The organism is Solitalea agri (assembly GCF_023914155.1).
Classification (GTDB): domain Bacteria; phylum Bacteroidota; class Bacteroidia; order Sphingobacteriales; family Sphingobacteriaceae; genus Solitalea; species Solitalea agri.
In genome coordinates, this window is sequence record NZ_JAMWYS010000057.1 from 1 (window position 1) to 42428 (window position 42428).

The 42428-nt window shown below is 35.2% G+C and carries 33 protein-coding genes and 1 tRNA gene; 20 read left to right on the plus strand and 14 right to left on the minus strand.

Annotated elements, in window-relative coordinates; genetic code table 11:
• Window positions 1-74 precede the first annotated feature (74 nt).
• Window positions 75-3332, minus strand: a complete 3258-nt coding sequence (locus NF867_RS15915; protein ID WP_252589382.1) for a S41 family peptidase — start codon at window positions 3330-3332, stop codon at window positions 75-77.
• A 151-nt stretch (window positions 3333-3483) separates the two neighbouring features.
• On the opposite strand from NF867_RS15915, the gene NF867_RS15920 reads away from it, so the two are divergent.
• Genes NF867_RS15920 through NF867_RS15930 form a run of 3 tightly spaced genes read left to right on the plus strand, consistent with a single transcriptional unit; the run spans window position 3484 to window position 7120 of the window.
• Window positions 3484-4455 (plus strand): YpdA family putative bacillithiol disulfide reductase, encoded by a 972-nt coding sequence (locus tag NF867_RS15920; RefSeq protein WP_252589383.1) that lies wholly within the window; start codon window positions 3484-3486, stop codon window positions 4453-4455.
• Between the two features lie 57 nt (window positions 4456-4512).
• Entirely contained in the window at window positions 4513-5907 is a 1395-nt protein-coding gene (locus NF867_RS15925; protein ID WP_252589384.1) for a DUF1800 domain-containing protein, read from the plus strand.
• Between the two features lie 13 nt (window positions 5908-5920).
• Entirely contained in the window at window positions 5921-7120 is a 1200-nt protein-coding gene (locus NF867_RS15930; RefSeq protein ID WP_252589385.1) for a DUF1501 domain-containing protein, read from the plus strand.
• Between the two features lie 118 nt (window positions 7121-7238).
• On the opposite strand, the gene NF867_RS15935 is transcribed toward NF867_RS15930, so the two are convergent.
• Window positions 7239-7460, minus strand: coding sequence for a hypothetical protein (locus tag NF867_RS15935; protein WP_252589386.1), 222 nt, complete (start codon window positions 7458-7460; stop codon window positions 7239-7241).
• Window positions 7461-7677: 217 nt separating this feature from the next.
• On the opposite strand from NF867_RS15935, the gene NF867_RS15940 reads away from it, so the two are divergent.
• Complete coding sequence (locus NF867_RS15940; RefSeq protein ID WP_252589387.1) at window positions 7678-10548, plus strand: tetratricopeptide repeat protein; 2871 nt, start codon at window positions 7678-7680, stop codon at window positions 10546-10548.
• 46 nt (window positions 10549-10594) lie between these two features.
• On the opposite strand, the gene rbfA is transcribed toward NF867_RS15940, so the two are convergent.
• Window positions 10595-10966, minus strand: a complete 372-nt coding sequence (gene rbfA / locus NF867_RS15945; protein WP_252589388.1) for a 30S ribosome-binding factor RbfA — start codon at window positions 10964-10966, stop codon at window positions 10595-10597.
• Window positions 10967-11124: 158 nt separating this feature from the next.
• Here rbfA and NF867_RS15950 point away from each other — a divergent pair, with 158 nt between their 5' ends.
• Window positions 11125-11331, plus strand: coding sequence for an RNA-binding S4 domain-containing protein (locus NF867_RS15950; protein ID WP_252589389.1), 207 nt, complete (start codon window positions 11125-11127; stop codon window positions 11329-11331).
• A gap of 25 nt (window positions 11332-11356) precedes the next feature.
• Here NF867_RS15950 and NF867_RS15955 read toward each other — a convergent pair whose 3' ends face one another.
• The gene (locus tag NF867_RS15955) at window positions 11357-12151 is read right to left on the minus strand and encodes a DUF1365 domain-containing protein (RefSeq protein WP_252589390.1); all 795 of its coding nucleotides are present in this window, start codon (window positions 12149-12151) and stop codon (window positions 11357-11359) included.
• Between the two features lie 71 nt (window positions 12152-12222).
• Between NF867_RS15955 and NF867_RS15960 the strand changes: the two genes are divergently transcribed.
• Complete coding sequence (locus tag NF867_RS15960) at window positions 12223-12384, plus strand: hypothetical protein (RefSeq protein ID WP_252589391.1); 162 nt, start codon at window positions 12223-12225, stop codon at window positions 12382-12384.
• A gap of 42 nt (window positions 12385-12426) precedes the next feature.
• Here the strand turns inward: NF867_RS15960 and NF867_RS15965 are convergent, their stop codons facing one another.
• From NF867_RS15965 to NF867_RS15975, 3 genes are all read right to left on the minus strand, one after another.
• Window positions 12427-13725, minus strand: a complete 1299-nt coding sequence (locus NF867_RS15965) for an NAD(P)-binding protein (RefSeq protein ID WP_252589392.1) — start codon at window positions 13723-13725, stop codon at window positions 12427-12429.
• A 164-nt stretch (window positions 13726-13889) separates the two neighbouring features.
• Window positions 13890-14279: a RidA family protein gene (locus NF867_RS15970; protein WP_252589393.1), complete on the minus strand. Its 390-nt coding sequence runs from the start codon at window positions 14277-14279 to the stop codon at window positions 13890-13892.
• A 75-nt stretch (window positions 14280-14354) separates the two neighbouring features.
• Window positions 14355-15101: an acyl-CoA desaturase gene (locus tag NF867_RS15975; protein ID WP_252589394.1), complete on the minus strand. Its 747-nt coding sequence runs from the start codon at window positions 15099-15101 to the stop codon at window positions 14355-14357.
• A gap of 559 nt (window positions 15102-15660) precedes the next feature.
• On the opposite strand from NF867_RS15975, the gene NF867_RS15980 reads away from it, so the two are divergent.
• Window positions 15661-17298 carry an NADP-dependent glyceraldehyde-3-phosphate dehydrogenase gene (locus tag NF867_RS15980; protein WP_252589395.1) on the plus strand — a complete coding sequence of 546 codons (1638 nt, stop codon included), beginning with the start codon at window positions 15661-15663 and terminating at the stop codon, window positions 17296-17298.
• 210 nt (window positions 17299-17508) lie between these two features.
• Here the strand turns inward: NF867_RS15980 and NF867_RS15985 are convergent, their stop codons facing one another.
• The 3 genes from NF867_RS15985 to NF867_RS15995 all read right to left on the minus strand — a co-directional run bounded on the left by NF867_RS15985 (window position 17509) and on the right by NF867_RS15995 (window position 20232).
• The gene (locus NF867_RS15985) at window positions 17509-18633 is read right to left on the minus strand and encodes a Fic family protein (protein ID WP_252589396.1); all 1125 of its coding nucleotides are present in this window, start codon (window positions 18631-18633) and stop codon (window positions 17509-17511) included.
• A gap of 669 nt (window positions 18634-19302) precedes the next feature.
• A tRNA-Pro gene (locus NF867_RS15990) sits at window positions 19303-19376 on the minus strand.
• Window positions 19377-19383: 7 nt separating this feature from the next.
• Entirely contained in the window at window positions 19384-20232 is an 849-nt protein-coding gene (locus NF867_RS15995; RefSeq protein WP_252589397.1) for a CvfB family protein, read from the minus strand.
• Window positions 20233-20387: 155 nt separating this feature from the next.
• On the opposite strand from NF867_RS15995, the gene NF867_RS16000 reads away from it, so the two are divergent.
• The 3 genes from NF867_RS16000 (at window position 20388) to ybeY (ending at window position 24713) form a co-directional block, all read left to right on the plus strand.
• The gene (locus NF867_RS16000) at window positions 20388-23702 is read left to right on the plus strand and encodes a DUF4175 family protein (protein WP_252589398.1); all 3315 of its coding nucleotides are present in this window, start codon (window positions 20388-20390) and stop codon (window positions 23700-23702) included.
• 4 nt (window positions 23703-23706) lie between these two features.
• Entirely contained in the window at window positions 23707-24132 is a 426-nt protein-coding gene (locus NF867_RS16005) for an ATP-binding protein (protein ID WP_252589399.1), read from the plus strand.
• 158 nt (window positions 24133-24290) lie between these two features.
• Window positions 24291-24713, plus strand: coding sequence for an rRNA maturation RNase YbeY (ybeY, locus tag NF867_RS16010; protein WP_252589400.1), 423 nt, complete (start codon window positions 24291-24293; stop codon window positions 24711-24713).
• A gap of 51 nt (window positions 24714-24764) precedes the next feature.
• Here the strand turns inward: ybeY and NF867_RS16015 are convergent, their stop codons facing one another.
• Together NF867_RS16015 and NF867_RS16020 are read right to left on the minus strand one after the other, a co-directional pair.
• Window positions 24765-25415, minus strand: coding sequence for an NAD(P)H-dependent oxidoreductase (locus NF867_RS16015; RefSeq protein ID WP_252589401.1), 651 nt, complete (start codon window positions 25413-25415; stop codon window positions 24765-24767).
• A 15-nt stretch (window positions 25416-25430) separates the two neighbouring features.
• Window positions 25431-26150 carry a pirin family protein gene (locus tag NF867_RS16020; RefSeq protein ID WP_252589402.1) on the minus strand — a complete coding sequence of 240 codons (720 nt, stop codon included), beginning with the start codon at window positions 26148-26150 and terminating at the stop codon, window positions 25431-25433.
• 2963 nt (window positions 26151-29113) lie between these two features.
• On the opposite strand from NF867_RS16020, the gene mnmG reads away from it, so the two are divergent.
• Entirely contained in the window at window positions 29114-30976 is a 1863-nt protein-coding gene (gene mnmG, locus NF867_RS16025; RefSeq protein WP_252589413.1) for a tRNA uridine-5-carboxymethylaminomethyl(34) synthesis enzyme MnmG, read from the plus strand.
• A 133-nt stretch (window positions 30977-31109) separates the two neighbouring features.
• On the plus strand, window positions 31110-32717 hold the full coding sequence (locus tag NF867_RS16030) for an Ig-like domain-containing domain (protein ID WP_252589403.1): 1608 nt from the start codon (window positions 31110-31112) through the stop codon (window positions 32715-32717).
• A 54-nt stretch (window positions 32718-32771) separates the two neighbouring features.
• Here NF867_RS16030 and NF867_RS16035 read toward each other — a convergent pair whose 3' ends face one another.
• Both NF867_RS16035 and nadB read right to left on the minus strand, forming a co-directional pair.
• On the minus strand, window positions 32772-33284 hold the full coding sequence (locus NF867_RS16035) for a gamma carbonic anhydrase family protein (RefSeq protein ID WP_252589404.1): 513 nt from the start codon (window positions 33282-33284) through the stop codon (window positions 32772-32774).
• Between the two features lie 4 nt (window positions 33285-33288).
• Entirely contained in the window at window positions 33289-34878 is a 1590-nt protein-coding gene (gene nadB / locus NF867_RS16040) for an L-aspartate oxidase (protein ID WP_252589405.1), read from the minus strand.
• Between the two features lie 511 nt (window positions 34879-35389).
• Between nadB and nadA the strand changes: the two genes are divergently transcribed.
• The 8 genes from nadA to thiL all read left to right on the plus strand — a co-directional run bounded on the left by nadA (window position 35390) and on the right by thiL (window position 42274).
• Complete coding sequence (nadA, locus tag NF867_RS16045; protein ID WP_252589414.1) at window positions 35390-36388, plus strand: quinolinate synthase NadA; 999 nt, start codon at window positions 35390-35392, stop codon at window positions 36386-36388.
• A 107-nt stretch (window positions 36389-36495) separates the two neighbouring features.
• Window positions 36496-36945: a hypothetical protein gene (locus NF867_RS16050; protein ID WP_252589406.1), complete on the plus strand. Its 450-nt coding sequence runs from the start codon at window positions 36496-36498 to the stop codon at window positions 36943-36945.
• A gap of 118 nt (window positions 36946-37063) precedes the next feature.
• Window positions 37064-37717: an HD domain-containing protein gene (locus NF867_RS16055; protein WP_252589407.1), complete on the plus strand. Its 654-nt coding sequence runs from the start codon at window positions 37064-37066 to the stop codon at window positions 37715-37717.
• Window positions 37718-37811: 94 nt separating this feature from the next.
• On the plus strand, window positions 37812-38411 hold the full coding sequence (locus NF867_RS16060; RefSeq protein WP_252589408.1) for a short chain dehydrogenase: 600 nt from the start codon (window positions 37812-37814) through the stop codon (window positions 38409-38411).
• Window positions 38411-39103, plus strand: a complete 693-nt coding sequence (locus tag NF867_RS16065; RefSeq protein WP_252589409.1) for a uracil-DNA glycosylase family protein — start codon at window positions 38411-38413, stop codon at window positions 39101-39103. The genes NF867_RS16060 and NF867_RS16065 overlap by 1 nt, the downstream gene beginning before the upstream one ends.
• A 38-nt stretch (window positions 39104-39141) precedes the next feature.
• Window positions 39142-40383: a dicarboxylate/amino acid:cation symporter gene (locus tag NF867_RS16070; RefSeq protein ID WP_252589410.1), complete on the plus strand. Its 1242-nt coding sequence runs from the start codon at window positions 39142-39144 to the stop codon at window positions 40381-40383.
• A gap of 8 nt (window positions 40384-40391) precedes the next feature.
• Window positions 40392-41132, plus strand: a complete 741-nt coding sequence (locus tag NF867_RS16075; protein ID WP_252589411.1) for a L,D-transpeptidase family protein — start codon at window positions 40392-40394, stop codon at window positions 41130-41132.
• Between the two features lie 89 nt (window positions 41133-41221).
• Window positions 41222-42274, plus strand: a complete 1053-nt coding sequence (gene thiL / locus NF867_RS16080; protein ID WP_252589412.1) for a thiamine-phosphate kinase — start codon at window positions 41222-41224, stop codon at window positions 42272-42274.
• Window positions 42275-42428 lie beyond the last annotated feature (154 nt).

Genomic DNA, 42428 nt, shown 5'->3' on the forward strand with positions numbered 1-42428 from the left:
AAATCCTGCTTTAACTTGTTGATAACCCCTGAAAATAGAAAGAGGCCGTCCTTTTGAGACAGCCTCTTCTTATTTTATTTAGATGCCTTTAGATTATTGCTTTTCATCAACTCTTTAACCGCAGTTTCAATTTGTTGATCTCTTCCGCTTGTTAGCACTGAAGGATCATTTGCCACCTTAACATCGGGCTCCAATTGATTGTTTTCCAAATACTTTCCGTTAGTATCTAACATCCCAACTTGCGGAATTCCAAATACTAAGGTCGGATCAATCTGTGTTTCCCACCAAACGGCAGTACCTGTTCCCGGAACCGGCATACCGATGAGCTTACCCACATTATTGGCCCTGTATGCATAAGGGAACATGTGTGCATCAGAGTAGTTGCCCTCTCCCATTAAAACCACCGATGGTTTTGTCCATTTCTTAAATGGCTCCTGTCCTCTGTGTTTTTCTCTCGGATAAATATCAATGTATTTCTTACCACTTAACAAAGTAACCAAGTCGTCATGCAACCAACCACCACCGTTAAAACGGGTATCCACTATCAGTGATTCCTTTTGACCATTCTTACCCAGCACATCCTCATAAACTGTACGGAAACTTTCATCATTCATTCCACGAACGTGAACATAGCCTACTTTTCCTCCCGAAAGTTGATCAACCTCTTTACGACGGTTCTCTACCCAACGGTTATATAACAGTTCGTTCTGCTCTCCTATGGTAAGAGGTTTAATACTTTCATCCCAGCGTGTGCCATTTGACGGATCGAACAATGAAATTAATGTTAATTTGCCTGCCTTACGATTCAACAGTTTATTGTAGTCTTCATTGGCAGTTATCGGTTGGCCATCTATCTTCTCGATAATTGCTCCCGCTTTTACCTTTGATTTTGCAGTATTAAAAGGTCCTTTAAGCAGAACTTCTTCTACCTTAAGCCCGTTTCCGTTATAGCTGTCATCATATACTAAGCCCAAAACTGCGGTTCTATCACCGCCTTCTGAAGCCGGAGAATAACGGCAACCCGTATGCGAAGCGTTCAGCTCGCCAAGCATTTCGCTCATCATCTCAGCAAAATCATAGTTGTTATTTATATAAGGAAGGAACTTCTTGTAGGTCTTTCCGTAATAATCCCAATCAACGTTTTGTAAATTGGTTACGTAGAATTTCTCCTTTACCTGACGCCATGCATGGTTAAAAATGTATTCACGCTCTTGAGCAGCGCTCAGCATCATTTCGCTGCTAATGCCAATTGGTGTTACCTTTCCACTTTCAGCATCTACTTTCGAAACCCTTCCACTCGAAACCACAAATAATGATTTACCATCGTTAGAGATTTCTATACCTGCAGGACCACCATCCAGCTTAGCTAAAATTTTAGTGTCTTTAGAACGAGGCTCTGTTACCCATAAATCATAGCCTTTTTCAAACTTAGAAAGATAATAGAGCTTTTCTCCATCTGGAGACATAATCGCATCTGATAGATCTGAAGAATTGATCGTTAAACGTAGGCGACGGTCTTCGATACCTGGCAGTTCAATTTTGATACTTTTGTCTTCAGGACTGGCGGTTTTAGTCTCTTTTTTATCTTTTGAATCGGCTTCTTCTGTTTTTTTATCTTTCTTCTCTTTGTCTTCCTGCTCTTTTACCAGATTAAAGTCTGTTTTACTGAGCTTAAATCTATCGAAAGCTTCCTGAGTAAAGAATAATCCATAAACATCTGATTCACCGCCCCAGCTTCCATGGTTTTTCATGCCATCTCGATCGGCAAAATAAATCATCATTTTACCGCCTATAGCCCATTTTGGCGACCCTTCGCTATAGCCGCTCGGGGTAAGATTCGTCAATTTTTGCTTTCCATCGGCAGCAATTAACGCAATATCACTGTTGAAATATTGGTTAGGTTCACTAAAACTAGCCAGTATCCATTTTCCATCAGGCGACCATGTGTAATACTGATCCCCATCTGAATAAGAATAATTGTTGTCGTCTGTTAACAGAGTTCGGGTTGCTTTAGAAGCAATGTTCAACACTCTCAATGTAGTGCGGTTTTCCAAGAATGCCACCTCTTTCCCATCCGGAGAAAATGATGGTTGAAATTCATCCTTATCAGTAGAAGCCACTAAGGTTTCTTCATTCAATAAAGTTGATGAATAAAAATAAGCTTCTTCTTTTCGTTGAATACTAGATTTCAATACATCCCAGGTTCCATCTCTTTCAGCGGCATATAACAACGTTCTGCCATCAGGGCTAAAACTCACAGAACGCTCTTGCGTAGGAGTATTGGTCACGCGCTTGGTAACACCGCCTTCAACCGAACTCACAAAAACTTCTCCCCTGAAAACAAAAGCGACCTCTTTTCCACTTGGAGAAAGCGCCATCTCGGTAACCCCTGAATTAACAGGCAGCACTTTTTCTGTATTATTTCGGCCATCAGTTAAAATTTTAATAGCGACTTTTTGAGGCTGCCCAGCCGGTTTTTGGATATAAATCTCACCGTCGTAGGTATAGCAAAGCGTATTATCATCGGCAGCAGTTAAAAATCGAACCGGATTTTTTTGAAAAGAAGTGACCTTCGTACCATTTCCACCTGTTGCCGTCATTTGATAAACATTCAACGACCCACTTTCTTCACTTAAATAAAAAACCTCACCATTTGCTCCAAAAACCGGGTTGCGATCCTCTCCATTAAATGTTGTAAGTTTATTGTATGACTTTTCACCTATATCATACATCCAAATATCCTTTGTAACCGCCGAGGTATGGTGTTTACGCCATTGGTCTTCGTAGCCTTTATAATCCTGATAGATAATTTTCTTTCCGTCTTTGCTGTAGCGTGCGAGTTCCATTGTATTAGTGTTTACCATACTAGTTTTGCCGCCTCCAACTGGAACACTATAGGTTTCGGCCATGCGTCCATAAGGAAACTGTGCCGAAGTAAATAAATCCTGGCGAACAGAAGTGAAAATTACGTTCTTATTATCCGGGGTGAAATCTGCGGGCAGATCATTTGCCGAATGAAATGTAAGACGCTTGGCATCTCCGCCTTCGGCAGGCATAACATAAACATCAAAATTGCCGTAACGGTCAGATGCAAAGGCTATTGATTTCCCATCATGCGACCAAACGGGCATAAAATCTTGTGCTTCATGCAATGTTAAAGGAATTGCCTGACCACCGCTAGAGGGCATTTTGTAAATATCACCTTTGTAACTAAAAACAATGGTTTTCCCATCCGGTGAGATGGCGGGATAACGCATCCAGAATGGGTTTTCTTGCGCTTGCGCAGAATGAAACAGTCCTAAAAAAGCTACTGCTCCTATCAATTTCTTCATAAAATTATTGATGCTAAAGTGTATATTAACTAAAACTAAATAAAAAATCGCCATAAGCAATGGTGTAACAAGGATATTTCCTTTTGAATTGGTTTGTTTATCCAAAACAAGGCCTTTGTTAAACTGTTAGCTTTCTAAATCTTTATTTATAGTGACCCTAAAATCTAAATATGATGTAATTATTGTTGGTGGTGGACCAATTGGACTTGCCTGTGGACTTTCAGCGCAAAGAGCGGGATTAACCTATTTAATATTGGAAAAAGGATGCCTTACCAACTCATTGTTTAACTACCCGTTAAATATGACGTTCTTTTCTACATCTGAAAAGTTAGAAATAGGAGGAATTCCGTTTGTTTCGAATAATGCGAAACCTAATCGGCAAGAGGCCCTGGAATACTATCGGCGGGTCGCATTTTCTAACCAATTAAGAATCCAGTTATTTGAAGAGGTACTTAATATTTATCCCGAAAATGATGAGTATCGGGTTCAAACATCAAAAGGACAGTATCAAGCATCTCATTTAATTATTTGCACTGGGTTTTATGACATTCCGTTATTAATGAATGTGCCGGGTGAAAATCTTCCCAAAGTAACCCACTACTATAAAGACCCTCATTTTTATGCCGGACAAAAGGTTTTGGTCGTTGGGGCAAATAATTCAGCTGCTGATGCTGCCTTAGAAACGTGGAGAAAAGGCGCAGATGTTACGCTGGTAGTAAGAGGTTCGGAATTAGGTCGAATAAAATATTGGACCAAGCCTGACTTGGAGAACCGCATTAATGAGTGTTCCATTAAAGCCCTTTTCAATACTACTGTTAAAGAAGTTAGAGAATCGGAAGTTGTATTGTTAACACCGGAAGGAGAAAGCAGAATTGAAAACGATTTTGTCATCGCAATGACTGGTTATCAACCAAACTTTTCATTTTTGAAAAAAGCAGGAATAACCCTATCTGATGATGATAAACAATATCCTACCTATGATGCTGAAACCATGGAGACCAATCTAAAGAATGTTTATCTGGCCGGCGTTGTTTGTGGTGGAATGGACACCCACATATGGTTCATCGAAAATTCAAGAGAGCACGCTGATAAAATTATTGAAAAAATTAAGACTGATATTTAATCCCGCTTGATTTAAACCCTTTTTATCTATTGTTGTCATACGTTCAAATATTTGCATATGGAACGATTGTCGATGAGGCAAATTCAGCACTTATATGCCAGAGCCGGTTTTGGAATAACGTATAAAGATCTTCAGCAACTGAAAAATAAACCACTTTTAACGGTTGTAAAGGAACTATTTGAAAAATCCAATGATTACTCGCTTATTGATTTGGACTTTTCTTTAGAAGAAGTCAAAGGGAAAGAAATGATGAGCGAAGAAAACCGTAAAGAACTCAGAAGGCTATTCAAGCAATCAACAGAAAACTTAAACACTCGTTGGATGCAGCAAATGAGTGTTACCGATGCTCAACTGCGCGAAAAAATGACCTTATTTTGGCATGGTCATTTTGCCTGCCGGAGTTTTAATCCGCTTCATAATCAACAACTAAACAACACTATGCGCAACCTTGCGCTCGGTAATTTTAAGGATCTATTGCTCGCAGTTTCTAAGTCTCCCGCAATGCTGGCTTTCTTAAATAATCAACAAAACCGAAAAAACAGTCCGAACGAAAACTTTGCCCGTGAACTAATGGAGCTTTTTACCATTGGCCGCGGAAACTATACCGAGAACGATGTCAAAGAATCGGCCCGTGCTTTTACCGGTTGGGGTTTTACTCCCTTTACAACCGAGTTTGTTTTTCGCACTAAACAGCACGACTTTGGAGATAAAACCTTCATGGGACATACCGGCAACTTCAACGGTGAAGACATTATTGATATCATTCTAAAGCAAAAAGAAACCGCTCGATTCATCTGTCGCAAGTTTTATAAATTCTTTGTGAACGAAAACATTAATGAAACACATGTAAACCAACTTGCCGATCATTTCTACCAAACGAATTATAATATTGGCAGTACAATGTTTCTGATTTTTTCCTCCGATTGGTTTTATTCCTCTGAGAATATTGGCGTAAACATTAAATCACCAGTGGAATTTATTGTTGGCTTAACACGCCAGTTTTATGTAAGTTATGAAAGCACTGATATGCTTTTGTTTCTTCAGCGGGCTTTAGGACAAATACTTTTTTATCCGCCTAACGTAAGTGGTTGGCCCGGTGGTAAAAACTGGATCGACAGTTCTACGCTTATGTACCGCTTAAAAATACCTTCGGTGATATTGAACAATGGCATTATTGAATTAGCCGGAAAAACCGATCCGGAAGAAGAAGCACAAGTAGCAATGATGCAAAAGCAAGAATCACAAATACACCGTAAAATAAAAGCAACTGCCGATTGGGACCACTTTCTTCAGGATTTGCCCCAAAGTATTAGCCGCGAACAATTAGTCGATTACTTTTTAGCCCCCGATCTCAACAAAAGGAAATATGCTTTACTATCAGCTTTATCAGAATCAACTGTAAAGGAAATTATTATTCAATTGGTTTCAATGCCCGAATATCAACTTTGCTAAATCATTTTACTCCATGAAAAGACGAGACTTTATACGAAATACGGCTTTAGCATCAGGTGCTTTAATGATCCCATCATTTTTAAAGCCCTTTGAATTAATGGCGGCTGAAAGTATTGGTTTCAAGCGCTTGGTAATTATTCAGCTTTCGGGAGGTAACGATGGATTGAATACGGTGGTGCCGTTTGGAGATGATTTATATTATCAAAAAAGACCCTCACTTGGTATTGATACTGATGAAGTAATCAAATTAACAACTCTACAGGGCTTAAACCCTGCTATGGGGTCACTAAGAGAGATTTATGACCAGGGATGGATGAGTATTCTGAATGGTGTAGGTTATCCAAATCCCGATCGGTCTCATTTTCGGTCGATGGATATCTGGCAAACAGCAAGTGGATCAAACGAGTACATTTCAACCGGATGGATAGGTCGTTACCTCGATTCTAATTGTGTAGAATGTAAATCGCCTCATACAGCCATTGAAGTTGACGATTCATTGTCGCTTGCATTAAAAGGAATTTCAAATAAAGGTATTGCTGTACGAAACAGTGATCAGTTATATCGAACCACACGAGAGCCTTTTTTTAAGTTAGAAGCTGATGATGCTAAACAAAACATGCTTTCGGAAGACAACCTGGGGTATTTATATAAAACAATGATCGAAACCTATTCTTCAGCCAAGTATATAAATGATACAGCAAAGCGTTATAAAAACACATTCAGCTATCCCATTTCAGCATTTGCTAATGAATTAAAAACCGTAGCTACATTTATTAATTCGGGTTTAAGCACTCGCGTATATTACGTTTCATTGAGTGGGTTCGATACCCATGTGGCGCAGCGAGGGCAACAAAACCGTTTGCTTAAAGTCTATTCAGACGGGGTTGCCGCTTTCATTCACGATCTGAAACAAGCTAATAATTTAGACGATACCTTAATAATGACTTTTTCAGAATTTGGTCGTCGAGTATCTCAAAACGCAAGTGGAGGAACTGATCATGGAACTGCCAATAATCTTTTCTTATTTGGAGGAAAGTTAAAAAAGCCTGGAATCTATAATGAATCTCCGGATCTGAAGACGCTGGACAACGGTGATTTAAAATTTCAGATTGATTTCAGAAATGTATATGCAACTGTTTTAGATAAATGGCTTGGGGTAGATAGTGGCTTAATATTGAACAATAAACGATTTAACCCGCTGACCATTGTTTAATGCCAATAAAAAAGGGCCTTTTCACATTGGCCCCACCGCTTGCGCGTATCTGGATTTGTCTCGATGGCTATTTTAAGAGTTCTACAAATGTACTGTAAATCATTGAAATAATAGAATTTTATTTTAAGCTGAGGTCATCAAAATTGTCCAACAAATCATCCCAACGCTCGTGCAGCTTATCGCTAAAACGGATTAACTGACTTAAATGATTGTTCTCAAACTCTGCATTATTTCTACTACCTATAGAATCCACATGAAAAACAATGCTTGGTTTTTCTTTCTCTTTAATGGCCCTAAATCTTAATTGAGTAGCTTTGGGGTTTACTTTTACTGTTCTCATGAGCGTATTTCTTTTTTTGGCAAAATAAAAATCTTAAATAAACAAGCTGAAAACATACTATTAACATTGTATTAAGAGCACAGTCACTATAAAATTTTGCCTTAGTGTATAATTTACAAACTTTCTTCTAAAAAATTTCCCATTTTGCATTTTGGATATGAATTTGATACTAAATTCGTGCCGAAGCCAATTAATACCATTTATTTTAATTTTAAAAATGAAGACAAGGGAAGTTTATTTAGTCGCCTTATTTTCAGTTATCGGTTTAAAATCGGTAGCAATAAACCCTGATAGCACCATTAATGCAAAACAAGCGCTTGATAAAGAAAGAGCAGCCATCTTAGTCAACAAAGAACTTAAGAATGAGCCTAAAATTGAACGCATGCTTAAACTTGGCATGTGGAAAGATGCTTGGCGTTTATTGTCAGCAGATAAAAACCCTGGCAATGAAATGCGTTTATTAAACGCTGAATATTATCTGGTAAACAACGATTTTAAAAAAGCAGATTCGCTGGTAAGCGAAGTGTTATCTCGGCGAAAAGAAAACCCAAAAGCTTTGTTGTTAAAAGCTCAGCTTCAAACCTGGGCATGGAAACTATCAGCGGCCGCTCAAACGTGTGAACAATTAACCTTACTAAAGGATAAACCTTTGTATGCCGAAGCTATGATTCAGCTCGGCCATATTCGATTACTCCAAAAGAAATACGACGATGCTCTTAAGATTGCAAAAGATTTAGAAAGCCAGTTTCCACAAAATTCTGAAGCATGGTTACTCGAATCTGATGTTCTATTTTGGAATCAGAAACCTGATTTGGCAGAAACCCCCTTAAAAAAATCCTTGGAGCTTGATCCATTCAATGCAGATGCCCGCTTTAATTATGGTTATGCAATATGGCGCCGAAGAGATGCCACTCAACTGACAAAGATGGAAGAGCAATGGCAGCTTGCTGTCGACCTAAACCCTTTGCATTTTAAAACTCATTGGCATTGGGGCAATGGCCATACAACACAAACCTATGCTCGTTATGCATCAACTAATGATAAAGAAGTAAGTTCTGAGCTTGTCAAAGCAGAAGATCTTATTAAAAAGCATCAGCTTAAAGAGGCCATTGAATATACACGAATTGTTGAAAAGAAATATCCATCATCTGTATTACCAGCAATGACCCGGGCTTCGGCCTTTTATATGGCCTTTTCGATGGATAGAACATTGCGTTTGGATTCCGCTCAAGCAGTTTTTCTTGAGATCTTAGCAAAAAAGAAAAACTATGGCCCTGCACATAATGGGCTGGCTGCTGTTATAAAGTCAAAACGCATCCCTTATCTGGCGAGCTATGATTCTATTGAAAATTCACTAAAAGCCCTTTCAATTTCTAATGAAAAAGGCTTTACAGAGGTATTTCCTGATATCAGCTACTATACTGGCGAAACAGCCAAAAAATGGGTGGCCAATCAGCTTTATACTTCTCCCGCTTATTTCCCTCTGCTTTCCAAGCAAGGCTTAACCTTTGCCATTCCGCCATTGCATACCAATTTAGCTTCGGCTATGCATAATAGCTATTTCAATTCTGCTACCACATTCGACAATCGACAATGGATGGATATCAGAGGTGTTGGCAGTGGGGCTGCAGGAATAGAATATGTTGAGCGTGGTGCATATGGTGAGCGAAATGTTTTGTTACACGAGTTTGTGCATTTATTCCACTTGCAGGCATTAACCGATTCTGAAAAGCGAAGAATCAGGGAACTTTATCTGAAAGCGATGGCCGAAAATAGAATGCTCGATTATTATTCGGCTAATAACGAACATGAATATTACGCCCAGGCTTATCCTGCATATTTTGAAGCGGAAAAAGTTCATCCTTTAGACTTTAAATCAATGTGTAATACTGCTGATCTTAAGGCAAAAGATCCGATGCTTTTTCAGTTCATCGAGACAATGGTGAAAAAAGAAAAGGCAGCTGTAGACGGAAACTCACAAGCCATGAAAAGCAATTGGGCCCAGGTATACCTGAATTTATTCAACGAAAAGGGTCAGATTTCATTATTAGATACCGCCCTTAGCTACGATAAGGATTACCTCCCGGCGCTTTTGGCTTATGCTGATGCAAAGTCGTTGCTTGGAGATATTAATACTGCTCAATCAATGATTACCAGGGCTGAAAGCCTTAACAGCAATTATGCTCCATTATATGTTTCTAAAGCGAAGCTCCTAGAGGCACAGTCCCTAAAGCAGGGCAATCCGACTGCATCTTTACATGCAGAAGCCTCTTTATACATCAAAGCTTTATCACTTGAGTCGGATCCAATAATAAAGGCCGATTTGTTGAACAGTACTGAGCAGTTTTATGTGAAAAGCGCTCAAATAGCCGATGCTATTATAACCGCTGAAGACTATATAAAGACTGCACCAGCAGTTTCAACTTATTTAAAAGATATTAAAGATGAGCAGATTGCCTATGCGGCATTACTTCGGGCAGAGCTTGGATACAACGATGCTTTAACAGTTCTGAAAAATCAAGTTGACCAAAAACCACAAAATTATGAATTGCTTGGGCAATATACCGATGCCCTTGCCGATAACAAGAAATATGATGCTGCCATTGCAGCACTCCAATCGTCACAAAAAATATTAAATGCCGCCGGCACTCCCCGTCTAGATTATATGCTGCGTATTGCCGAATACTACTATCAAAGCGGGGATGCTGACTCGGCAGCCTATTTTGTTGAACCATTAATAAAGAACCAAAAGGCGATAGCTGGTTATCAAACTCGTTTTATTAGACTATTGGCCAATTTAAACAAAATGGGAACCGCTGAAAGCTTATTTAATGCTCTTCCTATTGCTTCGGACAATTTTTCTAAAGCTGACTATTTCTATACAAAGGCTAAAATCAGGGAAGGAAAAGGTGAGATGATCGAGGCTTCGGAAGAATATAAACAGGCTATTGCCTTTAATCCATATCATTTCAGTGCAGTTTTCGATTTGATGAAATATTATCGTGCAATGGGATACACAAAAGAAGCTAATGCTTTATATGAAAAATTAATGGCTCTGAAAATAAAACCAGGACCAACATTTAGATAAGATGCTTTAAATAAAAATGGCGTTCCGAAATTCAGAACGCCATTTTTTATTCTTCATCACCCGACTTAGGTTGCTTTTCAATCTCATCAAATAGTTTATTCATTTTCATAACATACTCTTGCGTATCGTCAATGAAAAACTCCAATTCAGGAATCACTCTCACCTGATCTTTAATTCGTTTCCCAAGTTTATACCTGATCTCGCTTTGCTGAGCCCTCACCCCATTAATTGACTGTTGTGCTGTATTATTGTTTAAAAAACTAAGATACACACGGGCCATTCCTAAATCAGGTGTTACTCTAACTTTGGTTACTGTTACAAAATTATTGGGGAACAGAGAACTTCCTTCTTGCTGAAAAAGATCGGCTAAGTCTTTCTGAATTTGACGGGCAAACTTCAATTGTCTTTTCGATTCCATCTTTTCAATTTCATTAATTTAAATTCCAAATCCAAAAAGACCTGGTGGTTTATATTCACAGTTTCAAAGGTAACAACATCAAACTACTTTTAAGGGGTATATTCGTTTAAATATGCCTGTACTTAATTTTAAGTTATCTTTGCTTTTATTTCAAAAATATGACTTCATTTAAAATCAATTCAGAGTACATCGAATTAATTAAACTGTTAAAAGCATGTGGGGTTGCCGAAAATGGCGGACATGCTCAAGCAATGGTCGATGCCGGCGACATCCGCGTTAACGGTGAAATAGAAAAGCGTAAAAGAGCCAAATTAAAACCTGGCGATAAAGTTGAAACCCCTCAGGGCAGTATTACGATCGAGTAAAATTTGTTGAATAAATTGTTGTTGTTTAAGGACGATAGGGTTTGTATACTTCTCGCTGCAGTTCAGGGTTTTCAATTGATTTATAATGAATTATTACTCTGAACATTAGCTTAAATGAGTGCCATCTAAGCAGGCTTGTCATTCTGATGGCCTCAAAAGGGAAAACTAAACTATACCAGAATAAATTAACAGCATTCAGTTTCCGTTTTTTTCCTAGCATGGTACTAACAAAAACCCGTTTACCGTCTTTATTCTGATCATCAATTTTAATTGAAAATATTTTACCGGGTACTTCAAGGTTAAAATGAACATTCTCATCATTCTCAATAAACGGAGATCCATAAAACTTTGGCGTATCTAAGTAAAACCTTTGTCCTCTTAATTTTTCTTTGCCAATGAAATAGTATTTCTTTTCACTCGACTTATGATTAACCTCTACAATTGAACATAATGGGTCGTTATATTCATCCAATAAAAAGTAAAAAGAAACTGGGTTAAAAAGGTATCCGAATGTACTTACATTACTTAAAACCATAATTTGGTTATCTGCAACCTCAACCCCATTTTCTTTAAAACATGAAACGATATGTTCTTTTATTGAAGTCGGTTTTGAATCGCCCTCAGAAGAGGCAACAAGATGATCAGCATCTTTAAAATTAAAAATATTAAACCGATTACGACTAAAAAACCAACGTTTACGGGCTATGGTATCAATTTCATCAAGGTTTAAATAAAACATTAAGTTACCATAATGAAACTTGCTCTTTCGAGGCTCTAACCGGTCGTGCATTATCAAACATTCGTATAGACAAGAATTCATAGAAGTTTTATTTAATTTAACTTATTTTTTAATCAGGCTTTTTTATTTTTGCGCTAAATATTTTAAAAGTTATGTTGTCAACACTAGCGGCTTATCTTGCACCTGCTCAATACGTAATTCCAACGGTTATAAGCATTGGTTTAATTCTTCCTATTTGCATTATTCTTGTTTTCGAGAAACAACGCAAACAAGAGTTGGAAAACCCTACTCATCACGAAGAAAACCATCATTAATATTTGAAGAGGGCTGAAACTATCTACTCAGCCCTTTTCTGATTATGATATTTTCAACTCAGCTATTTTGTATTTTTGACTTTGAAAAACTGCTCCTGCGCAATCAACTGCGGATCTAAAGGTTTCTTCATACTGCCCATTTTTAAAGTAGCTGCCGCAGAAGAATGTTGTTTTTTCAAATTCTTCACTCTCTGGCTGCAGATTTAGTTTTTCTAACTGGTTTTGAGCTTTTGTTGTTTTTAAATCAAACAATGGATGTTCATATTCAACTATTTTCAATATTGCATCCTCATTAACCTCTCCTGCATCATTAACTGAAACAAAATAGTTTTTAGTTAACTCCATCTGCTCAAACCTATTTACCCATTTAATAGCTGTGGCTTTTCCAGAATCATCTATTCTGTAATTGAAAGACGCCCAAGCCTTTTTATTCTCAGGCATTACGGTGCTATCTGTATGAAGTTTGACCGTATTCTTTTCGTACTTGAAGTTTCTTAGCAAGCCGTATTCCAAATTTGTGGCATCGTCTTCTAAAATGCGTAAAGCCTGATTGGCATGGCAGGCAAATATTACCGTATCAAATTTTTCGACCGAACCATCCTCAAAAAACAACACTACAATCATTCTCCCGAATTCAACTTGTCGTTTAACAAATCTTACTTTTTTATTTATTTGAATATCGATGCCTCTTAGTTGAGTCGATAAATCGTTCCAATTTTCAACAGTTAACCAATTTTTGTTACTATTTCTTCCTGAAATGATATAGTTCTTTAAATATTGAATCGGCATTAATGCGGGAAAATCTGGCGCTTTATGAATAGGAACGGCCCAAATTGTTGAAGTAATGGGTATTAAATAATTGTTTAACAATTCAGAGCTATAACCCTTATCCTTGCTATATTGTTTCAGTGTGTAGTTACTATATTTTATTTCATTAGCATCAGATAAACAATCGCTTTGAAATCGTTTGATCTCTAAAAACAATTTCAAATGCCTGGCATTAACCAAATTTTTGCGTTGTGAAAAAAAACCATCTAATCCTTTATCACAAAACTCTAAACCAAACCGATGTTGTTGTATACCAAATGAAACATCCGCTGGTTTAACCCTTGCACCCAGTGTTTTCAATAAAGACAACAAACCTTCCTCCGAATTATTGATTGAATTGAAGGATGTATCAATTGTAAATTGTTTTTGATCACAAGAAATTGAAAAAGATTTAGAGTTACCAACTACCTTTTCACCTTCTTCAAACACTGTAATATTAAAATGCTCTTTAAGTTGAATTGCGACTCCCATTCCCGCCAAACCCGAGCCAATGATTGCTACTTTCTTCTTCATAAAGGTATCATCACATTTGATTTCTGAACTGCTAAAAGTAATCCAATTAAAGCCAAAATGTTCTGACACAGTGTATTTTACGTATAACTACGCATCTGATGTACGTAACGTAGCCGGCAATTTCGATCCTGTTTTCCTCAATTTAATTTACAAAAAACTATGCATTATTTATCCCCAATAATTGCCGTTACTTCAATTTCTACTAGTAGTAATGGATCGATTAGTGCTTTAATTTCTATCATTGCTGTTGCCGGTTTAATGTCTTTAAAAAACTCGGCATGTGCCTTTCCTATTTCTTCCCAATGTTCAATATTGGTTACATACATTCGGGTTCTAACTACATCTTTCATCGTAGCACCAGCTTTTTCGAGCGTTTCAGCTATTTTTTCTAAAATGGTTTTGGTTTGCAGATAGAAATTGCCAACCCCAATAATTTCACCGTTAACTATTGCTGTTGTTCCTGAAACTTCAACCACATTGCCAATTTTAACTGCCCGACTATAGCCGACAATGTCTTCCCAAACAGCACCTGAACTAATGTTTTCTCTTTTCATTGTATTTGTTTGTTTTAATAAAATTATGCTATGGTTATAAAATAAAAAATCCCGCTCGTGGCGGGATATATTATGTTAGTTCGTAACTTTTCTCAATTGGATAATTCGTACCCAATGCATTACTATCATCACTGGGTAAACAGGATCGAATTCCCACCATTTTTTAGCAAAGTTTGGACTATTTGGATATTTATGATGATTGTTTTGAAATAACTCACCTAGCATTAAAAACTCAATAGGAGTAGTATTTTTTGACTTATCGCCGTTTTCAAAATTGGAATAACCGTATTTATGTCCGCACCAGTTTACTACAGCTCCATGAATTGGGCCCATTAACCAATGTATTGGGAGTAACAAATAAAAGAATGGCGAGTATCCTAGTCCAAAAATGAAATAGGTATAAATAGCAACATAAATTAGTCCGATGCTAGCGCGAGTCATCATTGAATCACCAACCTTATCTAACCAAGGCCATTCCGGATAATTTCCTTTAAATTCATTTTCCGGCTCTTTCAAGCGCATTACGTAAGCATTGTAAATACGGCGGGTTTCTAACATCATCGACCATACATCATCAAAAAAGTGTGGAGAATGTGGATCCTTCTCTGTATCGGAATAAGCATGATGCATACGGTGCATAATGGCATATGCCCGAGGGTTTAAAAAAGAAGAACCTTGAAACAAAAATGTCATAAAATAAAATGCTCTTTCCCAAAACTTATTAGTTGTAAACATTTTATGAGATGCATATCGATGCAAGAAAAAGGTCTGGAAAAACAAAGAGAGAAACCAGTGGCACAAAAAGAATATTAAAATTGGCACTTAAAAATAATTAAAGAGTTAACAGTAATTTATTATGAAACTATGCATGCATAGTTTATATAAAATGACGACGGCCTTTTCATACAGGTAAATTACCTTTTCTGAAAAGACCGTAACTATAGTTTTATATAAAAGAACTTCGCATAAACGTTAACCATTGATTATGACCGGAAAGCATCATAATTAGGCACAAAAATTTCGAATGCAAAAATAATTAAATGATTGGATTAATGAAGTTAAGTTTTCCAGACTTTTGGAAGTGCAGAAAACATTTTTGGGGAGATCATTTAAACTTAATTGATCATTGTTTCGTCTTTCAGGCGTTATACTAAAAGACCTATTCTAATTTGCTGGCGGTAATACACCAACGTCCTTTCAAGGGTTTAACATTGATTATACAGAATCACACTAAGTCAATATTATAACTATTATTTTAAATAATTTAATTTTTTAGCTATTTTATTATCAAATAAATCGTATTTTGCGATTTTCATTTCTAAATTTATAAAATATTAACGCTCTCACTAACCCGCAGTGTTTATAGCTTACACCTAAAAGAATGGCAAACGAAAATTCATTTACACAAACTCTAACAAATTTATTTGTTAAAAAAGAAGAAGAAATTCCGGAAGAGTACCGAATTGGAGAGGTTCACCAAAAAGAGTACTTGATCAATGGCGAAATGAGAGCGTGGAATGGAAAAGTTACTGAAGTCTACTCTCCCATAATGATTCAATCTGCCGAAGGACCTAAACGCAAATTTTTAGGTACCTATCCGGTTGGAACTGAAAAAGAAGCCTTAGAGGCTTTGGATGCAGCGATCGCTGCTTATGATAATGGTCGTGGCGAATGGCCTACCATGAGTGTTAGCGATCGGATAGCTTGTATGGAGCGGTTTGTTTACAAAATGGGAGAACAAAAAGCTACCATCGTAAAATTGATTATGTGGGAAATTGGCAAATCGTACGCTGATTCGGTTAAAGAATTTGACCGGACAGTAGAGTATATCAATAACACCATCGATGCTTTAAAAGATCTTGATCGCCAATCATCACGTTTTGCTATAGAAGAAGGAGTTATTGCTCAAATACGTCGTTCTCCATTGGGTGTTGTTTTATGCATGGGTCCATTTAATTATCCGTTAAATGAAACCTTTACAACGCTTATTCCAGCCATTATTATGGGCAATACGCTTTTATTCAAACCTCCAAAGCACGGAACACTTGTTCATTATCCATTGCTTAAAGCTTTTCAGGAGTCCTTTCCAAAAGGTGTTGTAAATACCGTTTATGGGCGAGGCGCGGATGTAACCCCTTGCTTAATGAAAAGCGGAAAGATCAATGTGCTTGCTTTTATTGGTTCAAGTAAGGTTGCAAATGATTTAAAGAAAAACCACCCGAAACTAAATCGTTTAAGGGCTATTTTAAGTTTAGATGCAAAAAATGCTTCTATTATTACTAAAAATGCTGATTTAAGCTTAGCGGTAAATGAAAGTATTTTAGGCTCTCTTTCTTATAATGGTCAGCGTTGTACAGCGATAAAAATCCTATTTGTTCACAAAAGCATTGTCGACGATTTTATTAAGCAACTTAATGAAGCCATTGCGGCCCTGAAATATGGCTTGCCCTGGGAAAAAGGTGTACTGCTTACACCCGTAGCTGAGCCTGGAAAACCTGCTTATTTAACCGAATGTATTAATGATGCGATTGCGAATGGTGCTAAAGTGATGAATGAGAATGGTGGAACGGTGGCCGAATCTTTTGTTTTTCCAGCGGTAGTTTATCCGGTAAATAATAAAATGAAACTTTATCGTGAAGAACAATTCGGGCCAGTTATACCAATTGTACCTTTCGAAAGTTTGGATGAGCCAATTGACTACCTGATTGAATCTCCGCACGGTCAGCAAGTCAGCGTATTTACAACAGATGCTAAAGAAGCAGCGCAACTTATTGATCCGTTGGTAAACCTTGTTAGTCGGGTAAATATTAACAGTCAGTGCCAACGTGGACCTGATGTGTTTCCATTTACCGGTCGAAAAGACAGTGCCGAAGGAACGTTGTCGGTAGTTGATGCATTACGTTCATTTTCTATCCGTTCATTAGTGGCCTCGAAAATGAATGATGTGAATAAGGACTTATTTAACGCTGTTGTAAAAAACCATGATTCAAATTTCCTAAGCACGAACTTTATCTTTTAACGATAAAAGGGCTGCCAAAAATTGGCAGCCCTTTTCATATAAGTCGGGATGGCCGGATTTGAACCGACGGCCTCCAGCACCCCATGCTGGCGCGATACCGCTTTTTATGTTAATTAATTAGTTATTTTTCAATCTATTGACTGTTCTACTCATTTCTTGAAGGTACACTAAAAGGTACACTTTTAATTTTTAATCCGTGTTGAGATATTGCTACCTGAATAGTTTCAAATACTCATCAAAAATAAACAGCTTTCCCCTCTTTCCTCCCGTTATCTCTCTTAATAAACCTAAACGTTCAAAATCAGCAATTAATTTATAGGCAGAAACTACAGATATTTCTGCTATTTCACTAACCTTTGCTGCATCAGTCATTGGGTGTTGGTATAGATAGTTGATTACTTTTTGTCCATTTGCTGACTTACTGCCTAATGTCTGTAATTGAACCTCTATCTTTTTTTGCAATTGCAAAATATTATCAAAAGTTACAATACCATTTTGAGCTGTTTCTATTATTCCTACCAAAAAGAATTTAAACCATTGCACAATGTCATTCTTTTCTCTTACCCGCATTAGATTATCATAATAAAGCGTCCTGTTTCGTTCAAAAAAATCAGATAAATACAGAATTGGTTTTTTTAGAATCCCTTTATTTACTAAGTAAAGTGTAATAAGCAGTCTCCCAACCCTACCATTGCCATCCAAAAATGGGTGAATTGTTTCAAACTGATAATGAACTAATGCTATCTTAAGCAATTCAGGGAAGTAAACACTTTCATTATGCACAAAAAGCTCTATATCGCTCATCAATTCAGCAATCGATGTATGAACCGGCGGTACAAATACTGCATCATTAATACTCGCTCCACCAATCCAATTTTGACTTTGTCTGAATTCACCTGGTTGTTTATGTTCTCCTCTTACTCCTTGCAGAAGTGTTTTATGTGTTTCTTTAATTAAACGTGAGGAAAAAGGAAGATTATGTAATTGACTAATTGCTTGATCCATTGCGGCAACATAATTTTGCACTTCTTCCCAATCGTCTCTTTTATCTAAAGGAACATCTTCCATATTTAGCAATGCCTCTTCCATATTCGTTTGTGTGCCTTCTATTTTACTGCTTTGTGTAGCTTCTTTTAGCACATGCATGCTTATAAATAAATCGATATTAGGAATGTAACCTGAATACATATCTAATCGGCCTAACTCCCGATCTGCCTTACCCAATAACTTGATTAGTTCCATGTTCTCTAAAGTCCATTCCTTGTTTACTAGATTAGGTTGAAAGCTTTTATAAAACCCTTGGGTTACATATACACCTGATTTAAAATTTTTCATATTCAAAGTAAAATTAAACAAAGGTACCTCTTATTTTAGTTTTTGCACAAAAACTTAAATAATGGATGGGGTTATTTAAATTTTTATAACAAAACTTAAATAGAGAAATTGTTTATTTAAGTTATTCTATCTATTGATGAATGTTCTTTACCCATTTTCTAGATTACAATCTGATTGTATTGTCCGTTGTCTTGTTCATATTTGCCAATCAAAGTTAGTTTCATTTAGTTATAAGATGATCGTAATACTCCTTTAAAAACAAGAAGACTTTTGTTTTTAAAGATCACGCTCAAATTGAATAAATGAAAAAGGGATATCGTTGGACTCGTAATTGAGTAATATTTGTTTTGCTTCCGAAAGCTTTTCTTTTAAAATCTCATTAACCTCTTTATAAGCTTTAAATGATCTTCTAAACTTACCTAATCCCTCATTTTCCTTTTCGGCAGGCTTTCAATCCTCTTTATTTGATTTAAAGTCCAATCCTTTGTTTGTTAGCAATGACGTGATTGTAAAGTATTTCCTTTGAGAACCTTGAGTTACTCTTAAACAAATGGGATGGAAATCATTTAATAATTTTTTAGATGTGTTTAGCACAATAAATTGCTCTGGATTTATCCTTTCTAAGAAATAAAAAAAGCCTTCTATTATATATAGAAAGCTCATTTTTAGTCGGGATGGCCGGATTTGAACCGACGACCTCCAGCACCCCATGCTGGCGCGATACCGGGCTACGCTACATCCCGATGTAGCTTAATCTCCAAGCAAATGATCAGAATTAACCAATCTGATCTCCTTTTCAAAAATATCAATTAGACGTTCTTTATAAAGAGCCCCAATAGTTTTTTTGAAGATTTTTTTGCTAACTTTTAATTCATTCAATATTTCATCCGGAGAACTCTTGTCTCCCAAAGCCAGTACACCATTATTCTTTTCAAGCTGATTTAATAGCGTAGTTTTAAAATCTAAAACTTGTTTATAGCCTATTGCCTGCAAACTCAAATCTATTTTATCATCTTCTCTAATTTGCTTGATATATCCCTTTTTAACATCACCGGGATATAGATGCTCAAAAACCTCATTGTGATATAAAAGGCCCATATACTTTTTATTAACAATCGCATTATAACCTAAATCGGTTCTATCGGCAATTATTAATTCAACCTCATCGCCTTGCTTTACATCAAAATCAGATAGTTCAATAAAGTTGGTCAACTTTGTAGACCCAATAATTCTTCCATTTACCCTATCTAAAGAAATATAAACCAGATACTGCTCGCCAATTTCCATCTGCGTTTTTTGTTCTCGTAGTGGCACAAATAGATCTTTCGAAAGACCCCAATCCATATATGCGCCTCTTTCGTTCTCACTTACAACAGTTAGAGCTACAAATTCATCTACACAGGCTAAGGGTTTTTGTATTGTTGCCCGCGGCTTATCTTCACCATCCAGAAATACAAAAAGATTCAAAGAATCATTTTCTTGTAAACCCTCCGGAACTTCCATATATGGTAGCAGCGCCTCTCCCTTTCCATCGCTGAAATAAAGGCCAGCTCCTGATTTTTTAACAAACTTAAGTTCGTTATATTTTCCTATCTCCATTTTCCTAAATATTATCCCCTCTTAACAATTCAATGTTTACAAATATAGCACTCCATCATCAGTACGATGCTATTGTAAATTTATTAATGCGTGCTACAAATAAATTCTTTCAGTGAAATTATTAGTTAAATTTGTTATTGAGGCTAGGTGTATTTATGTCATATCAAAATTCGAATTATGATTTCCTGATACAAAAACTCGATGAGTTTATCCGGAAGTATTATAAAAACAGGTTAATTAAAGGAAGTTTATATGTAGTGGCGATTTTAGCGGCATGTTACCTGATTTTAACAGTCACTGAATACTATTCGTTTTTGAGTACAATACTCCGTACCCTTATTTTCTTTGGTTTTGTTTTTCTATCTATTTTGGTTTTGGCCATTTATGTGTTAAAGCCATTGTTATCGCTTTTAAAATTAGGAACTGTTATTAATCATCAGCAGGCCTCTGAAATTATTGGTTTACATTTCCCCGAAGTTAAAGACAAGCTATTAAATACGCTTCAACTAAAGCAAATGTCGAGTCAAACGGCCGACAACAAATTAATTGAAGCCAGTATCAATCAAAAAATTATTCAATTAAAACCAATTCCATTTAGCTCGGCAATAAAACTGGGTGAGAATAAAAAATATTTAAAGTTCGCGCTGCCTCCTCTTATTGCTTTACTTGTTTTAGGTGCTGCTGCTCCAGGTGTTTTAAAGGATGGAACAACTCGCCTTGTTAATTATAGTCAACCTTTTGAGCGCAAAGCTCCTTTTCAAATTGAGGTTACCAACAAAAAATTAAGTGCATTACAAAATGAAGACTTAACATTAACTATAAAATTAAGCGGGGATGAAATTCCACAGGATATTTACCTGATTGAAGGTGAAAATCGTTATAAACTCGACAAGAAGAACATTCTTGAGTTTAGTTATACTTTTAAGAATCTACAAAAAACTCAAAACTTCCGTTTTCTGGCCGACGGTTTTTATTCTAAAGAATATGAACTTTCTGTTTTACCGAATCCCCTCTTATTAAATTTTGAAGTCACATTGGTTTATCCTTCCTATACAAAAAAAGTAAATGAGACTCTTCAAAATATAGGAGATTTTTCGGTTCCCGCCGGAACGCTGGTAAGTTGGAACTTTAAAACCTCCAATACCCGTCAGCTTGATGTATTGATAGATGGTTTAAATCAACCTGCAGAAAAGAAATCAGAAACCTCTTTTTTATTCAGTAAAAAGCTTTTTAAAACAACGAATTATGCCGTTCAAACTAAAAATGGCTATGTGCTTAAAAAAGACTCACTGAATTATTCGATTAATGTAATTCCTGACGTAAGCCCTTCTATTAATGTAATTGAGCGCTTCGATTCACTTACTACTAAACAGTTTTATTTTTCGGGAGATGTTAAAGATGATTACGGGTTTTCGAAACTTACCTTCAATTATCAGATTTTAAACAAAGACAAGAAAAAGGTTTACTCAAAAGCCATCCCAATCAATACCGCTCAAACTTCTGAAACTTATTTTTACAATTGGGACCTGATTGAAAGCGGAATACTACCTGGGGATGAAATCAGCTATTATTTTGAAATTTTTGATAATGATGGAGTAAATGGTATTAAATCGACCAAATCGGTTATAAAAACATTAAAAACACTTTCAAAAAACGAAATTGATAAGCAGCTTGATGATAAACGTGAAGAATTAAAGGATAAAATGGAGAAAGCATTGCGACAAGCCTCAAAAATTGAACGCGATGCAAAAAAACTTAATGATAAGCTCGCCGACAAAAAAACATTGACCTTTGAAGAGAAAAAGCAAATAACTGATCTTATTGAGAAGCAAAAACAGCTTGAACAAAACATTCAGGAAATTCAGCAGGAGAACAAAATAAATAACCAACAAAATAATGAGCTGAATGAGCTTGACCAAAAGATATTGGATAAGCAAAAGCAGCTTGAAGATATGTTCAATAATGTATTGGATGAGAAAACAAAAGAGATCTTGGAAAATCTTCAAAAAATGATGGAAGAAAATAACAAGAATCTAACCCGTGATCAGTTGGAAAACATGCGAATGGATAATAAATCACTGGAAAAAGAGCTTGATCGCATGCTTGAATTATATAAACAACTGGAATTTGAGCAAAAACTTCAACAGAATATTGATAAGCTTGATCAACTCTCTCAAAAACAAGAAGAACTTTCGGAAAAAAGTAAAGACAAAAATTCGGACGCTGATAACCTTAAAAATGCACAAGATCAAATCAACCAGGATTTTGATGAGTTGAAAAAAGACATGAATGATCTTGAAAAGAAAAATGAGGAATTAGAGAATAAGAATAACTTTGAAAACCCGGAGAAAGATCAGAACGATATCCAGAAGGAACTGAATAACAGCGTTGAGGAGCTTCAAAAAAACAATAAAAACAAAGCAGCTGAGTCACAAAAAAATGCCTCCAATAAGATGAAAAACCTGTCGCAAAAAATGCAACAGATGCAACAACAAATGGAAGGCATGAAACTTGATATTGATATTGAAGGTTTACGACAGGTATTGGAGAATCTGTTAAAAGTTTCTTTTGATCAGGAAAAACTAATGCAACAGTTTAAAACGCTAGGCGTGAATGATGCCGGGTTTACTTCACTGGTTCAAAAGCAAAAATCATTGAAAGATGATTTAAGTATGGTACAGGATAGTATTTTTTCTTTAAGTAAACGTATCCTTCAGATAGAAAGTTTCGTAAACAAGGAAATAGAAACTATAAACAAATACATGGATAAAACCATGGAAAGTTTAGCTGACCGCCGTACCGGTGAAGCTGCCGGTAATCAGCAATATATTATGACATCTGTTAATAATCTGGCAGTAATGTTGAGTGAAGTGCTTGATCAATTACAAAATCAACAATCGAGCATGGGCAAAGGCAAATCAAAAAGTAAAAATAAAAAGCCTAGTCTTTCTCAACTATCAAAAATGCAGGATGAACTTAACAAGCAGATGCAGCAAATGAAAAATGGCATGAAACCCGGACAAGTTCCGAGAGGTCAGCAAAGTCAGCAAATAGCTAAAATGGCTCGTCAGCAACAAGCCATCAGAAACGCATTACAAGACATTAATAAAGAACAAAATAAAGACGGAAAAGGCAAACTCGGTGATCTGGATAAATTATCAAAAGATATGGAACGAACCGAAACCGATCTTTACAACAAACAACTTACCCAGGAAATGCTGAAACGTCAGCAAGAGATAAAAACACGTTTATTGGAAGCAGAAAAGGCCGAAAAAGAACGTGATGAAGATGAAAAACGCGAAGCAAAACAAGGTAAAGAACAAACAGCCGATTATAAAGCGGTGTTTGATCAGTACCAAAAAGTAAAGCAAAAAGAGTTGGAATTATTAAAAACTCTGCCTCCTGGAGTAAGTTCATTTTATAAGTCGAAAATAAATACCTACTTTAACTTGTTAAATAACGGGAAATAGTGTTATGGGTCAAATTACTACTGATACAAGCAAGCTTTACACGTTGCAACTAGCATCGAAACTGGATAGTATTGTAGAACTTGAGAACTTCCTTGAGTTACTTTTGGAAGAACATCAAGTTTCTAATGAATGCTATGGTAATATTATGACCTCACTGAATGAGGCTACAATGAATGCCATTGTTCATGGTAATAAGTGCCAAGAGAATAAAAAAGTATATATCAATGTAGAAGTCGTTAATAAAAGTAAATTCATTTTTACTGTTGCCGACGAGGGTAACGGATTTGATTTTAGAAACATAACGGATCCCACTCTGCCTGAAAACATTGAAAAAGACAGTGGACGCGGCGTTTTCATTATGAAACACTTAGCTGATCTATTAACTTACAATGAGCGGGGCAATGAAGTTGAAATGCACTTCAAATTTTAGCCAATAACATAGTTTATAAGTTAAAAGCCGTTTAATCAGTACAAATACGAAACTGATTAAACGGCTTTTCTTTTATAAATCAAGTACCTATACTTTCATTATTCTAATTTCTCCGTTTTGGACTCTATCTTTGCCGTTAAACTTTTTATACCTTAAAAATGGCCATCAATTTTTTTAACGAAGACATTGATATTAAACTAAAAGATAAAGCAAAACTAAAAACCTGGATTAAGGATACCGTGGAAGAAGAAGGCTTTAAATTAAAAGATGTAAGCTTTATTCTTTGTTCAGATGAATACCTTTTAACTATTAATCAGCAGTACCTTAATCATAATACCTATACAGATATTGTTACGTTTGATAATTCAGAAAAAGAAGATCAAATAATTGGCGATATATTTATTAGTGTGGAAAGAACCCGTGAAAATGCCAAGAAATTTAATGTTTCATCAGATACAGAACTTCATAGGGTAATGATTCACGGAATATTACATTTATGTGGTTATTATGATAAAAAACCAGAGGATAAAGCCTTAATGACTGAGAAGGAAAATTTTTACCTGGCTAAAAGAGCTTTTTAAATAAAAAAGGTTGGTAAGTATACCAACCTTCATTTTAACTAAACTTAAGAATTATACACGTTCAATAATTTCATTTAACGGCCTTCTCACTTTTTTAGCGAATTGCATGGTATCTTCTTCAGAACGAAAACCTACAGGAGCAATTACAACAGCATGTAAACCCTTTTCTTTTAGTCCTAGGATTTCATCAAATGCATTAGCATCAAATCCCTCCATCGGGCATGTATCAATGCCTTCTACCGCACAATAAGTAAGTAAATTACCTAATGCAATATAAGATTGACGTGCATTCCAATAAGCTGCAGCATCATCAGTTAGATTCGAAACGGTTCCCTTCATTACTTGCTCAAATCCTTCTAATGCTCCACGTGGAACATTACGAGTTTCGGCAATAATATCGATGTAATTCTCAATGTACGTTTGCTCTATTGAAGTTTTATGAGCAAACACAATCAAGTGAGAAGCATCAGTAACCTGCGTTTGGCCGTAAGCTGCCGTTTTAAGCTTTTCACGAACTTCTGGATTCTCGACTACAATAAACTTATATGGCTGTAAACCATACGAGGAGGCACTCAGATTCAACGCTTCTAAAAGATTATTTAACTGTTCTTCTGATAATTTTTTTGTTGTATCAAACTTCTTTGTCGCATAGCGAAAATTGGCTAAACGATCTATAACATCTACTTTTTCTAATACTTCCATTTTAAAATTTCTCTCTTATTTTTTAAAGTCCATCGGAACTTCAATTATCAACAACTCAGAAAAAGAATTTGTTTTAACATTTATTGTTTTTACATCATAAATTCCTAATCCATCACGTTCAAACAACTCAACACCTTCTACGACAACATTTCCACTCAAAACAAATACATAAACACCATTATCAGGTTTATTTAAAGTGTAGTCTACAGATTGGTTTTCATCAAAATTACCTAATGAGAACCAGGCATCCTGATTAATCGAGACGCCACCATTGACATTATCAGGAGAAGCCACCACTGAAAATTTATTTTCCCTATCTGCAGGCAAAAAAGTTTTTTGCTCGTAGCGAGGTTCAATATCCCGTTCTTTAGGAAAAACCCAAATTTGAAGAAACTTAACTTCCTTATCACGAGAGTTATTGTATTCGGAGTGCGCTATACCACTACCAGCCGACATGATTTGTACATCATGAGTTTTAATCACTTCTTCTCTTCCAGTACTATCTTTATGTAGCAGTTCGCCAGAAAGAGGAATACTAACTATCTCCATGTTATCATGCGGATGGGTTCCAAAGCCTAAACCAGGAGCGACTGTATCGTCATTCAAAACCCGCAGTAAGCCAAAATTCATTTTTGCAGGATCATAAAATGAACCGAAACTAAATGAATGATAACTCTTTAACCATCCTAAGTTATTAAAGCCGCGTTCATTAGCGCGATGAATTACAGTTTTCATACTATTATTTCCTTTCGAAATTTGTTGCAACAAATATAAGTAAAAACAATTAATGTTTAAACATATATTTATATAAAAAATATACTTTTTGCATAAGAAAAAATAAATAGCTCTTGAAAAATAGAAATAACAAACAATTAAACGCAAAAAGTCAAATGGGCCAAGCTAACAGATTAATTCCATTCAATTAATATTTTAGAACAACGTACGTTCTAAATACAGATAAGAAAACAAGCTAGACTCTATGATCTGAAAATTAGAAAGAAAGAATGAATAATTTATCAATCTAATCTATCCAATTTAAATATTGATTTTCAATTGGTACTATTTTAAGATAACACTAATTAACTTGGAAAAGTATTATATAAACTCATAGAATTACTCAAAATCAATAAACGAAATCACTTTAGACAAATACCAAATAATAAAGTCGAAATACTAAGTAATTGAAATTATAAGCATTAATTTGTTTCTATTGAATGAAATATTCCTAAAATAAAGAGTACAAAAAGCAATTATCATATTCGAAACTTCAAATATCCCCTGCTAACCATTGATTCATTAAACATTATATTGTAAACCTTTAGATAAGATCCATTAAACAATGTCTTCAAAACTCATTAAAAATGAATAAGGACAATGATTAATAGCGATAGACAAAGCATTCAGATTTAAGAAAATTCAGTTAGAAACACACTCCTAATTAATAGCTTAACCTATCCAGGTATCTATTCTTCATATTTTATTGTATTCAAAGCTATACCAAATTTCGAGCTAATAAGGCAACTATTAAACACGTATTGAATAATATCAGAATTATAACTTTAGTATACTCCAATTTGAAGATGTTCCTACTTAAAGAATAGAAATTCAAAACTGCATGAAATAACCTTAACAAGAATTACTTGATTTATATATGTGAAAAAGATCTGATTAGAAGTTTAAAAATGGACCTACCGTAAATACCTACATCCATATCAATATAAATAAGTATATAGATAAACCCTCACCATTTAAAATTCAAAACAATCAATAAATATTTATGATGGTCATTGTTTTAAAGAAAAATTTGAGTAAGAAAGTTATAAAAGGAAGAAGTTTAAAATAAGATGCTAATCCCCTGTTAAAAGACCTAAAGCAAAGGGAAGGCACAAAAGAATATACACAACTAAATAGTAAGTAAATGGATTATCATTGAATCTAAACTAACTACAAGGAAGGCATATAATAGATATTAGCATACAGGCATCAAACTGTTAAACTTATCTCAACTTTAAAAAGAGTTATAAAAGTTTAATTAAGAAACAACTAAATACTCTTATTACATTAATGAATAGATGACTATTTAAAATCTACCAAGCAATAAAACAATGAGCTTAATTTTTAGGTACAGCTAAAATAAATCAACCACTCCCTGGTTAACAGAGAAATAAGCTAAAATTAATATGAATACGCCTTTTATTAGCTGAAGTAGTAGTTTAAAAGCTGATTTACTCGTTAAACTATATTGAAACGCTTAGCAGGAAAAACCAGTTTATTTAGCTTTAAGGATAACATACCCTATTCTGATTAAATTCCTATTATAACATAATTTAATAAAACCCTTAATAACTATAGCTAAAACGAATGTTAGTACATAAGTCTCAAAAAGGCTAATCTTTAAGTAATTGAATAAACAAAGTTCTAAGTGAATAAACACTATTCGTAATATATAACAATATTAAAAGAAGCTCCTTCAAATCTTACCCAATTGATAGGGTCGTCGTTATTTCGCACTTTCCATTTATTCAAAAACTTAAAGCTATCATAAACTACCTTAAATAAACATGTAAGAAAGAAAGATAATAGATAATGATAACTAGTATATCAGTATTGAATTTTACTAATACAAGTAAGTTCAATAACTATCATATTTTAGTCCTGCTACTTAAACAAAGTTGTACCACTGTTCCCTGAAAAATATATTCTATAAAAAAGTTCGTTATTAGACTATACTAATATATAATGCTCTTATAAAAAGCTATTATCCCTTTTTATGCGTTCGATATCATAATACTATACTAATAGGCTTATAAAACAGGTCTAAAAATAATTCGGAGTTAATCGATACATGTCAAAACTCATAAAGAACCCCTTCCTTTTTAATTAATAATTACTTTAGATCTATTCATGTGTAGGTAAGGTATTAATCTAAACAGTAATCAGGATTCAATACACTTAAAATAAACAACGATATATAATTAAAAAACTTAGTATCGTCTTAAAGTAGACAATTAAATTATTTAGATAATACGAAAGGAACAATATAACTGAATTAACAAAAAAAAGATGAACCAATAATAAATTTCAAAGCAGATTACATTAAGAAGTCTGAATTAGTATGAGCTATAAACAATATATTATAAATGAAATACTAGTTTAGATCCATAAATACTTATAGAAAAGCAAGTCAATATCCATACTAAATACAATAATTAATAAGCAACCTATTAACGAGATCTATAAAAACTCTCAAATTATTAAATAAACAATTACTACTCTCATGGTCAATTAAAGTAAAATCAATAATAAATATCTTTATAGAAAGTCCCAATCAAACAAAGAATTAATCAATTAATAGAACTTATATAAGAACCTAAAGTTCTAAAAAGGTAAAACAAAGTATAAGAGCTTTTATCCAATCATTAATAACTTCCATCATCACCTTGAATCCATTTATATATAAATCACAATCATTAAACCATAAGGTGGTTTACGCATTATTATTCAAAATAATCCATGGTTTAATAAACTTAAAATAACACTAAACACTCATTTAAAATTCTAAGACATTTCAATTAATAACTATGTTCCACGTGGAACATGCGATATCATTAAATAAACTAACAAACTGTTTTTTCGTAACTTTGCGAATTATTCAAAAAAGAATTAACTATGTTCCACGTGGAACATTACTAAAAGGTATGTTTACTGAATACGATATAATAGTTGTAGGAGCCGGTCATGCCGGTTGTGAAGCAGCAGCTGCAGCTGCAAATCTCGGATCAAAAGTATTACTAGTTACTATGAATATGCAAACCATTGCCCAGATGTCTTGTAATCCGGCAATGGGTGGTGTAGCTAAAGGTCAAATAGTAAGAGAAATTGATGCAATGGGTGGCTACTCAGGAATAGTGAGTGATAAAACAACTATTCAATTCAGAATGCTAAATCGCTCAAAAGGACCTGCAATGTGGAGTCCAAGGGCACAAAATGACCGCTACAAATTCCATGAAGAATGGAGATATATGCTTGAAAATACACCTAATCTTGATTTCTTCCAAGACATGGTTAGTGGACTTCTCCTAAAAGGAAATACTGTTTGCGGTGTTAAAACTTCACTGGGTTTAGAAATTAAATCAAAAGCAGTTGTACTTACAAATGGAACCTTTTTAAATGGTACGATTCATATTGGTGAAAAGCGCTTTGGCGGTGGACGAATGGGTGAAAAAGGAGCAACAGGGTTAACTGAAAACTTAGTTGAACTAGGTTTTGAGGCTGGTAGAATGAAAACTGGCACACCTCCACGAATTGATGGTAGAAGTATAAACTATTCAGTAATGGAAGAACAACAAGGAGATGAAAACCCAAGTCGTTTCTCTTATCTTGATTTTGAGCTTCCAACTGAAAAAAGATCTTGCCATATAACTTATACCAGTCCTGAGGTTCATGATATTCTAAAAGAAGGATTTGATCGTTCGCCAATGTTTACCGGTAGAATTAAAGGTTTAGGTCCTCGTTATTGTCCATCAATCGAAGATAAAATCAATCGTTTCGCAGAACGTGATCGCCACCAAATATTTGTGGAACCTGAAGGTTGGAACACAGTTGAAGTATATGTAAATGGTTTTTCTACATCGCTTCCTGAGGATGTACAATACAAAGCTTTAACTAAAATCCAAGGATTTGAAAACGCTAAATTCTTCCGTCCAGGCTATGCGATTGAATACGACTTCTTCCCTCCTACTCAGTTAAATACCACACTTGAAACAAAAAGAGTTGCTAATTTATTCTTTGCAGGACAAATAAATGGTACCACAGGTTATGAAGAAGCAGCGGCTCAAGGATTCATTGCTGGTATTAATGCTCACCAAAAAATAAACGAAAAGCATGAATTTGTATTATCAAGATCAGAAGCTTACATCGGTGTGTTAATTGATGATTTAGTAACAAAAGGAACTGAAGAACCTTATAGAATGTTTACTTCAAGAGCAGAGCATAGATTACTATTAAGACAGGATAATGCAGATATTCGGTTGACCAAATTATCTAATTCAATTGGTTTAGCTTCTGATGAACGCTTAAGAAAGGTGGAAGAAAAAATCAGTAAATCAGATGAAATAGTAAAATTCATGAAAGGTAAATCAGTTGAACCTTCAGAAATTAATTCCTTTCTTGAGGAAAACGGTACCTCTCCTTTGCCTCAGAATACTAAACTATTTAATTTACTGACACGACCTCAAGTCAATCTAACTGATCTAATAAATGCTTATCAACCATTAAAAGATTTTATCAATGGTACTAATCAGGAAATAATTGAACAATCGGAAATAAAAGTTAAGTATGAAAGCTATTTTGAAAAAGAACTTGAAATGGTTTCGAAGCTTCAACGTATGGAAGACCAAAATATAAATCCTGAATTTAACTATGACACCTTAGTTTCATTATCAAAAGAGTCGAGAGAAAAATTAAAAAAAATAAAACCTCGAACTTTAGGCCAAGCATCACGAATTTCAGGAGTTTCACCTGCCGATATATCAGTTTTAATGATTCATTTATCTAAATAACTGATTATCAATATTTTAGATTAATTAAAGGTTAAAAAATATCTACCTGTTTTAAAGCGATATAAACCACTATCTAAAATTTTCAATACTAATATTCATAAAAGCATATAAATTTAACTGAGGGCTTAAAAACGTGAAATTTTCAAAACAGCTGTTTTTAAAGAAAAAAATAGAAGCTTTAATTGTTACAACATTATTTTTTACCGCATGCGCAAATATTGTTAGCCCTACAGGTGGAGACAAAGATGTAACACCACCAAAACTTTTAAGCGAAACTCCAAAAAATAAAAGTTTAAATTTTTCGGGTAAAAAAATTGAAATAGAATTTGACGAGGTCGTTCAACTAAAAGATCAGTTCAAAGAAATTAGTGTAACACCTGAAATGGAATTGGCTCCAGAAATTTCTGCCAGAAAAAATATTATTCTTGTTAAACTAATTGATACCCTTAGAAAAAACACTACCTACTCTATCAACTTCGGAAATTCTATCGCTGATATGAACGAATCCAATCTGTTCAAAAATTACAGATATGTATTTTCCACTGGCAATTATATTGACTCTTTAAAAATAGCAGGAACTGTAGATTATGTAATTGATACCGCTTTAACAAAAGATGTAATCATCGGATTATTTCCACCAAACTTAGAAGCACTTTATAAACAAAAACCAATTATTTATACGTCAACTGGTACCGGAGGTAAATTTGAGCTAAACAATATTAAAAATGGAGAATACCGGATTTATGCAATTAAAGATCTAAATGGTAATAAACGATATGATGAAGATGAACTATTAGGCTTTTTGGATAAACCAATTAATCTCCAAAAAGACTCATTGAACTTAAATTTTACTATTTCTAAACAAATTCCCAGAAAAACAAAAGTTACTGAAACAAAGTACTACGAAGGTAAAATATTGGTAAAATACAATAGAAAAGATGACTCGGTAAATTACAATGTATTATATCCGGAGGAGTTTAAAAATAAAATAATTACTGATAAATCATCGCTTGATTCAGTTTCATTATGGGTACCCACTGCTAAATTCGATTCTACAAAAATTGAAGTGTTGAAAAATGGAAAACCTTTCGATACCGTTTTAATTAGAAACTTCATTAAAGAACCAAAATTTTCGCTGACAAAAATTACTGATAATTTAAAATCAACCGTATTGAAGCCTGGCGATACTATTAAACTTAATTTTTCAAGACCATTACAAAATCCAGACTTTTCGAAAATTGAAGTATTAGAAGATAGTATCAAGAAAACAAACTTTTCAGTGATTCCGAATATCCACAACATAAAGGAATATGCGGTAAAATATAACTGGGATAGCACGAAGAACTACGAAATAAACATTAAAGAAAATACTTTCACCGATATATACGGAAAAGGTAATAGTGACTACAAGCGAAAATTCGTTATTGATTCCATTGGAAATTACGGAACCATACTTACCGACTTTGAAATTCCTGAAGGTAAACAATACATAGTAGAATTATTAGATGAAAACAATGTAGTTCTTAAACATCAGATTATTTCAAGCTCAGGTATTTATCCATTTACAGTATTAGTTCCAGACAGATATAAACTTCGTTATATTGAAGACTCAAACAAAAATAATCAGTGGGATGTAGGTAAGGTGGATCAGAATATTCAACCTGAACCTATATACTATTTCAAAGATGAAATTGCGGTAAGGATTGGTTGGGAAATAGAGGTAAAAATTAATGCTAAGTAATTTCATAAAAAAATATAAAGAAAAAGGCTTGAAGAGATCTTCAAGCCTTTTTTTTTATCCCTTAAACCAGTCGGAATACATTATGTACCTTCCTGGTAAAGTGTCTAATAATTCCTTCTGCGCCTCTGTAATTGGTTTAATCTTCTTTGCAGGAATACCAGCATACAAATAACCCGATTCACATATAGTATTCTCCAAAACAATAGCACCCGCAGCTATAATACAATACTCATTAACAACAGCGTTATCCATAACAATTGCACCCATACCGATAAGAACCTTATCCTTTAAAATACAACCATGAACTAATGCATTATGACCAATATTGACATTGTTGCCTATAATAGTAGCTGCTTTTTGGTAAGTACAATGAATTACTGCACCATCCTGAATATTGGTATTATCACCTATAGTAATGTAATTAACATCACCCCTAACAACAGCATTAAACCAAACACTGCAATTTTTTCCAATTGTCACATCTCCAACTATAGTAGCGTTATCAGCTAAAAAACAATTCTCTCCAAAAGTTGGAAGTTTACCTTGAACAGGCTTAATTAATGCCATATTATTAAAATGTTGTATCGTGAATATTATTGATTTCCTTTTCAGGATAATCTGTAGTGTAATGTAAGCCTCGGCTTTCCTTTCTCATAATAGCGCCCTTAATAACTAAAAATGAAACTTGAATTAAATTTCTCAATTCACACAATTTCATAGAGAGTTTAGTGCTTTTATAAAAAGACTCTGTTTCATTATGTAATAATTCCAACCGTCGCTTAGCACGTTCTAAACGAAAATCAGATCTAACAATCCCAACATAATCACTCATCAAACGCTGCATCTCCCGAATATTATGAGTAACTAATATATCTTCATTCGATTTAACCGTATTTGTATCATTCCACTCCGGTATATCTAATTGAAAATTAACTGATTCGAAATATGAAACAGCTGACTGATAACTTCTTTCAGCAAAAACAAGAGCTTCTAATAATGAATTGGAAGCCAAGCGATTTGCACCGTGCAATCCAGTAGATGAACATTCTCCGCAAGCATACAATCTACGAATACTTGATTTTCCGAATTCATCAACCAAAATTCCACCACACATATAATGAGCTGCTGGAACAACTGGGATCATATCTTTACTCATATCAACTCCAATGCTTAAACACTTTGCGTAAATATTTGGAAAATGACGAAGTAATTCCTCCTTTGCTACATGGCGAATATCAAGATAAACAAAATCATCACCTGACTTTTTCATCTCAGCATCAATTGCCCTGGCAACAATATCACGTGGGGCCAATGATTTACGCTCATCATACAACTCCATAAATTCTTCACCTTTCCTATTCTTTAAAACGCCACCTGCACCTCGAACAGCTTCTGAAATTAAAAAAGAAGGATATTCACCGGGATGATACAAAGCAGTAGGATGAAACTGAATAAATTCCATATTTCTGACTTTACCCTTTGCACGATAAACCATTGCGATACCATCACCAGTAGCAATCACAGGATTAGTGGTATTTGAATAAATATGACCGGCACCACCAGAAGCCATCAAAGTAATCTTAGATAAGATTTTCTCTACCTTATTTGTATTTGTATTTAATGCATAAACACCATAACAAGTTATATCAGTAGATTTTTTATCAACAACCCCTCCTAAATGGTGTTGAGTAATCAGATCAACGGCAAAATAATGAGTAAGTATTTCAATATTAGGATGCTTATGAATTTGCTCAAGTAGAGCACGCTCAATCTCGAAACCGGTAATATCCTTATAATGCAGAACCCGATGTTCCGAATGCCCACCTTCTTTTGCAAGATCGAATGTTCCTGACCTCGTTTTATCGAAATTAGTTCCATAATCAATAATCTCCCTAATTCTTTCCGGACCTTCCTTCACTACGATCTCCACAATATCCTGATCACACAAACCATCACCAGCTATTAAAGTATCTTGAATATGTTTATCGAAAGAATCGGACTTATCAACAACAACTGCAACACCACCCTGGGCATACTTAGTATTTGATTCATCTTCATTAGATTTGGTAACAATACACACTGACCCATGCTTGGCAGCCTTCAGTGCAAATGACAACCCGGCAATACCGGAGCCAATAACAAGAAAATCAACTTTCTTCATCAATTAAATATAAGTATCAGACAATTAGAATGTTCTAAATAGGTGGAAAACTTTATTGCTTTATTTTTAACAAAAAGCCTGATTTTAAACTTCTCTCCTGATTCTACTGATAATATGTTAATAAGTATGACAAAGATGTTAATTTTGCGTTTGAAAATAGTAGGTAAGTTTTAAAATCGGATGAAAATGTCAATTTCTAAACATATCATCGTAAAACACTAAGACTATTAGTCAGAGATATCAACATGATATGCTATAATTCACAGTCAACAAAGAATAAACAGCAAAACTATTAACTGTAAATATTGGTTTTCATAAAAAACAGTATACCAATAAGTTGACTTTAACTAAATGTTAGAAGAATGTTAATAACTCTTTAACAACAAAAAACACAACTAAAATTTATAAAACTTTTTAACCAAACTAACACTATAATAAGAAGCAACATTTTAAAAATTTTAAATCTTTTATTTTTATTTACAGTGTTAGTTAATCAACAATAAAAAAAATGATGACAGCCGATGCCCCCGAGGCCCTGCTTGAAAAGGGATATCTGGATTACCATGTGGATCCGACCTTAGATCTATTTGAGGAAATTGAAAAACTCAAAAAAGAAAAGAATGCGATTATTCTGGCCCATTATTATCAGGAACCTGATATTCAGGATATAGCTGATTATATCGGGGATAGTTTGGGTTTATCTCAACAGGCTGCAAAAACCGATGCCGACATTATTGTTTTTGCGGGTGTTCATTTTATGGCCGAAACTGCCAAAATACTTTCTCCACATAAAAAAGTGTTATTACCTGATTTGAAAGCAGGCTGTTCATTAGCGGATACCTGCCCTGTTGATCAATTCGCACTTTTTAAACAAAAGCATCCTGATCATACGGTTATCATGTACGTAAACTCTACTGCCGATATTAAAGCAATGAGCGATATCGTATGTACATCAACCAATGCTGTTCAAATTGTGGAAAGCTTACCTAAGGATGAAAAGATCATCTTCGGTCCGGATAAAAACCTTGGTGCTTGGGTAGCTAAGAAAACCGGCAGAGATTTAGTTTTATGGCAAGGATCATGTATGGTTCATGAAATTTTCTCTTTGGAAAAAATCACGAAATTAAAAAATCGTCATCCGGAAGCAGAGTTTATTGCACACCCTGAATGTGAAGATGCAGTTTTAAAAATCGCCGATTACATCGGATCTACAACCGGTTTATTGAAGTATGCGATAAATAGTCCTAAAAAAGAATTTATTGTTGCAACTGAATCAGGTATAATTCATCAAATGCAGAAAGCGGCACCTGATAAAGTATTTATTCCTGCTCCTCCAAATAATTCATGTGCTTGTAATGATTGTCCACATATGAAGTTGAATACTTTAGAAAAGTTATACTTGTGTATGAAATATGAATTGCCGGAAGTTACTTTACCAAAAACTCTTATTGAAAAAGCAGTGAAGCCTATTGAGCGAATGCTCGAAATTTCGGCTAAGTATGGTTTATAAAGTTTAAAATAAAATAATAACTATAAAAGGTAAGTCAAACGACTTACCTTTTGTTTTTAGTAACATATTTCTATTTTTAAGAAATTAAAACCAAACGATATACTTTAATGAAAAAGCTATTATTCCTTTTAGGAGCTGGAATTTTATTTGTTTCGTGTAGCAAATTAGAAGAAGGTGAGCCTGATCCATTAACATTACCTGTTCAAAAAAAGGTTAAATTCAACATCTACTCAAGTAAAGATTATAGCAGTCCGAATAATGATGGAACAACAGCTTTAATTAAATTGGAAGTTATTAACATAAACCGCACAACTGAGGTTGAAACTAAAATTTGGGACTCGACAATTAATGAGCGTCAGATTAAGATTTATCCTTTGGCAACAGCGCCAATTGTTGTTGAAAAAGTGTTTAATAATGTAATTGACAAAGATCAGGCTATTAAATACAGGTACGTTGTTACCATAAAGTATAATAATGGTGCTACCAGTTCAAATACCGAACGTTCAGAAGTATTAGATACCGGAAATATTGCAAAGCAATTGGGTATTATTCTGTAATAAGTAATTAAATTAGTTTTTGAAAAGGAACTGTTGATTAATTGTCAATAGTTCCTTTTTTGGTTTTTGTTAAAAATTAAAAAAAATTTTCCCCGCTTCGCGGATTAGTAGTTTAGGCATGGACAAAGAATCAATTATCAACACAACAGTTGATTTTGTTAAAAAGGAACTTGATGGAGTGGAAAGTGGTCATGACTGGTGGCATATTTATCGGGTGTGGAAAAATGCTCAATTAATTCTTGTTGATGAAAAGGCCGATTCACTGGTAGTTGAATTAGCTGCGCTATTGCACGACATTGCCGATGCCAAATTTCATAATGGTGATGAGGAAATTGGCCCGGCCAAAGCCGAAGAATTTATGAAAAGTTTACAGCTTAATGAAAGTGTTATTGACCATGTAACGAATATAATCAGGCATATATCCTTTAAATCGGGAAACCAACGACATATTTTTAGTTCCAAAGAGTTAGATATTGTTCAGGACGCCGACAGACTGGATGCTATTGGAGCGATAGGTGTCGCCCGGGCATTTAATTACGGTGGGTTTAAAAATCGGGCGATCTATGATCCCGAAATAAAACCTAACCTGGAGATGACAAAAGAAGAATATAAGAAAAGTGAGGCGCCGACTATCAATCATTTTTACGAAAAACTGCTTTTGTTAAAAGACAGGATGAACACAGATGCCGGCCGTAAATTGGCAGAAAAACGCCACGAATATTTGGAACAATTTCTAAATCAGTTTTTTAACGAATGGAATGGCCATTTATAGTTTGATAGCTGTTTTTTATGAAAATTTCCCGCTTCGCGGACAAAACAATACGGTTTCTTTCGTGTCATAGTAAGTACACTATTACATTTTTAATATGAAAATTATCATTGTTGGGGCCACCGGAACAATTGGAAAAGTTGTATCTGCCGAATTGAAAAAACGCCACGAAATTGTCAGCGTGGGATCAAAATCAGGAGATGTTCAGGTTGACATAAACTCAAAAGCATCTATCGAAAAATTATTTGAAACAGTTGGAAACTTTGATGCATTAGTTAGCACCACGGGTTCGGCATTTTTTGGGCCTTTCTCCGAACTTACAGAAGAACGAATGTATGAGGGAATTAGAAGCAAACTTATGGTACAGGTTAATTTGGTGCTGGAAGGAAGGAAGTATATCAAACCCAATGGTTCTTTTACCTTAACAAGCGGAATTTTAGCTGAAGACCCTATTAAAATGGGGGCTGCCTTAAGCATGGTGAATGGAGCAATTAATTCCTTCGTTATAGGAGCTTCTGTTGAATTAGAAAACCAGGTACGAATCAACGCAGTTAGTCCTGGCGTTGTTGAAGATTCGCGCGATCTTTACGGTCCGTATTTCCCAGGTCATATTCCGGTGTCGATGGAAAGAGTTGTAGCTGCTTATATTAAAAGTATTGAAGGAGCAATAAACGGCCAAGTTATTAAAGTTTATTAATGACTTTAGCCGATAAAATATTGGCATTCTATCATACATTGCATTTGGAGGGAGATGGGCTTCCTCCAAATGTTCAGGTGTTATATCCCTACATAAATTCAAACTCACCCATAATTGACAGTATAACCCGGCAATTTTATAACAAGTTTTATGCTGATGACTTTCAAAGGCGAATGATCATTGGCATTAACCCGGGAAGGCACGGAGCCGGTTTAACAGGAATCCCTTTTACAGATACTAAAAGGCTGGAAGAATGTTGTGGAATTACTGTTGATAATTTTCAGTGTCATGAACCCTCTTCGGTTTTTGTTTATCGCATGATCGCCGCCTTCGGCGGAGTAAAAGAGTTTTACCAACTGTATTATTTCACTTCAGTTTGTCCACTTGGTTTTGTTAAGGTTCAGTCGAATGGAAAAGAACTGAATTATAATTATTATGATGATAAAGGTTTTTTCCAACGGATAAAACCTTTCATTGTGGAAAAGCTTCAGGAACAATTGTCATGGGGCTTTGATAGAACTAAGGCTTTTTGTTTAGGAACCGGGAAAAATTTTGAATTTGTAAATCAACTGAACAATGAGTTTCATTTTTTTAAGGAGCTGATTCCTTTAGAACATCCTCGCTATGTGGTGCAGTATAAGTGGAAAGAACTTGATAACTATGTGCAAAAATTTGTAAACCTGCTTAAATGAAAATAGTATCTTTTTAAAATTTTACAAATACCAGAAACATGGCTCAATTGAAAAGGCTGTTTGATAATTACAGCAACATCATTTTTTTGCTGGGAGGAATCTTACTTGGGAGTATTGCGGGTTTAATTTTTGGTAAAGAAATAGCAGTGATTAAACCCATTGGCGATATTTTTCTAAACCTTTTATTCACGGCCATAATTCCCTTAATCTTTTTTGCCATTGCCACATCGGTAGCCAATATCGAACAAAAGGGTTCATTTGGTAAAGTATTGCGATCAATGCTATTGGTGTTTTTGTTTACCACCCTTCTTTCGGCTTTTCTAATGATTTTGGTGGTTGGTGTTTTTCCAATAGCCGATCACTTCAAATTGAGCATCCCTGAAAATGCAAATTCCAAAGTAAGCAGCTTTGGTGAGCAAATAACCACGTTATTAACTACCAGTGATTTTTCTCAATTGCTAACCAGGCAAAGCATGTTAGCCTTGATCATCTTTTCTATTTTGGTTGGAACGGCAACTTTACAGGCCGGAAAATCGGGAGAAGCCTTTAAGCAGTTTTTGAATTCGGGGAATGAGGTTTTCAAAAGGCTTATTTCACTGATCATGAAAGCGGCGCCATTAGGGCTGGGTGCTTATTTTGGTTATTTAATTGGAGTTTTCGGCCCGGAACTGTTCGGATCGTATGCACATTCATTGGGCTTATACTATGGATTTTGCACTGTTTATTTTTTTGTCATGTTTTCGGTTTATGCCTTTATGGCCGGAGGAATAAAGGCCATTCCGGTTTATTGGAAAAACAATGTGGTCCCGTCGTTAACGGCGCTGGGTACTTGTAGCAGTGTTGCCACCATTCCGGTGAACATGCAGGCGGCTGAAAAGATGGGCGTGTCAAAACCCATAAGTGATATTACAATTCCTTTGGGCGCATCTTTGCATAAAGACGGTTCAAGTATTGGCGGGGTTATAAAAGTCGCCATGGTCTTCGCTATTTTTAACAAATCATGGAATGGTATGGATACGATGTTGATAATTTTAGGCATTGCGTTAATGACCAGCATAGTTGAAGGGGGAATTCCAAACGGAGGCTACATTGGCGAATTGTTCATAGTTACAGCATTCCATTTACCAATCGAGGCATTATCAGTTTTAATGGTTATTTCAACATTGATTGATCCGATGGCTACTTTGTTGAATGCAACCGGCGATACAGTGGCCGCAATGATGATTTCCAGATTATCCGAAGGCAAAAATTGGATGAGCCGACAAATTCAAATCAACTAGCTTTTTAGATGAAGAAGATAATACCCTTAGTTTTTTGGTCGATCATTGGTTTAACGATGCAAGTAAAAGCACAAAAAATTGATTTAACAAAGCAATTTAATACCAGGCAAATTTTAGTTGTAACGGCTGCTAATTGGGATACCGTTGATGCCAAGTTAAACGTGTTTGAATGGAACAATAAAAGCTGGCAATTGAAATTTGCAGATGTTCCGGTTACCTTGGGTCGAACAGGTTTGGCTTGGGGAAAGGGTTTGCAATCAGATGAATTGAATACAGGAGTATTGAAAAAGGAAGGCGACGGTAAATCGCCAGCCGGAATTTTTAGTTTGGGAGGCTTGTTTGGTTACGAAGATATTTCAACCAAAATGAAATTTCTGAAAGTTAGCCCTTCCACTTTTTGCGTCGACGATCAAACTTCAGCTTACTATAATCAAGTTACTGATACTACTAAAACCCCAAAAACATGGAATTCGGCAGAGGAAATGCGCCGAAATGATGATTTGTACAAATACGGCGTTTTTGTAAACTATAATACGGAGCCGATAGTTGCAGGCGCAGGCTCCTGTATTTTTATGCACATTTGGCGTGGCGCCGGCCGGCCTACGGCCGGTTGTACGGCAATGACAGAAGAAAATATGCTGAAGCTCTTTTCAATCCTTGATGCAGAGAAAAAACCATTGCTAATTCAAATGCCCCGGGATGAATATGAAAAATTAAGGAATAGCTATCAATTGCCCGACCTGCACTGATTAATTCTGCATCTTTTCTACCTTTGCAAATTAATTTCAGACGCTAGTTTTTTACTAATAACTATTGACTGATTACTAATTACTAAACAATGAGCGATCTTTTTGAAAATACAGAGCGAACTGAATTATCGCAAATGGGGGAATTTGGTTTGATAGACCATTTGACACAAAATGTAAAACTATATAATTCGTCAACCTTAAAAGGCATTGGCGATGATGCGGCGGTAGTAAGCCATGGCGATAAGAAAACGCTTATTTCAACCGACTTGCTGATTGAAGGAATTCATTTCGATTTAATGTATGTTCCTTTAAAGCATTTGGGATATAAGGCCATCATGGTAAACCTTTCAGATATCTGCGCAATGAACGGCTCTCCTACCCAGGTAACCGTTTCAATTGCTGCTTCAAGCCGATTTTCGTTAGAGGCCCTGGAGGATTTATATGCTGGAATGTTGCTGGCTTGTGATAAGTGGAAGGTGGATTTGATTGGCGGCGATACCAGTTCTTCACAAAAAGGACTGATCATTAGCATCACTGTTTTGGGTGAAGCAAATGAAAAAGATATCGTTTATCGCAGCGGAGCAAAGAAAGGTGATTTGATTTGTGTTTCCGGCGATTTAGGCGGAGCATATATGGGACTGCAAATGTTGGAGCGTGAAAAAGCTGTTTTCTTGCAAACACCAAACATCCAACCGCAACTGGAAGGAAAAGATTACATCTTGGAACGACAGCTTAAACCGGATGCGCGAATGGATATTGTTGAGATGCTGAAGGCTTTAAGCATTACACCTTCTGCCATGATTGATATTTCTGACGGACTGGCTTCGGAACTACTTCATATTTCAAAACAATCGAAAGTGGGTGTGAAGCTGTATGAAGAGAAAATCCCGATTGATCCTTTAACCTATGATACCGCCCGCGAATTCAACCTCGACCCTACTGTTTGTGCTTTGAGCGGAGGAGAGGATTACGAGTTATTGTTTACTATACCGCAATCGGATTACGATAAGATAAAAGGTCAACCCGATATTTCTATTATTGGTCATATTACCGATGAAAGCGAGGGCAATTATATTGTCAGCAAATCAGGCAATGTTTACGAGATCACTGCCCAGGGCTGGAACGCGTTTAAGCAAGCGTAAGCGAATAAATCTTTAAATAACGGCTGTCCAAAAAGTCTTGACCTTGTCATCCTGAGCGCAGTCGAAGCGTTTTAACAACTAGCCTTCGACTCCGCTCCTTTAGATTTGTTATTGTTAGATTTAAAATGAGAAAGGAAGCAAAAGTACACTAAGA

Coding starts and splice junctions, on each gene's coding strand:
- NF867_RS15915 (WP_252589382.1), bottom strand. CDS start 3,332: ATGAAGAAATTGATAGGAGCAGTAGCTTTTTTAGGACTGTTTCATTCT.
- NF867_RS15925 (WP_252589384.1), top strand. CDS start 4,513: ATGGAACGATTGTCGATGAGGCAAATTCAGCACTTATATGCCAGAGCC.
- NF867_RS15930 (WP_252589385.1), top strand. CDS start 5,921: ATGAAAAGACGAGACTTTATACGAAATACGGCTTTAGCATCAGGTGCT.
- NF867_RS15935 (WP_252589386.1), bottom strand. CDS start 7,460: ATGAGAACAGTAAAAGTAAACCCCAAAGCTACTCAATTAAGATTTAGG.
- NF867_RS15940 (WP_252589387.1), top strand. CDS start 7,678: ATGAAGACAAGGGAAGTTTATTTAGTCGCCTTATTTTCAGTTATCGGT.
- rbfA (WP_252589388.1), bottom strand. CDS start 10,966: ATGGAATCGAAAAGACAATTGAAGTTTGCCCGTCAAATTCAGAAAGAC.
- NF867_RS15950 (WP_252589389.1), top strand. CDS start 11,125: ATGACTTCATTTAAAATCAATTCAGAGTACATCGAATTAATTAAACTG.
- NF867_RS15955 (WP_252589390.1), bottom strand. CDS start 12,151: ATGAATTCTTGTCTATACGAATGTTTGATAATGCACGACCGGTTAGAG.
- NF867_RS15960 (WP_252589391.1), top strand. CDS start 12,223: ATGTTGTCAACACTAGCGGCTTATCTTGCACCTGCTCAATACGTAATT.
- NF867_RS15965 (WP_252589392.1), bottom strand. CDS start 13,725: ATGAAGAAGAAAGTAGCAATCATTGGCTCGGGTTTGGCGGGAATGGGA.
- NF867_RS15970 (WP_252589393.1), bottom strand. CDS start 14,279: ATGAAAAGAGAAAACATTAGTTCAGGTGCTGTTTGGGAAGACATTGTC.
- NF867_RS15980 (WP_252589395.1), top strand. CDS start 15,661: ATGGCAAACGAAAATTCATTTACACAAACTCTAACAAATTTATTTGTT.
- NF867_RS15985 (WP_252589396.1), bottom strand. CDS start 18,633: ATGAAAAATTTTAAATCAGGTGTATATGTAACCCAAGGGTTTTATAAA.
- NF867_RS15995 (WP_252589397.1), bottom strand. CDS start 20,232: ATGGAGATAGGAAAATATAACGAACTTAAGTTTGTTAAAAAATCAGGA.
- NF867_RS16000 (WP_252589398.1), top strand. CDS start 20,388: ATGTCATATCAAAATTCGAATTATGATTTCCTGATACAAAAACTCGAT.
- NF867_RS16005 (WP_252589399.1), top strand. CDS start 23,707: ATGGGTCAAATTACTACTGATACAAGCAAGCTTTACACGTTGCAACTA.
- ybeY (WP_252589400.1), top strand. CDS start 24,291: ATGGCCATCAATTTTTTTAACGAAGACATTGATATTAAACTAAAAGAT.
- NF867_RS16015 (WP_252589401.1), bottom strand. CDS start 25,415: ATGGAAGTATTAGAAAAAGTAGATGTTATAGATCGTTTAGCCAATTTT.
- NF867_RS16020 (WP_252589402.1), bottom strand. CDS start 26,150: ATGAAAACTGTAATTCATCGCGCTAATGAACGCGGCTTTAATAACTTA.
- mnmG (WP_252589413.1), top strand. CDS start 29,114: ATGTTTACTGAATACGATATAATAGTTGTAGGAGCCGGTCATGCCGGT.
- NF867_RS16035 (WP_252589404.1), bottom strand. CDS start 33,284: ATGGCATTAATTAAGCCTGTTCAAGGTAAACTTCCAACTTTTGGAGAG.
- nadB (WP_252589405.1), bottom strand. CDS start 34,878: ATGAAGAAAGTTGATTTTCTTGTTATTGGCTCCGGTATTGCCGGGTTG.
- nadA (WP_252589414.1), top strand. CDS start 35,390: ATGACAGCCGATGCCCCCGAGGCCCTGCTTGAAAAGGGATATCTGGAT.
- NF867_RS16050 (WP_252589406.1), top strand. CDS start 36,496: ATGAAAAAGCTATTATTCCTTTTAGGAGCTGGAATTTTATTTGTTTCG.
- NF867_RS16055 (WP_252589407.1), top strand. CDS start 37,064: ATGGACAAAGAATCAATTATCAACACAACAGTTGATTTTGTTAAAAAG.
- NF867_RS16060 (WP_252589408.1), top strand. CDS start 37,812: ATGAAAATTATCATTGTTGGGGCCACCGGAACAATTGGAAAAGTTGTA.
- NF867_RS16065 (WP_252589409.1), top strand. CDS start 38,411: ATGACTTTAGCCGATAAAATATTGGCATTCTATCATACATTGCATTTG.
- NF867_RS16070 (WP_252589410.1), top strand. CDS start 39,142: ATGGCTCAATTGAAAAGGCTGTTTGATAATTACAGCAACATCATTTTT.
- NF867_RS16075 (WP_252589411.1), top strand. CDS start 40,392: ATGAAGAAGATAATACCCTTAGTTTTTTGGTCGATCATTGGTTTAACG.
- thiL (WP_252589412.1), top strand. CDS start 41,222: ATGAGCGATCTTTTTGAAAATACAGAGCGAACTGAATTATCGCAAATG.